Source organism: Telluria sp. ZB2R32, assembly GCF_059685715.1.
Map to the genome: position 1 here is coordinate 227400 of NZ_JCASIG010000002.1, position 57671 is coordinate 285070.

The window sequence follows — 57671 nt, forward strand, 5'->3', positions numbered from 1 at the left end:
GCGACTTGATGCCCGACGCTTCGGCGCGTGCGCACCAGTCCTGCAATTGCTGCAGCAACTGGTCGCGGGTCGAGTGCGAACGTTCCCAGATCGCGCCCAGTTCCACGCGCATCTGGTGCATCGTTTCCAGCGCCTTGCTGTGCTTGAAGAGTTCGATCAGCTGTTCCTTTTGCGACAGTTCCAGCTTGGCCGGCTCGCGCTGCAGCAGCTTGCGCGACGATTTCAGGAAGCGCTTTTCCAGCTCGGCCTTGTCTTTCAGGTGTTCCAGTTCCTCGCGGAAGGCAAGCTTCACCGACTTGGCATACTTCGCCATCACGTCGTAGCGGTTGGTGATGACCGACTGCAGCGTGTCGTGGTCGGCCACGGTCTTGTCCTTGGCGAACTTCGGCTCCGGCGCGACTTTCTTCACTTTCGCCAGGCCCATCATCTCCAGGGCGCGGATATATCCCCAGCCCATGTCGATCTCGTACCACTTGCTCGACAGCTTGGCCGAGGTGGCGTGCGTGTGATGGTTGTTGTGCAGTTCCTCGCCACCGATCAGGATGCCGAACGGGAAGATGTTGGTCGCCGCATCGGCGCAATCGTAGTTGCGGTAGCCCCAGTAGTGACCCAGGCCATTGATGATGCCGGCTGCGGTGATCGGGATCCACATCATCTGGATGGCCCAGATCGTGATGCCGATCACGCCGAACAGCGCGAAATTGATCACCAGCAGCGCCGACACGCCCCACAGGCTGTGCTTGCTGTAGACGTTGCGCTCGAGCCAGTCGTCCGGCGTTCCATGGCCGTACTTGGCCAGGGTTTCGGCGTTCTTGCTCTCGACACGGTACAGTTCGGCGCCTTCGAGCAGCACCTTCTTGATGCCGCGCGTCACCGGGCTGTGCGGATCTTCCTCGGTATCGCACTTGGCATGGTGCTTGCGGTGGATTGCCGCCCATTCCTTGGTGATCTGTGCCGTGGTCAGCCACAGCCAGAAGCGGAAGAAATGGCTCGGAATCGCGTGCAGCTCCAGCGCGCGGTGCGCCTGGTGACGGTGCAGGTAGATCGTGACGCTGGCAATGGTGATGTGGGTGACGATCAGGGTATAGAGTACGACTTCCCAGCCAGAAAGGCCGATCAAGCCGGTATTCATGAATTCCAGTACCGAATGCAGGGTGTTGCTAAAGCTCATTAAGGCTCCAAGGTGAATGCTGTCTGAATGTGCTGTCTTTTCTGCGAGAAAGTCACGAGCGGCAGGTCAGGTCCCGGCCGCCAACCCCGCATTTTACGCACATCTGGTGACGCACGGCACGATAGTCACAGGAATTGCGCCACAACGTGCGCCATAACGCGAAATGTGCGACACATTCATGCCAGATGTGCATCATCCTTGGTGAATTTGCGGTGGCAAGCCCAGGCGGATCGCGCCGGAGTGCACCAGCGCATAGATATTCTTGTTGACCGCCGAGATCACGCTGCCGCTGCCCTTCTCCGGATCGATGATCGAAAAGCCCAGTTCCAGCTCGTAACCGGTCGGCCCAAAGGCGTTCAGCTGCACCGAGGGCGCCGGCTCCGCCACCACGCGCTCGACGTCGTCGGCCTGGCGCAGCAGCAGCGTCATTACTTCATTGAGGTCGCTGTCGTAGGCGACCGTGATGCGCGTGTTCAGGCGCACGGCCTTGTTGGTGCCGGCCTGGTTGAGGACGACGCCGGTGATCAGCATTTCGTTCGGCAGCAGGGTTTGGGTGCCGTCGAGCGCCTGCAGGACCGTGGTGCGCGTGTTGATGCGCGCCACGCGTCCCGAGTACTTGTCGACCGTGATCGGGTCGCCGATCGACAGGCTGCGTTCGAGCAGGATGATGAAGCCGGACACGTAGTTACTGGCAATACGCTGCATGCCCAGACCGAGACCGACGCCGAGCGCGCCGCCGAAGACGGACAGGACGGTGAGGTCGAGCCCGACCAGGCGCAGGCTGACCAGCACCGAGACCACGATCAGGAGTGCGCGCCCCATGCGCGCCAGCACCACCCGCAGCGAGGTGTGCAAGCCCTGCAGGCCCATCAGGCGGTCTTCGAGCGCGGCGCCGGCCCACAGCGCCAGCATCATGAGCACCACCACGGACACCAGACCCTGCAGGATGTCGAGCAGAGAGGCGCGCTTGGCCCCGATCGGCAATTCCTTGTGCTCGAGGAAGTGGATGATGTCCGGCCACATGCCGGTGAGATACAGCGCGACGCCGGCCCAGACGATCAGCGCCAGGATTTTCTCGAAGGTTTGCAGCGCCGTGCCGATCTGTCCATGGCGCGCGAACACGCGCCGCAACAGGTAGAACACGATGCGGATCAGCGCCATCGAGGTAAACAATGGCAAGGCAACGCTCAGCAGGTGCACGCTCTGGTAGCGGGACAACACCAGCTTGGTGCCCCAGACCAGCGCTGCGATCAACAGCGGCGCCAGCACCCGCCCAAAGCCTTCCACGCCGAGGCGGCGGATCGCGTTCCGGGAATCGTTTTCGTGCAGCCAGCTGCGCCGGATGAAGCGCGCCAGCAGCAGGCCGATGGCGACCGCGCCGACGATGGCCAGCGCCTGCCACAGGATGCGTGGATTGCTGATGTCTTCCAGTAAGTCCTGCAGCAGGTCGGTCAATGGCATCCGGGTACGGCTCCCCTATTAATTACTCTGCGCTGGCGTCGTCCGCGTCGGCAGGTTCTGCAACTTCGGCTGCTTCGGCTTTCGGCTTCCTGGCCGGCATCGGCTTACGTTCCAGCACGGCGGCAAAGAAACCGTCGGTCTGGTGCTTGTGCGGCAGCAGCTTCAGGTACTTGTCCATCTCCAGCTCGATCTTTTGTTCGGCCAGGACCTTGCTCATCGGTACCAGTTCGAAGTCAGGATGCGAAGCCAGGAATTGCTCGACGATAAAATCGTTTTCTTCGTTCAGCAGCGAGCAGGTGGCGTACACCAGGCGGCCGCCGCCTTTCAACAGGCGCGCGGCGCCGTCCAGGATCGAGGCCTGCTTGTCCTGCATCTCGGCCACGGCCGACTCCGGCTGGCGCCATTTGACGTCCGGATTGCGGCGCAGGGTACCAAGGCCCGAGCACGGCGCGTCGACCAGCACGCGGTCGATCTTGCCGGCCAGGCGCTTGATCTTGGCGTCGCGCTCGTGCGCGATCAGGACCGGGTGCACGTTCGACAGGCCGCTGCGTGCCAGGCGCGGCTTCAGCTTCGACAAACGCTTTTCCGACACGTCGAAGGCGTACAGGCGGCCGGTGTTGCGCATCGTCGCGCCCAGGGCCAGCGTCTTGCCGCCGGCGCCGGCGCAGAAATCGACCACCATCTCGCCGCGGCGCGCAGCCAGGATCTGGGCCAGCACCTGGCTGCCCTCGTCCTGCACCTCGATCGCGCCATCCTTGAACAGCGGCAGGTTCTGCAGCGTCGGCTTTTTCTTCACGCGCAGGCCGAGCGGCGAATACGGCGTCGGCTCGGCGACGATCGGCGCCTCGGCCAGCTTGGCGATGACCTCGTCGCGGTTGGCCTTGATCGAGTTGACGCGCAGGTCGAGCGGCGCCGGCGTGTTCAGCACGGCCGCCAGTTCCTTCGCTTCCGCTTCGCCGAACTGGGTGACCAGCTTGTCGAACAGCCATTGCGGCATGTTCGCCTGCGCCAGCGGTGGCAGCAGGCTGCGGTCGATTTCCTTGATGCGGGTCAGGAACTCGGTTTCGTCCTCATGCAGGCCGCTGAGCGACTCGATCCCGGCCGTTTCCGCTAGGCCCATCAAGGCCAGGCGGCGCATCGACGGGGTGCCGCCGCTGCCGCCGAAATCGGTGAAGAAGGTTTTATTGCGCAGGACGGCATACACCGCTTCGGCGACGACGCCGCGCTCGCGCGAACCGAGACGCTGGTGGTCCTTGAAATAACGCGACAGGGTAACGTCGGCCGGGGCCGTAAAGCGCAAAATCTCGCGCAATACCTCTTCGGTACTGCCGACAATTGCTGGAGGCAATCTCATGAAAATCCTTGACTTATTTACTGTGTGATGGCGGCGAGGTGCGCGTCATCGATGCGCACCAGGCCATGTTCGATACTGAGCCTGTCCTCGACGAACAGGCGCACGGCATAGGGGTAGAGCTTGTGTTCCTCGACCAGCACCCGCGCCGACAGGGTGTCTTCGGTGTCGCCGGGAAGCACGTCGACTGCCGCCGCCGCCACGACCGGACCATGATCGAGCTCGGCGGTAACAAAATGCACCGTCGCCCCATGGCGCGCCACGCCGGCCTCGAGCGCCTGGCGATGCGTTGCCAGTCCCGGGAATGCCGGCAGCAGCGACGGGTGGATGTTCAGCATGCGCCCCGCGTAATGTTCCACGAACGGGGCCGTCAAGATGCGCATGAAACCGGCCAGCACCACCAGGTCGGGATCGAAACGGTCGATTTCCTGCCGCAAGGCCGCGTCGAATTCGGCGCGGCCGGTAAATTCCTTGCTCGGCACCACGGCAGTGGCGATGCCATGGGCCTGCGCGAACGCGAGACCGGCCGCATCCGGCCGGTTGCTGATCACCGCCGCGATCCGCGCCGGCCACGCTTCCGAGCGCGCTGCACGGACGATCGCTTCCATGTTGCTGCCGCGGCCGGAGATGAGGATGACGATGTTTTTCATGGCGCGCATTGTACCGCAAGGCCCGGTGGCGACGAACGCCCCGGGAGGGTCGATTACCCTTGGCGCGGCGCCGTGACGTCCACTTCGAACGAATAGAAAACGCGGAACGGGACTTTCTTGTCGGCCCAGAATTCCGCCGCGTCGCGGAACACATCGAGCAGGGTTTCGCGCGCTTCCTTGTCGAATTTTTGCGCACTCGGCAATTGTTCGAGCACGACCAGGAACCCGGGCTGGGGACCGGCCTCGGCCACCGTATTGGTCAGGCAGTTGCGCAGGGCCTCGAAATTCTTGCTGCAGGGTTTAGGGAAATAAAAGTTTTCGCCGATGCGGGCGCACACCTGTTGCTTGGTCAGCGTATTCGCGCAGTGCGCGTACAGGAAATGGTGGCCCAGTCGCACCGCCTCCTCCTGCAGTTCCGGCACACGGTAGGCGCGAATGGACTGCACAAGATTGGACGGCACTCTCATCAACATACTCATTTTTCCCTCAAGTCGACCGGTGTGATTTGAATCGCCAGGGCCGCTCACCATGCGCACCCGGGCAGCAACGTCGTTCTCCTAAATCGTTTCCACGCGCCAATAACCCTTAGATCATAAGGGTAACGTTTTGTGGTAGCCGAAGCAACCCGAATGTGCTTTTCGAGCATGAATCTGGAAGAAAACGCCTCTTTTTGTGCATATTCAGGCCTGTTTGGCGTGTTTTGCCATTCTGGGTGGGTCTGCCCGGACTATGCATCGCTGTTACATTTTGTTGCCACGCAGATCGTTCCGATGCGCGCCACAGGATTAACATACATAAGTGGACTTACTTTTTACTTAACTAGCAGCACCTACCGCGAGGTTCTCATGAACATGCAAGCCAAACTGATGATGTCTGCCCTGGGACTGTGCGCCTTGCCGCTCGCCCAGGCTGCCGATTTCGAAGACTTCGGACGCGTGGTGCGCGTGCAGCCGCGCGTCGAACAGATCCGCACCCCGCGCCAGGAATGCCGTACCGATTACCAGCAAGTGCCGGTCCAGCAGCAGCGCGGCGCCGGCGGCTCGATCGTCGGCGGCATCGCCGGCGCCCTGCTCGGCAACCAGATCGGCAGCGGTAACGGCCGGGTCGCGGCCACCGCCGCCGGCGCGATCGCCGGCGCCGTGGTCGGCGACCGCGTCGAAAACAATGGCCGCCAGGATTACGGCGTGCAGGAACAGGCCGTGCGCCAGTGCCGTACCGTCGAGGCAGTCGAATCGCGCACCAGCGGCTACGACGTGACCTACGAATACCGCGGCCAGAACCACACCGCCTTCATGCAGCGCGACCCGGGCAACCGCATCCGCCTGCGCGTGTCGGTGGAGCCGGAACAGTATTAATCAGTTGCCATCGGGCGGAAGACGCCCCCTCCTCTTCCGCTCCGACCCATTCCCGTGGCGCTTGCGCTACGGGAACCCCGCACCGGATAATAGGACGATTCCATCAGGTCGCCCTATGCTCATCAAACGCAAATCCATCGAACAAGCCGAATCCTCGCGTCGTCCCGCGCGCAAACCGAAATTCGCGCCCGTCACGCTGTCCGAACAGGACGGTGTACGCTACCTCCACTTCGGCACCGAATGGGTGCAAGGCGCCATGCGCATCCGCAAACCGGACTGGCCGGAACTCGAATACGCGCAGCAGATGATGGCCTGGATGCTGTTCATCGACGCCCCGCGCCACATCGCCCAGCTTGGTCTCGGTTCGGCCACGCTCACCAAGTACTGCTTCCGCCAGTTTCCCGAGGCGCAGGTCACGGCCGTCGAGCTGAACCCGTCGGTGATTGCGATTTGCGACACCATGTTCAAGCTGCCGCCGCGCGACGAGCGCCTGCACATCCTCGAGATGGATGCGCTCGACTTCGTCGAAGACCCGGCCAACCACGGCATGTTCGACGTGCTGCAGTGCGATTTATACGACGCCACCGCGCGCGGCCCCGTGCTCGACACGCCCGAGTTCTACGCTGCCTGCAACGAATGCTTGAGCGACCAGGGCATCATGACGGTCAACCTGTTCGGCGATCACCCAAGCTACAACAAGAACATCAAGGCGATGAAATTCGCCTTCACGCACGTGATCTGCCTGCCTGAAGTCCACGACGGCAACGTCGTCGCCCTGTGCTTCAAGACCCGGCCCACGCTCGACAGTGCGGCGCTGGCTGAACGCGCGGCCGCGATCGTCGCTGCGACCAAATTACCGGCGAGATCCTGGGTCAAGGGTATCGAGACGGCGCGCTAGCCTTCGTTGAAAGGGGAACATGAACGCCACCGCATCCCAGCCCCTCCCCCGCACGCCGGCGCGCCCGCGCAAGCTCGACTTGCAAGCCATTTTCTCGTGGCTGTTGGCCGACGGCATCGTCGACAAGGACAGCGTCAAGGCCCATTTCACGCAAGCCCAGGGCATCCTGAAAAACGCGGCCGGCTCGATGCATCCCTTGAGCGCGGTGGCGCAGTGCAAGCTGGCCTCGCAGCAGCCGCCGCACCGCCTGCTGACCCTCGACATCCTCAGCGAATGGTGCGCCGCCAAGGTCGGCATCCCCTTCATCCGCATCGACCCTTTAAAGATCGATTTCACGAAGGTGGCGGACGTGATGTCGGCCAGCTATGCGGCGCGTTTCAACATCCTGCCGGTCGACATCAGCGCGACCACGTTGACGGTGGCGACCGCCGACCCGTTTGCCACCGAATGGGAAGCCGAGATAGCGAAAGTCTCGCGCCGGCGCATCGAACTGGTGCTGGCCAATCCGCTCGATATTTCGCAATACATTTCCCAGTTTTTCAGCCTGGCGAAATCGATCCGCGACGCCAACAAATCGAATGCGCAAGACCTGGCAGTGCGCAGCAATTTCGAGCAACTGGTCGAACTCGGAAAATCAAACAAACAGTTCGACGCCAACGACCAGCACATCGTCAACATCGTCGACTGGCTGTGGGGCTACGCCTTCGAGCAGCGCGCCTCCGACATCCACCTGGAACCGAAGCGCGACATCGCCGTCATCCGTTTTCGCATCGATGGTGTGCTGCACCAGGTCTACCAGGTGCCGGCGGTCGTGATGTTGGCGATGACCGCGCGCATCAAGCTGCTCGGCCGGATGGACGTCATCGAAAAGCGCCGCCCGCAGGATGGCCGCATCAAGACCCGCATGGCGAGCGGCCAGGAAGTCGAGCTGCGCCTGTCGACGATGCCCACCGCCTTTGGCGAAAAACTGGTAATGCGGATTTTCGATCCGGAGGTCGTGGTCAAGACGCTGCCCGAACTCGGCTTCCCGCCGGACGATGCCCAGCGCTGGGATGCGCTCACGAACCGCCCGCACGGCATCATCCTCGTCACCGGCCCCACCGGTTCGGGCAAGACCACGACGCTGTACACGACCCTGAAGGCGCTGGCGACGAACGAAGTGAATGTCTGCACGGTCGAAGACCCGATCGAGATGGTCGAAACATCGTTCAACCAGATGCAGGTCCAGCCCGGCATCGACCTCTCATTTGCCGACGGCGTGCGCGCGCTAATGCGGCAAGATCCGGACATCATCATGGTCGGCGAGATCCGCGACCTCGCCACCGCCGAGATGGCGATCCAGGCGGCGCTGACCGGCCACCTGGTGCTGTCGACGCTGCACACCAACGACGCCCCCTCGGCCGTGATGCGCCTGCTGGAACTGGGCGTGCCCGACTACCTGCTGGAAGCGACCCTGATCGGCGTCATGGCCCAGCGCCTGGTACGCACCCTGTGCCCGGACTGCAAGGCGCCTGACGGCGAGCTGAGCGATGACGTGTGGGCGAGCCTGGGCGGATCGTGGAACTTGCCCAAGCCAGCGACGGTCTACCGTCCGATTGGTTGCCCCGAGTGCCGCCAGACCGGCTACCGCGGCCGCACGGGGCTGTACGAATTGCTGACCGTGTCGGAGGAATTCACGCGCCGGATCGGGGACGCCGCCGACCTGGCCGGCCTGCGTCAGCAGAGCGTGCTGGATGGCATGAAGCCGCTGCGCATCGCCGGCGCGCTGAAGATCATCGAAGGCGCGACGACGGCCGAGGAAGTGCTGAAGGTGACGGCGGCGCTGTCCGTTTCCTAACCTGCGCTCGCTGGCACTAGCGCAATCGAGATTCACCGGCTATAATGCTGCCTCTTTCGGGTCGTTAGCTCAGCTGGTAGAGCAGCGGACTTTTAATCCGTTGGTCGCAGGTTCGAATCCCGCACGGCCTACCACGAATTTAGCAGCAGCAATGAAGGCGTCATGAGTGATCATGGCGCCTTTTTTGTTTTTAGCATGTGCTGCGAATCCTGTCGCCTGCCAAGTCGCCTTCATCGTGCGATGCAAATTGGTATTTTTCATCGCCACCGAGATAGACAACACGCGGATCTGAAGGGAGCGTTGCGTCACCAGCGAATGCAGCCAGAGAATCGTGGACGTAATTATCGAAAAAACTAATCACTATTCGATCCTTTAGGCCTGCGTTCCTTTCAAATTCGTTTTCGTAAGCTTCCACTAGCGCTTTGTAATGCGGACGCAGCTCATTTGATTTTTTTATTGCGAAGTCAGCTCCGAAATTTCCTGCTCTTGAAATAACATTCCGGATAGCTTTCACATCCGCTAAAAGTTGAGCATCGTAAATATCAAGCGCCTCCGATAAATCAGTCATATCTGGATTGGCTAGCTTTCGTGCCCGGGCCTTGAGAACTTCATCGTGCACCCGTTTCTTTTTTTCTTGCGCAGCTTGGATCTCTAAGTTTGTGGCACCACCTACTGGCTTCGCAGCGGGCACGCCATACGTGTAGCTAGTCTGGCCTGCACGACGGGAAATAATTGCATTCAGCTCGGCCGTTGCAATGGCTTCTTTCTTCTCAAGAAGGAAAATCTCCTCATCGATGCGTGTCGCTTCTTTAGCAAACACAGCGCGCCGCTCTGATATCCGCGATGCCTCAACTCGGTCACCTGCTACTTTCATTTTTATTGCTCTGAACCGCCAGGAAAAATACAAGGCCCTATGCTTATTGATAAGCTGCCCTAATGTTGGGTAGCTTCCTACTTTTTTTAGATATTCATTGTAGGTTTCAATCAGCGCCTTGCTGATCTCAAAATCAGATTTATTACCTTTAGCCCAGGCTGTGGCAGGCAGAAGTGGCACGCCTTTCGCGATTGCATACTTGTACATGTGAATCAAAGGGACCAAGCCTAATTTCTCGGGTCCGAGATCGCTCCGCGCCCCTTCACCCGGTGCATAGCTTCCGCCGACGTCGGAGTGCACGCCGGGATAGATCGTTTCATAAAAATGCGCTGGCTTGGTAATTACTCCTGAACGTAAAATACTGACACTATCAACTGGGAATGAGTTGCGCGTCTCGTGTGCAGCAATAAAATGACGAACCTCCTCAACTGCGTCATCAATAGTTAGCCTTCCTCCCCAACCCGCGTGCCCGTCATATTTACCGGGAGCAGGATCGGCTCCTGCCTTGGCACCAATAGCAAATGCTAATGCATCAGGTCTAGTGTCGAGATAGCTCTGCAGTCTGTCGCTTATCATGTACTTGACACTGGAAAAGACTACGCCAGCTTTACTGGTTGTATTGGAGCTCATGGGCAGTCCCACAGATGCGACAGTATCGAATAATCCCAAGAACCGGAAGCGCATTGGCCAATTTCCAGCCTTCAGCACCCATTTATCTCCGATTTTGATACATCGTTCCGTCAGAACCATGTTCAGAAAAGCCCGCGCAAGTGCAGCGCCGCGACTAAACCCGAACATTGCCATATTTATTTCAACAATGCTTGCTGAGGGCGATGCCTTTGTGCGCCCCAAGTGCGGGGCCAAGTAAGTATCGAATTTTTTCAGGGCATGCTTTAATCGTTCTTCACCCTTAGCGCCGGTACCAAGTCCCAATTTGCTGCCGCCATCATCACCTACAGCCGGGAAGTATGTGCCAACGCCTGGAATATAAATGGCATAAGTCCCGCTCACTGTATCGTCCGCTATATGGGCCCGGAATAGTTTTGCGACATTGCTATGTTTCGAGAGTCCTTCATCAGCGCCAAGGTTGTTCCCGGTGCCATCGAAGAAAAATGAAAACCAAAGTGATTGCTTGCAGGTCGGCCTCCTATCTGATGAATCTATTGTCTTTACGGTAGCAACTGCACTCCCGAGTCCACTGATTTTGCAGGCTGACGCCGATATGTCTGCATTAATTAAAGCTGCTTGGTCTGATGCAGTTCGTAGCCCGACTTCCTCCGGCCGCAATGGCGGTGTCTTGCTATCTCCTACGATATCATTCCGGCTTTTTGTCATCACTGCACCTTGGAAAATTTGAAACGCGGGGACGTTGGTCACTCAGCGAGATGCGGGGAAGTGAAAGGGATTCCGTCAAGGCTGCCTTTACTGCCCCATCAGGATAAAAGTGGACTTCCAAATGCTGTGGCCTGATCTTTTGCGGTCGTGACAATGCCACATCTACCTGTTTGTAGTAGGGGAATACGTTCTCAAAAACCTCTCCTGATATTTTTGACCGGGTAAGATACACACACCCATTAACCTGCCATCGCACTCGCAGCTTGAAAATATCTGAATTCAGTTGTGAAATAGTAATGCAACAAACAGACTTCCCTCCCCCACTGGTTAATGAACTCAAAAAAACGTTCCCACCACCTTCACCATTTACACTGAAACTATCGATAATTCGATTGGTGTAGTTAAAACCGACTATATCGACGTCCCAACGCTTTGCATCGCCATCTCTGGTTGTTTCCTTATCAAATTGTTGCGCATTACCTTGCGGAATCGATAAAAATAAAATCAAAATCAGAAAAAAAATTCCAAAACCCGTGAAAACCAGATCTTTAATATTGTTCACTTAATCCTCCCAAGCGATGTCTTCACTGTTGGCGACAGCATCAGCAAAGGAGATGCGTCCAGAGCGGACATCGTCCAACGCCCCGCGCCAGTAGGGAAGCGCTTCGAATTCGGCTCCATGGAGAATTTTCATTGCGGAGTAAAGTGCAAGGTCCGAGATGGCGCAGAGCTTCAGACGGGACGCTAGATGAATGTTGTCAGAAATAAAACTATAACGATTCTGCGGCATTAATGATTCGAGTTCAGGCATTGTTTTCATCAATAGGCGCATGACTTGATCGGGCTCGGACGCGTTCAGCAGGAAGAACTCTTGTTCTTCGCTGAGCCGAAGGGAATAAAAATCGCGGACAGCATATTTAAATTCTCTTTCAAGTTTTGCAAGTTCTCCTGCTCGATCCACGTACCACCATCTCTTGGCAGAACCACATAATGCTTCCAGCTGTTCCAATGTTAGTATCTTCACTAATTGTTCAAATATTCGAGGATCAAAAAAGCGCAATACCGCATCCATTTCTTGAGAAATTTTCACGTCAAGACGCAGAGCCAGTTCGTCTCTTAGTTCCTTTATTTTCAATTCGGACGCCAGCATAATCAAGGATGATGGATTAGCTGCTTGATCGCATATCCAGCGAAGCAAATATTTACCAATTTCCAAAGATGAATTTTTTCCTATCAAAATTAAAATTGGCGCCACTGAAATTGCGCCGTATTCTCTAGTTACTTCGAAAAGACTCTTCCAACTTGCTGTGCTCTTTGCGAGCTTAGAATGCAGGTCCGGCATCCCAGCATTATCGATGAGCAGATATAGGTTATCGCCAGGATTGGTCGCTAAATAAGTTTCTGCAGTTGACCTAATTTTAGGGAAATATCTCATTTTTATCTCAATATAAATGGCGAGCCCATATCGCGCGCCTTCATCAAGCATTCGACGCATATACTCGTAGACATGGTTGGGAGGGGATATTCAACCTTAGTCGGCCCTGTAAAACTCTTCTTCCCCGCATGCACCTTGATCTTCCCTGGACATTGCACCGTAATATTCCCGCCCTCGATCGTGATATTCGCGCCACCCGCCGTCGACAAACTGATCTTCTTCGCCGCCGCCCAGTCGATATGCGCATTCGCACTGATGACGTTCACTTCGTCCCGCGCCTGCACCTTCAACTCATCGGCCTGTGCCTGAATATCGATCGCCTCCTTGGCGGCGATGAGTTGCAAGCCATGCCCGCCCTCGCCCGCCTTGACGGCGCCACCCAGTACGCCGATCGCCCGCCCGCTGTGCACCCGCATCTGGCCGCCACTGACGAATTGCGTGTCCTGGCCGCTGATCAGCGCCACGCTTTCGCCGTTGGCCAGCTGCATGCTCTGGCCGGCGACCGCGCCGAAGCCTGCCTGGGCGGCGATGGCGATGATGGGGTCGGTCGCGTGTGGGGTTTTGTCCTTGCCGGCGGCGGTGTTCTTTGCGCAGGCGTCGGCCCGCGCGGCATCGAGCGAATCCGATGCCACCGCGCCGGATACTGAGGTCAGCAATGCCTTTAACGGCGCGGCCTTGTCGTCAAGCGCGCTGGCATTCGCCTTGGCGGCGCCCATGTGCATCGCGAGACCAACCGTTTGATGGGTGACGGCTGCAGTGCTGAAAGCGTCCGCAAGCTTGCCGGCACTGGTGAGCATGGCGATGCCGGCCGCGTTTTCGCCTGCTGGATCGCGCTGGACGGCGCTGTGGTTGACCTTGTAGCTCGTGATCAGCAGGCCCGCGCCTGCGCGCACTGCGCCGTAGGCGTCGGTACGCAGTTCGGCGCCAAGGCCGCGGAAGCTGCCGCGGTAGTTGTCGGCGGCGTGGATCAGGTGGCCGAGGTTGAGTTCGGTGGCGGCGTGGGTGCAGCGCAGCTGGACGCGGCCCTGGGCGTCGGTGTCGTCGAACAGCAGCTGGCTGTAGCCGGCGCCGCCGAACTCCTTGCTGCGGATGCCCCACTGGGCGGCGCCGTTGCGGTGGCCGGCGCTGTTGCTGGAGGCGCCGTGCCAGACCGGGCTGTTGCCGCCGGCCAGGTTGCCTTGCGCGGAAGGCGCGTGGTCATGGGCGCGTTCGAACGGCGACTTTTCCGGCGCGGCTACGCGCACGCTGCCGGGTGTCGGCGGAATGCCGCCCTCTCCCTGGCCGTTGTAGAGGGCGCCGACGATGATGGGGCGGTCGATGTCGTTGTCGAGGAACTGGACCAGCACTTCCTGGCCGATGCGCGGCAGGAACTGGCAGCCCATGCCGCCGCCGGCCGCGCGCTGGGCGACGCGCACCCAGCAGCTGGCGTCGCCGCGTTCCTGCCAGTGGAAGCGGATGCGCACGCGGCCGAGGCGGTCGCAATGGAGCTCGTCGGCGCCGTTCGGCCAGTCGCCGCCATCGGGACCGATGACGATGGCGCTTTGCGCGCCGTGCGCCGTCGGCCGCGGCAGCGGGCGGCCGGCGTCGTCCGCTACCGGCGGGCGCCAGGGAACGTCGGCGGGAATGGCGTCGAAACAGTTGGCGTACCCGGTGGCGCGCGCCTGGGCGATGGCCAGATCGAAATCGTCAGGCAGGTCGTGCCGGGCAATTTCTTCCAGCAGTTCCGGAATCGGCCCGAACAGTTCGGCCAGCGCATGCTGGGCCGGCGGCGGCATGTTGTTGACGCCGACGCTTGCCACGCGCAGCACCGTGAACGCGGCTTCGCGTCGGCGGGAGAGCGGCACGTCGCCGATCGTCAAGCGGGTACCCGCGCACAGGCTGCGCAGCGTGGAGCGGCCGCGCCACAGGGCGTAGCGCGCTTCCTGCGCTTCCATGCGCAAATCGGCATGGCGCCGCGCCTGTGCGCGGGTGGCGTAGGCGTACTGGCCGGGCACGTCATAGGATTCGAGGATGGGCAGCTCCTTTCCCTGCCGGATGCGGCTGGGCGAGTTGGCGGCGACCGCCTGTTTTGCCTTGTAGTCATAGCTGAGCACGGTAGTGAGCGAGGAATGCAGGCGGCGCCGGGCGACCAGGGACTGCACCGTGTCGCTGGCTTCGACCGAACGGGCGCCGTGGTAACGGACCGGGCTGCTCGCGCTGCCGGCATCGTCCGGTACCGCGCTGGGTTGGGTTGTGTCGGCAAACAGGACGACAGCGGGGCCATCCGCATCGTTCCCGTAGCGCCAGCCAAGGCCCTCTTCGGCCAGCAGGCGCTGCACGAAGGCGAGGTCGGTTTCGCGGTATTGGCAGCAATAACTGCGCGGCATCGCTTGCGCCATGAAGGGCCGGGCGTCATCGCTCCAGCGCCAGCGCGCCAGCGGTTGATAGGCCTGGAAGACGGCGTCGACGATCTCGATGACGCTCCGCTCTTGCCAGACCCGGCTGTTGCGCACCTGGCCGAGGCGCCAGATCCAGGGAGACAGCCGCAGTCGGTAGCGCGCCAGGCCGCCATCGCTGCCGAGCATGGCGATGTCGCTGATCTCCCCGCCGAAGCGGCTGCGGCTGCCGTCGGCCAGGCTGATGGCGAGTTGTGCCGGTTGGCCCAGCAGCGTTGCGGCGTCGAGCCTGCTGCTGGTTGAGAGGACGATGACGTCGCGGTAGCCGATTTCCTGCACCGCATCGCTGGCGGCAAAGGCTTCCACCAGCAGCGTGCCGGCCGCCGGGCCGCTGTTACCTTCGCCGATCGTCAGCTCGTACAACCTGCTCCTGCTGGAAAACTCCGCCAACGCATCGGTCACTTGTCGAACCAGCGCAATAGTCATGGATAAACGCACTCCTCATGCATGAGCAATAACAAGGAAGGCCGCAATAGGGCATTCACTAACAGGGCGTTGCCACGATACAAGGACCGTTCACAGGAACATTTGTGCCGCGTCATGCCCATCCTGAGACGAGATGAAATGGCAACACCTGTGTATGGCACGCGGTGTCCTGCCGAACAGAAGGCGGCAAACAATGGTGTTAAAGTTTCAACAAAACTAACAACGAGGTTTCTCTGTGAAATACCTGCAAAAAATCGGTTCCATCGGTTTCGTAGCGATCGCGCTGCTTTTCTTTGTTTGCGGTTTCGGGCTGATCGTGCTTGGCGCCATGGAGATCTGGTCGGCCTTGAGTCCCAGCGACGAACAGTCGGCGCAAGACCGCTTTCGGCTCATTCTCGAGTGCGTCGGCTTGTTGACAATCGCCGTCGCCGCACTCGAACTCGGCCAGACCGTGCTGGAAGAAGAAGTCCAGCGTGCAGTGCACGTCAGTTCGCCAACCCGCCTGCGCCGTTTCCTGTCGCGTTTCCTGCTGGTGGTGGTGGTATCGCTCGGGGTCGAGTGCCTGATCGGGGTGTTCCAGTTGGTGCACACCAAGCCCGAATTGCTGCCCCATGTCGCATCGATTGGCGTTGCAGCAGCTTTCCTGCTGGCGGCCTGGGGGGTATTCGTGCGCATGAACGTCGAAGCGGAAAAGCTCGAACCGGAGGCGATGGAAGAAGCACAGCAGGAAGACAAGCACGTCGAAACCTGATTTTTATGCCCGCTGGCCCCGCAATGCACAATTCGCACAGGAAGTTCTTGGACATTCGCAAGAGTCCGGCTATAATCTTGCCTTCTTCGGGTCGTTAGCTCAGCTGGTAGAGCAGCGGACTTTTAATCCGTTGGTCGCAGGTTCGAATCCCGCACGGCCTACCAAAGATTCAGCGAAAACGCCAACCTTCACGGTTGGCGTTTTTGTTTCCGCGTCCAAAGCAGTCTCATGCCCCAGACCCTCACCGCCCCCGTCCACCACGAACTGCTCATCAAGAAGAGCCGCTTCATCGCCTGCGTGCAGCCGATGACGGACCGCGCCAGCGCGCAAGCCGTGGTGGCCAGCCTGCGCGCCCAGCATCCGCAGGCGGCGCACGTGTGCTGGGCGCTGCTGGCGGGCGGACAATCGGCGGCGGTCGACGACGGCGAACCCAGCGGTACGGCCGGACGCCCGATGCTCGACGTGCTGCGCCACCAGGACCTGGAGGGCGTGCTCGCGACCGTGGTGCGCTACTTCGGCGGCGTCAAACTTGGCGCCGGCGGCCTGGTGCGCGCCTATACCGACAGCGTGGCACAGGCCCTGCTGCAGGCCGAGAAGGTCGCCATCATCCGCCACACGACCTTGCGCTGCACGGCGCCGTACGCCCAGGAAGGCATGATCCGACGCGAACTCGATGCCGCGGGCGCCACCCTGCTCGAGGTCAGCCATGGCGATGCGGTGGTGTTTGCCTTCAGCCTGGCCGAAGCTGAGGCGCCCGCGTTTGTGGCGCGCCTGAACGAAGCCGGCCATGGGCGCATCCAATGGCTGGACGAGGACGAGTCTTAAAGGACTTAATATCAGGCAGCCGAATACCTGCCATCACAAACGGAAAGCGGACGGGTTCAATCGTGCGGGCTATAGTGATCGGTTCCACTCGGCCCGGCATGGCGCCCGGCCGGTGTCATTATTCGAAAGACACCCTATTTTGATCAAGAAAAGCCTGCTTCCGCTGGCCCTTGGCGGCTTCGGCATTGGCATGACCGAATTCGTCATGATGGGCATTCTCCCGGACATCGCGTCCGGCCTCGCCATCTCCATTCCGCAAGCCGGCTACCTGATTACCGCCTACGCGCTCGGCGTCGTGGTCGGTGCGCCGACCCTGGTCAGCCTGCTGGCCAAGCGTCCGCCGCGCAGCGTGCTGATCTGGTTCATGCTGATGTTCGCGGTGTTTAATGCGTTGTCAGCATTGGCGCCGAATTTCGGGCTGATGCTGGTGTCGCGCTTCCTGGCCGGCTTGCCGCACGGCGCCTTCTTCGGTGTCGGCGCGGTCGTCGCCAGCCGCCTCGCCGACGAAGGTAAAGTAGCGGCCGCGATGGCGACCATGTTCACCGGACTCACGCTGGCGAACGTCATCGGCGTGCCGCTCGGGACCTGGCTCGGCCACAACGTGAGCTGGCGCCTGGTGTTCGTGATCGTGGCCGCCATCGGCCTGGCGACCGCCTTGAGCCTGAAGCAATGGGTACCCGTGATCGCCCCGCGTCCGAGCGCCGGCTTCAAGAAAGACCTTGCCATTTTCCGTAAGCCGCGCCTGTGGATGGCGCTGGCCATCACCTCGATCGGCACCGGCGGCTTCTTCGCCTGGTTCAGCTACATCGCGCCGCTGCTGACCGACCTGTCGCGCTTCGCACCAGGCCAGATCCCGATGATCATGACCGTCGTCGGCGTCGGCATGACGGTCGGCGTGACGCTGGGCGGGCGGCTGGCCGACCGCTTCGCACCGATCCACGCGATCGTCATCCTGTTGACGACGATGACCGCCCTGCTCTTGATGAACGGCCTGTTCGCGACCTCGCAGCCGGCGATGCTGGTGCTGGCGTTTGCCACCGGCGCGAATGCGCTGGCGATGGGGCCGCCGATCCAGATGCTGCTGATGGAGCATTCGCGCGAAGCGGAGATGCTCGGCTCGTCGCTGGGGCAGTCGGGCTTCAATATCGGGAATGCGACCGGGGCCTTCCTGGGCGGGATTCCGCTGACGCTGGGTTATTCGTATGCGGCGCCGCAGTGGGTGGCGGCGGGGCTGGCGCTGACGGGGGTGGCGTTGTCGTTGGGGATGCTGTCGATGCAGTCGGGGCCGCGGGCATCGTTGAAGTTGCGGGAAGAGTGAACGCGACGGGACGTGGCGCTGTTGCGTGATGCGCTTGTGGTATTCATGATCCGCATGGGCACGAGTGCCCATCCTACGGGTAACGCTAACGGCGAGTTCGGACAAGCAGAGGAAAACTTAACGTTCCCGGCCTCCGATCAGGTTTGAGAGCATCTCGACGGGCAGCGGAAAGACGATGGTCGCGGTCTTGTCGCTGGCCAGGGTGGACAGGGTTTGCAGGTAGCGCAGTTGCATTGCGCCTTGCTGGCGAGCCAGCACTTCGGCGGCCTGCATCAGCTTTTCGGATGCCTGCAGTTCGCCTTCGGCGTGGATGACCTTGGCGCGGCGCTCGCGTTCGGCTTCGGCCTGGCGGGCGATCGCGCGCACCATCGATTCGTCGAGGTCGACGTGCTTGATCTCGACATTGGCGACCTTGATGCCCCAGGCATCGGTCTGGGCGTCGAGCACTTGCTGGATGTCGATGTTGAGGCGTTCGCGCTCGGCCAGCATGTCGTCGAGCTCGTGCTTGCCGAGCACCGAGCGCAGCGTCGTCTGGGCCAGCTGGCTGGTCGCTTCCATGAAATTCGCCACCTGGATGATGGCGCGCTCGGGATCGACCACGCGGAAGTACAGCACCGCATTCACCTTCACCGACACGTTGTCGCGCGAAATCACGTCCTGCTTCGGCACGTCGAGGACGATGGTGCGCAGGTCGACCCGCACCATCTGCTGCAGCACCGGGATCAGGATGATCAGGCCCGGCCCCTTCACGGCCCAGAAGCGCCCGAGCTGGAACACGACGCCGCGCTCGTACTCGCGCAGCACGCGCACCGACATCGCCAGCAGCACCAGCGCCACCACGATCAGCAGGGACAAGCCGAAACTCAGGTTGAACAGCATCATGGTCTCCTAGGGTTCATCGGTAGACGCTTTCTTGCCGTCGATCGGTCCCGCGGGCGGCCCCTGCCCCAGCGGCGCCACCAGCAGCACTCTCCCGCGCCGCGCCAGCACGCGCACCCGCTCGCCGCGCACCAGGGGCGTGTCGGCCGTCACCTGCCAGGTTTCGCCGCCGACATTCGCCCAGATGCCGCCGGCCCCGCTGCCCAGCACTTCGCCGACGCTGCCCTCGAGCGCAGCCAGCGCGCCGACACGTGGCCGGCGCCGCGTACGCATGGCGACATGGGCCGTGGCGCCCACCAGCAGCGCGGCCACGACGGCGACACCTCCCACCAGCCCCAGCGGCAAGCCGAAACCCGGCGCTTCGCTGTCGAACAGCAGCAAGGCCCCGATCACAAAGGCGACCACGCCGCCGAAACCGATCACGCCGAAGCTGGGCAGGAAGGCTTCGGCCACCATGCAGGCCAGCCCGAAGAAGATCAGCGCCAGCCCTGAATAATTGATCGGCAACAGCTGCAATCCGTAGAGGCCGAGCAGCAGGCAGATTGCCCCCACCACGCCCGGCAGTACCGCGCCCGGACTCATGAATTCGAACAGCAAGCCATACACGCCGACCGACAGCAGGATCAGGGCGACGCTGGGATTGGTGATCGCCGCCAGCAGGCGCGTGCGCCAGTCGGGCGGCGTGTCGACGATGGCCGTGCCCGCGCTGTCGACGCGCCAGGGCTGGCCGCGCACGCTGACATGGCGCCCGTGCGCCTGCGCCAGCAGGCCGGGGACGTCGCGCGCGACGTAATCGATGACCCTGGCCGCGAGCGCGTCTTCGGCCGACAGGCTCACCGACTGGCGCACCGCTGCCTCGGCCCAGACCGCATTGCGCCCGCGCAGTTGCGCCAGGCCGCGCAAGTAAGCGGCGGCATCGTTGACGGCCTTGCTTTCCAGCGTAGACGGCTGGCGCGCCTTGTCGTCTCCCGGCTTGGCGTCTCCAGGCTTGCCTGCGGGAGGATCGGGCCCGGCGCCGACCTGCACCGGCGTGGCTGCGCCAAGGTTCGTCCCCGGCGCCATCGCCGCGACATGGCAGGCGTACAAAATATAGGTGCCGGCGCTGGCGGCGCGGGCGCCGCCGGGCGCCACGAAACAGGCAACGGGAATCGGTGCGGCGATGATGGCGCGCACGGTCACGCGCATGGCGGTGTCGAGTCCGCCCGGCGTGTCGATCCGGAGGACGACGAGCCGGTGCTCTTTTGCGACGGCAGCGGCAATGCCGCGCTCGACGTAGTCGGCATAGGCCGGGCCGATCGGGCCGTCGACGGTGAGCAGGGTCACGGCATTGGCTGGACGCGCTTGTGCGAACACGGCTGGCGCTCCCGCCAACCCGAGCAGGCAAGCCAGGCACAGCAACTGCACAAGTTTGGACGGCCAGCCCGCCAGACGATCCATGTGTTCTCCCGCAGGATACGCTCACCACGGTTAGAACGGCTGGCTTCGTCCTTGGTTCCCGGCCGTCGTTTGCGCCAGGTAGAGGATCAGACCAGGGATCAGACCAGCAGCGGCCCGCCCATCGCCCGGCACGTCTCGGCGGCCTCGTGCCGGATTTCATCCAGCAGTTCTTCGTCGATGACGAAGTCGAGCGCGCTGTCGGCGTGGTCCGGCAAGGGCGGCGGCGGCGCGCCGAGCGGCGAGGCGACCGGCGCGTACTGGTTCGCCAGCAGCAGCGTGTCGAGCAGTGTCGAGGGCGGCATGTTGACCCAGGCATGACGTAGCTGGCCGATGGCGTCCAGCACCGGCGCCGGCACCGACAGCTTCTTGAGCACTTCGAGGCCGACCACGTCTTCGCACAGCTCGCCCCATTTCTCGGCATCGTCGTCGAGCAGACCGGGGAAGTCGTCGGCGCGCGAGAGCAGATAAAAGCCGCCGACCTCGTGGATGATGCCGGCGAACAGCGCCGTATCCGGATTGGCGCCGGTCACGCGGCGCGCCAGCGACCAGGCCAGCGCCGCCACGTGGGTGGTGTGCTGCCACAGCTGTTCGGCCTTGGCGCGCAGGCCGGGATCCTTGATGCGGCTGCCGAACTGGCGCACCACCAGGCTGGAGACGAGCGCCTGCAGGCGCCGGTAACCCATGCGCGTGACTGCCGCGCGCACGTTGGTCAGCGGCGGACCGCCGCCGCCAAAAGCGGCCGAATTGGCCAGTGCGACGGTGCGCGCGGCCAGCAGCGGCTCGGCCAGCACGAGCCGGATGGCCTCGTCGAGCGGACAATCGGGATCGTCGAGCGCCCGCTGTAGGCGCAGCGCGGCATTGACACTGGTAGGGAGAGTGATATCACCGCGTGCGGCTTGCGCCGCGATGTATCCAAAGGCTTCGAGTTTGTTCACCCGAAAATTATAACCGCGCCCGCCGCGCCGCGTGTTTACACGGGCAGGACGGGCAGGACGGGCAGGATACACTGCGGACGCAAAAACGCGCGCAGCCGCCGAAACGGCTGCGCGCGCTGCGTATTAATTGCTTACTTGACCTTGATCGCGCTCTTCACGCTGCTCACACCCTCGACTGCCTTGGCAGCCTTGAGGGCCTGGTCGGCTTCGGCCTTCGATTCGACGAAGCCGCTCAGCATGACGACGCCCTTCTCGGTCTCGACGTGGATGCCCAGCGATTTCAGTTCCGGCTGCGCCAGCAGGCTCGCTTTCACCTTGGTGGTGAGCGCGGTGTCGGAGGCGGCGACGGCGGTGGTACGGCCGGCGTCGCGGGTTTTATCGGCGACGCGGTCGGTGGCGTTGTCGGTCCTCACGGCGGCGGTCGATGCCGCGTCCCTGGTGTTTTCCCTGGCGTCCGCGGCGACTTCACGGGTCTTGTCGCCGACATTCTCGGCCGCGTTCTCAGTCTTTTGCGCCACGGTCGAGGCAACCGCCTTGGTCTTGTCGACAACGGTCGAGGCGACGTCCTTGGTCTTCTCGGCCACGGTCGAGGCAACCGCCTTGGTCTTGTCGACGGCGGTGGCGGCAGCGGCTCTGGTGTTGTCGGCGGCGCGCTCGGTAGCATTCTCGGCGCGGCCGGCCATCGTCGTCACGTTGCCCTTGCTGTCGACCAGGCAGCCGGTATTGGCACTGCCGGCGGCCTGCTCGCACTTGGCGACGGCGGCTGCCTTGACCGGATCCTTGGTGTCGGTGCTGGCGATCAGGCCGCCGTCCGATTTATTGCCCGATTGGCCGTCGCGGCCAGCCTTGGCGTCGGCCAGCGCGGCGGTGCGCACCGACTTGGCGTTGTTCATGCAGCTGTCCTTGTCGGCGCCGTGTTTCGCGTCGCACTTGGCCGTGGCGGCTTTGTAGTCGGCTTCGGCCTTCTGGGTGGCGCTGCGTTGGGTCGCTGCATCTTGGTTCTGGGCGGCGGCCGGTGCGGTGGCGAAGGTGGCGCCGACTGCGGTGGCCAGCAGGGTAGCGAGCAAGGATTTCATGGCGGGGTCCCTTGAATCTGTTGTGATAGCGCCATTAAACGCCGGCCACCTCCGTAACATCTGTGCGACAACGTACGCTTGCCCAAAAAACCATAAATACGCCCGCGTTGGCCTGCCCCGTCAATCCCGCAGCAACCCTGCGCGCCACAGGGGCTCGGCATCCTCGAACGGCGCGCCGGCGCTGCCGAAACGCTGGCCGTCGCCCGCCAGCGCGACCCAGGCACGGGTGTCATGGCCGCCGCGCGGCGTCTGCCCGGCGCGTACCGTGGCGAGCCAGCCATGCACGCGTGCATAGGCCTGCGGGTTGTGCTGGCGAGTCCAGGCCAGCGCCGCCATGTCGGCAAAGGCTTCTTCGCGGCGCGACTCGCGCAGCGCACGCGCGATGCCCATCAGCGACGCGTCGCCGGCGCTTTCCTCGCCCACTTCCGTAAAGCCGGCCGGCAGCGCATTCCACGCGCCTTTCGTATGGCGCCAGCAATGGGCGATCTCGTGCGCCGCCATCGCCTCGATCAGCTCGCCCTGCTGTTCGACCGGTACGCCGGCAAACACGGCTTCGGCCTGCGGATTGCCGCGCAAGGACATGACCAGCTTGCAGCGGCCGCGATCGAAGCCCATCGCCAGCGGCACGTCGGTAGCGCGCGCCTGCGGCTGGACGGTAATGTCGAGCGGCAGTTTCAGTTGTTGGGAATAGACGAGGACCGGCGCGGCGGCCTGCAACCAGCGCTGTTCGAGCGCGGTCAGGTCGGCGGCGTGGGCGCTGGCGCCGGCAAGGATAGGGACAAGCAGTGCAAGGTATAACGAAGATTTGAACATGGGAGATTTCCGGGTTCGATGAAATGCCTTTGAGCAATTCTATGACCCAGAATATCTTCCTATTCAGAAATATTTTTGCTCCTGTTCAAATCGACAATGCCAAAGCCCGGCCTTGCGGCGCGAACGCAACAGTTCGCCTATTCCGCTGTTCCATCTTGAAGACACTGACGACGCCCGCCAGGCTGGCCGCTTCGTCCTGCAGCGACGCGGCGGCGGCGCTGGCCTGTTCGACCAGGGTGGCGTTCTGGCGCGTCGCCTCGTCCATGCGGCCGATGGCGCGGTTGACCTGCTCGATGCCCGCGCTCTGCTCGGCGCTGGCAGCGCTGATCTCGGCCATGATGTCGGTCACGCGCCGCACGCTGCCGACAATTTCTTCCATCGTGCTGCCGGCCTCGTCGACCAGGCGCGCGCCGGCGTCCACACGCGCCACCGAACTGCCGATCAGGGTCTTGATCTGTTGCGCCGCGGCGGCCGAACGCTGCGCCAGGTTGCGTACCTCGGTCGCCACCACGGCAAAGCCGCGGCCCTGCTCGCCGGCACGCGCCGCTTCCACCGCGGCGTTCAGGGCCAGGATGTTCGTCTGGAAGGCGATGCCGTCGATCACGCCGATGATGTCGACCACCTGCTTCGAGGAGGCGTTGATCGACGCCATGGTCTGGACCACCTGGGCGACGACGGCGCCGCCCCTGGACGCCACGCTCGAGGCCGATTCGGCCAGCGCATTCGCCTGGCGCGCGTTCTCGGCATTCTGGCGCACGGTACTCGTTAATTCTTCCATCGAGGCGGCAGTGTCCTCCAGGGTGGCGGCCTGGCGCTCGGTGCGCTGCGCCAAATCCTGGTTGCCGGCCGCGATCTCGGTCGAGGCGTCGGCGATCGTCAGGGTACCGCTGCGCACCTGGGTGACGATATCGACCAGGCTGTCGCGCATGCCCCGCATTGCAAACAGCAGGCTGCCACGGTCGCCCGGCTGCGTTGCGATGTGCACGCCGAGGTCGCCGGCGGCGATGCTGCGCACGATATCTGCCGCATAGCCCGGCTCGCCGCCGAGCTGGCGCAGCAGGCCGCGGCTGATGAACCAGGCGCCCAGGCCGCCCGCTACCACGGCAATCGCGCATAACACCGCCATCCAGCCAAAGAAGGTTCCCGACAGCGCGCGCGCTTCGGCCGCCGAATCCTTGTTCAGCTGTTCTTCGAGGTCGATCAGGCGATTGACGCTGGCCAGCCACGAAACGAAGGCCGGGGCGGCCTGTTGCGCCAGCAGCGTGCGTGCACCGTCGAGGTCGCCAGCCAGGCGCAGCTCGGACACTTTTGCAATCAGCGGCTGAGTCTTGCGCTCGTCTTCCTTGATCGCCGCCAGTGCGCTTTTTTCATCCGACAGGATGTCGCTGCGGGACACGAACATGGCATCGAGGGCACTGCCGGCGCGCTCGTAATTCGCGGCCAGCACGCGGATCTGCTCAAGGGCCGGCTGGGCAGCTGCGTTGTCGCCCGCGAGCACCACGTCACGCAGGGCGATGGCGCGGTCATGCACGCTACCGCGGAAATTGATCGCGTGACGTTGCTTGACGTTGTTGACGTCATTGATACGATTCAGGGTGGCATCGATGTTGCCGACACGGCTCACCGCCAGCGCCGTCAACACCATCATCAGCGCCAGCACGGCGCCAAAACCGAGCGCCAGACGGGCGCCGATCGTCATTTTCGAAGAAAACATGGAAGCTCGCTAAAGGTCAGCCGGATTACGCTCCGATCACGCCGCAGGCCATTTATTGCATTACGGAAATTGATCGTGACTATAGCAGAGCTCCATGTTATTTCATCAAATATCTCATCCAAGGCGGGTCAAATCTCGTTCAAAATGATGAATTTGACATTAAACTGTCTCTTATCGTTCTCCTGCCGACAATGTCTTGGCCGTCACAAAGGCCGGGCGAATGTCGTTCGGCACCGCTTTCATCTTGTCGAGCGCCTTTTGCACGTCCGGACGGATGACGACGTATTTCGTCATCATCGCCTTGGCGCGCGCATAGTCGCCGGTCGCCTCGATCATCAGGAATTCGCGGTCGAGATCGATCACCGCGCCTTTGATCTTCTTGAAATCGACCGAGAAGGTCCCGTCCCCATGCGAGACGAAAGCGCCCTTGTCGAGCAGGTAGTTCACCTGGATCGCCATGCCGCGCGCGTGCGAGTCGGTCAGGCCGAAGTGCAGCGTGCGGAAGCACGAGGCGAGGAAGGTGTTGTACAGCTTGCGTTCGGCCGCCGCGCCCTGCCCCAGCGTGTCCTTCAGCTGGCCCTTGTCCATCATGTAGGCCAGCGCCCACAGGCCGGTGACGTCGGCTTTCGCTTCCTCGATGGTCGAATAGGTCTCTTTCAGATCCTGGCGCGGGGTCGATTCCTTGCCGTTGACCTTGGTGTGGTGCGGTCCCAGGCCGTGCGTGATTTCGTGCGCCAGGATGTGGGTGAAGAAGGAATCGAAGTCGAGGTCCTTCTGGTCTTGCGGCCGCAGCACCAGCTGCGTGATCGGCTTCAGGGTCGACTCGAACTTCGCTTCCTGGATGTTCTTCAGCATGACGCGTTTCGAGCCGCGCTCGCGGATGATGCGCTCGTCGTTCGGCAGGTTGTAGGCAGCCGTCTGCACGCCCATGTTGCCGTCGCCGGCGCCGTACACCTGGTTCACCACCACCATCGGCGCCATTGCCCCGACCTTCGGGTTGCGGTACTGTTTATCGAGCGGCAGGTTGTCTTCCAGCTCCTGCATGTGCTTGCCGAAGAAGTTCAGCTTTTGCGTCTCTTTCGCATCGCGCACGCTGACGTAGGCTTCGAAGGCCGCCTTGTAGCCGAACAGCTCGTCGTTATAGGTTTCATATGGCCCGATCGTGATGTCGACGGGCGAGTCGAGGTCCATCCAGGCGAAGTCGGACGCCAAGTAATCGTTCGACAGGAAGGCGTCGGCGCGCAGCAGCAGGAATTTTTTCAGGGAGGCGTTGTCGGTGCTGGCGGCGGCGTCGCGCAGCAGTTTGGCCAGTTGCTCCAATTCCGGCTTGTACTCTTCCGAGTATTTCACGGTGCGGAATTTGCCGTCCGGGCCAGTGCGGGTCACGGTGAAATACCATTGCGCCGCTTCCTTGTCCTTGGCCGACAGGCCGTTCATCCAGGCTTCCAGCGCTTCCTTGCTGGCGCCGGCCGGGTAAAAATTCGCGCCATCCGGTTTACGTGCCGGGATCTGGACGCCGGCATATTCCGGCGGCATGAAGGAGGCGTTGCCGTCGATGATCGACCACGGTCCCTTGTTCAGCCAAAAGTAATGCTGGCGCGCCTTGCCCAGCGGCGTCGTGTCCTTCTGCAGCGCCGCCCACAGCGCCTCGTTGCCGGACCAGCGCTGGCGCAGCTGCAGCGTATCGATGATCTTCGCCGCCTCGATCAGTTTGCCGATCGCCGCGCGGTCGCCTTTCGACAGCGCCGCCGTATCGGCGCGCAGCTCGACCGGCGCGAAGCGTGTCGCCATCGCGTTCAGTTCGGCGACCGTCGCCGCCTGCGGTTGGACGGCCGGCGCTTCGGCGGCGTGGAGGCTGCCGGCGGCGATGGCCAGCACGAAAGGTGCGAGTAGGTGTTTCATGTGTCCCTGTTAATTTACGTAGGGCGGGCACGCCCGCCAACTTTCGCATGCACGACACGTTTGCGCCGGCACATATGGCATTGTGCATCACGCGGCTACGATGCCGCACCATGCCCAACTACCGCCGCCTCCGCTCTGGCCCCACCTGGTTCTTCACCGTCGTCGCCTACCAGCGCCGCCCGATCTTTTGCGACCCGCACTTTCGCGCCGCCCTGCGGCAATCGATCACCGCCGTGCGCGCATCACGTCCGTTCACGATCGACGCCTGGGTGCTGATGCCGAATCACATGCATTGCATCTGGACCTTGCCGGAACGGGACTTCGATTATGGAAGACGTTGGGGCGAGATCAAACGCCATGTTTCGCACCTGTGCCGCGAAACGCTGCACGATCCGGCGTTGTTGCCACGAACAGCGAAAAAGCAGCGCGAATCGACGATCTGGCAACACCGGTTCTCGGAGCATCAAATACGCGATGACACCGATTTTGAAAGGCATATGGATTACGTGCATTTCAATCCGGTGAAGCATGGGTTCGTAATGAGCGCGGCCGAATGGGAACATTCGACGTTTCACCGGCATGTGCGCGATGGGGTGTATGCGCAGGATTGGGGCGGGACGACGGATGCGCGGACGCGCGATTTGGATTAAGCGGTCGGGTGGGCATGCGCACGTATGGCGGGCATGCCCGCCCTACATCAACGCACTGTAGCCAGTGGGGCTCCTTCCGACCAGCCGCCACCAAGCGCGCGCGCAACGGCGACCGATGCCAGCAGGCGCTGGGTGCGGATCTGGGCGGCGGCGCGGTCGGCGGCGAGGGTGCTGCGCTGGGCGTCGATGACGTCGAGGTAAGTAGACAGGCCGCGCTCGTAGCGGGCCTGCGCCACCAGCAGCGCGCGCGCTGACGCGGCTTGCGCCTCGGCCTGGACGTCGCCCTGCTTCTGGCGCTGCTGGACGTCCGACAACGCGTCTTCGACTTCGCGCAGCGCCGTCAGCAGGCGGTTCTCGTGGTTGGCCACCGCTTCGTCGTAGCGCGCCTTGTACAGGGCCAGATTGGCCTGGTTGCGGCCGCCGTCGAAGACCGGCAGCGACAGCGCCAGCGGGCCGACCGAAAACTGGCGCGCGCTGCCGCCGGCCAGGGCGCGCAGGGACTCCGAGGCATAACCGAAATTGCTGGTCAGCGTCAACGACGGATAGAACATGCCTTCGGCCACGCCGACCTGCGCATTCGCCGCGCGCAAGTTGGCCACGCTGGCGGCCAGGTCGGGACGCTGCGCCAGCAGGCTGGCTGGCAGGCCGACCGGAATGGTTGGGGGCAGCGGCAGTGCCGGCTTTGCTTCGGCCGGCAGCAACGGCGTGCTCGGCGAGGTGCCGACCAGCACCGACAAAGCGTGTTCGACCAGGTTGCGCTGGCGCTGCACTTCGTGCAGGTCGGCTTCGGCATTGGCGCGTTCGACGCGCGCGCGCGACACGTCCAGTTCGTTCGACAGGCCGGCATTGAAACGCGCCTCGACCAGTTCCTGCGCTTCGCGCCGCGCGGCCAGTGCATTCGCCAGGATCGCCTGTTCGGCATCCAGGCCGCGCAGCTGCCAGTAGCTCTGCGCCACCTGGCTCGACAACATCAGCAGCACGCCGTCGCGGTCGTCCTGGGCAGCGAGCGCCTGGGCATCGGCCGCTTCGACGATGCGGCGCACGCGGCCCCACAGGTCGAGCTCATACGAGAGCGCGGCGCCGATGCTGAAGTTGTTGCCTTCGATCGAACGCCCGCCCAGCGCCAGCGCCTGCGAGGTCTCGGCCGAGGTGCGCGAATTCGACACGCCCGCGTTCACCGACACGTTTGGCGCCTGGCCGGCACGCAGCACGCCCAGTTGCGCCTGCGCCTGCAGCAGGCGCTCGGCCGCCGCCTTCGCGCCCGGGTTGTCGCGCAGGGCGCGCTCTTCCAGGCCGCTCAGGGTGGCATCGTTGAACACGGTCCACCAGGTGGCCGGCAGGCGCGCAGTATCAGCAGGCGCGGCCGGGGCGGCTTCGACATGGCGGTAGGCCGGCGTCTCGACCGCCTTCGGTGCGACGAAATTCGGGCCGATGGTGGAGCAGCCACTCAGGGCCAGCGCCGCCGCCACACTCATGACCAGCGCGCGTTGCGCGAACATCCTGGTAAAGGAATCGAACATTGGTTTTCTCATTCTCTTCAACTCATTCTTTAATCAATGACCGCCACCGCCGGCGCCGCCGGGAGACTTGACCTTGTCGGCGAGCCAGACCATGGCGATGCAGCCGACCAGGATGATCCCGACGATAAAGAAGCCGTCGTTATAGGCCATCACATAGGCTTCGCGCCGCACGATGCGGTCGAGCGCGGCCAGGGCCTGGTTGGCGGCGGTAGCCGGGTCGATGCCGCTGGCCATGAAGGCTTGCGTCATCTGCTCGATGCGTTCCTGGGTCGGCGCCGCGTAGCTCGACACCGATTCGCCAATGCGCGCCGAGTGGAAATGCTCGCGGTTGGTGAGCGAAGTGGCCAGCATGGCGATGCCGATCGAGCCGCCCAGGTTGCGCGTCATGTTGAACAGGCTCGAGGCCGACGGCATGTCCTTCGGCGCGATGCCCTGCATCGCGAAATTCGACAGCGTCAGCATCACGAACGGCTGGCCGATGGCGCGCACCACCTGCGTCCACATCAGCTGGTCGTAGCCGGTATTCGCATCCATGAAGGCGTTCATCAGGCACGAGCCGCCGAACAGCAGCAGGCCGAAGCTGCACATGATGCGGTTGTCGACTTTCGACGACAGCGCCGCCGCGAACGGCATCACGAACAGCTGCGGCAAACCGACCCAGGCGATGACTTCGCCGATCTGCATCGGCGTGTAGCCGGCGATCTGGCCCAAATACAGCGGCAGCAGGTAGGACGAGCCATACAGGCCCATGCCGGTCACGGCCGACAGCACGGTGGCGATCAGGAAGTTGCGCTGCCCGTAGAGGCGCAGGTTGACGAAGGATTGCTGGCGCGTGAACGCGGTTGCCACCCAGCCCAGGATGCCGACCAGCGACAGCGAAGCGAAGGTGATGATGAATTGCGAATCGAACCAGTCCTTCGAATTGCCCTCTTCCAGGAAGATCGTCAGGCAGCCGAGGCCCATCGCCATCAGGCCGATGCCGAGCCAGTCGGCGTTGACCAGCTGTTTGATCTGGATCGGCTCGCGGTCCAGGCCCCACATGATGCCGGCGATGAGCAGCACGCCCGGCACCCAGTTGATGTAGAAGATCGACGGCCAGCCGTACAGCTCCGACAGGTAGCCGCCCAGGGTCGGGCCCATGGCCGGCGCCAGCGTGGCGGTGAGGCCGAAGATGGCCATACCGACCGCGCGCTTGGACGAGGGCAGGCGCGTCATCACCAGGGTCATCGCCATCGGGATCAGGGCGCCGCCGGTAAAGCCCTGCAGCATGCGGAACACGATCATGCTCTCCAGATTCCAGGCGGCGCCGCACAGGGTCGAGAACACCAGGAACAGGGACGTGGTGCCGATCATGTAGGCGCGTACGCCAAAGGCGCGTGCGAACAGCGCCGTCATCGGAATGACGACGATCTCGGCGCACAGGTAGGCGGTCGAAATCCAGGAGCCCTCTTCCTGGGTCGCCGAGAGCGTGCCCAGGATGTCGCGCAGCGACGAATTGGTGATCTGGATGTCGAGCACCGCCATGAAGGCGCCGAGCATGCCGGCGGCGACCGCGATCCAGGTGCGCAGCCCGATGGCCGCGCCGGCGGCGGGCGCGCCGGGAAAGGCGGCGGGCGCCGCCTTGGTGGTACTCGTCATGGAGCGTCCTTAGTTGGCTTGGGCGGTCCGTGCCGGTGCGGCCTTGTTCGGCTCAACCGCCTTGCGCAGGTCGACTTCGGCCACCACCGACATGCCCGGCACCAGGCGGCCGGTGAGGCGCTGCACGTCGGCCGGGGCCAGCGTGATTTTCACCGGCACGCGCTGCACGATCTTGGTGAAGTTGCCGGTCGCGTTATCGGCCGGCAGCAGCGCGAACTGGTTGCCCGAGGCCGGCGAGAAGCTGTCCACGCGGCCGACCAGGTGCTCGTCCGGCAGCGCATCGATCTGCAGTTCGACTTCCTGGCCCGGCTTGAGGCCGGCCAGCTGGGTTTCCTTGAAGTTGGCGGTGACCCAGACCTTGTCTTCGACCACGGCGACCAGTTGCTGGCCCGGCTGTACGCGCGCGCCGACTTCGACGCTGCGGCGGCCGATGCGGCCATCCACTGGCGCGACAATGCGGCTGTAGCCGACCTGCTGCTTCGCATCCTTCAGCTGCGCCTGCAGCACCTTGATCTGGGCTTTATAAACGTCGCGCGCGGACGACGCGGCGGTGATTTGCGCCTGGGCGGCGCTGGCGTTGTCGCGGCGTGCGTTGACGTCGGCGGCGGCGGCGGCACGCGCGGCGTTGGCGGCATCGACTTCGGCTTTCGAGACAGCCTTCATCTGCTTCGTGTACAGCTGGCTGAAGCGCTCGGCGTCCTGGCGTGCGCGCAGGGCCAGCGCCTGCGACTGGCCGACCTGCGCCTGCGCCGCCTGGGCCTGGGCGCGCACCTGCTCGACTTGCGCATCGGCCTGGATGACCTGCTGTTTCGCGCTGGCGATCTGCGCCTCGATCTGCTCGACGCGCACGTGCTGGTCGGCCGGGTCGAGTTCGGCGATGACGTCGCCTGCCTTGACGTGCTGGTTGTCTTCCACCAGCACGCGCGTGACGACGCCGGCGATGCGTGCCGACACCGGGTGCACGTGGCCGGCCACGTAGGCGTTTTCGGTATCGACGAAGTTATGGCTGCGGTACCACATGCGGCCGCCGGCAAACAGCGCAGCGGCCGCGATCAGGCCGACCACAACCAGCACGCGCTTGTTGGGCGGGGTCTTGCCCGCGGCTGCTGGTGCTGACGCTGGAGGAACATTGCCAAGCGGCTTTTGCTCGCTTGAAGGCTGCGTTTGGGACATGGTGCAACTCCAGAAGAGACTAAAAACAGGAAAGAGTATTTGATGCAGTCCACCATTATTCGACAAGCGCTCGGGTTCGTCAAGAAATGAAACGGTTGCATTTCATTTGTACGTGAATTAGAGTGAGGGTCATGAGCAAATCTTCGCAAGAGAGCAGCGCGCCCTGTCTACGCAGCGCCGGCCGCCCCAAGGCGAGCGACGTCGAGGCGCGCATGCAAGACCTGATCGACACGGCGGCGCAGTTGTTCCTGGCCAACGGCTACACGCGCACCAGCCTGGAATCCATTGCCCGCGCCGCGCGCGTTGCCGTGCGCACCATCTACGTCAAGTTCGGCGGCAAGGCCGGCCTGCTCGAAGCGGTGCTGATGTCGCGCCGCGACACCTTCTTTCGCATCCGCGACATGGAACACGACCTGCGTCCGTTCCGCGAAGTGGTCGACGATTTCGCGCACCAGTTCTATGACCTGCTTTGCCAGGATCAATTGATTGCGATGCAACGCGTGGTGATTGCGGAAGCCGGCGACAACCCGGAACTGGCGCGTACTTTCTATGACGCCGGGCCGCGCCTGACGCGCGACATGCTCGAGCGCTTCTTCGCCCGCCCCGATATCCGTGCGCAATTGCGCGCCGACCTGCCCTTCGAGGAATTGCCCGCTTTAATCACCAGCTGGATTTCCGGCGACGCCATGCAGCGTTTCGTGTTCCCGCACGATCAGCCCTCGCGCGACGAGGCGCATCGGCTGCTGGGGCAGCGCCTGGAATTGTTCTATCGCGCCGTGCTGAGGTAGCGCATGGTCGAATGTGTGTCATCGCACCGATCTGGTGCGTCATTTCGTGACACAATGGCACCCTACTTCAAGGAGGATGTCATGGATATCAACAAGAACATCGCGGCAGTACGCAAGGGGGCGCTATGAGCAAGACTTCCCGTTACGAATGGCGCGACCAGCAGGCGTCGCTGCATGAGCGCATGAAAGGTTTCCTGCAAAACCCGGGCAACGAACAACTTGAAGCCGTGCTCGCCGAAATGCGCGCGTATGCCGATGCCGCCAAGTCGGGGCATATCGAGATCCCGCAAAGCTGGACCAGCTACGGCTGATTGCCGAATCGGTGCCCTCCCGGCACCGCCATGAAAATGCCGCCCGGCTCGCGCTTGGCGGCATTTTTTACGACCGCCGTGGGCGCCCATCACCTTGCCGGGACAAGATCGGGACATTGCACCTGTAGCCGCTTTTAAACCGCTGGATTTGATGAGTATCAGCCGCCCATCGACCCACACCATTGAACAATTGACGATTCCATAAGGTCAAATCCGGTATGATGCATTACGAATTCAACAAGATTCGTCATTTACATTGCTGCCGTATTAAACCGTATTTACACTTATCCGCTGCGAGGATCGCGCATGACGACGATGACTGGACGTATCAAGGGGCTCGATATCGAAAAGCGGGGCGATCCGTGGCTGACCGAACTGGCTGCGATCCGGCACGAGTTCGAAGAGCGCATTGCGCAACTGCTGCCCGACAGCGCCAATGGCAGCGATGCCCTGGCAGCGGCAATGCGCGCCGGCACGCTCGGCGCCGGCAAGCGCATGCGTCCGCTGCTGCTGATGCTGGTCGCACGCGACCTCGGCTGCGCCTCCCCCGCCCTGACCGATATCGCCTGCGCGGTCGAGATGGTGCATGCCGCCTCGCTGATCCTCGACGACATGCCGTGCATGGACAACGCCATGCTGCGCCGCGGCCAGCCGACGGTCCACGTGCAGTACGGCGAAGACGTCGCCATCCTCGCTTCGGTCGCCCTGCTCAGCCGCGCTTTCGGCGTACTCGCCACGGCACCCGGCGTCGCCCCGGCCGTGCGTGCGCGCCTGGTGGCCAAACTGGCCGAGACGGTCGGCACGCAAGGGCTGGTGCGCGGCCAGTTCGAAGACCTGCACGCCGGCGGCGAGCGTTCGGAACAGGACATCGCCACCACCAACGAACTGAAAACCGGCGTGCTGCTCGGCGTCTCGGTCGACATGGCCGCCATCCTGGCCGAAACCGACGATTGCGTCGCCCAGTCGCTGCGCGCCTTTGCGTTGGCGGCCGGCCACGCCTTCCAGATCCGCGACGATTTCATGGACGACCCCGCCATGGATACAGGGGTGACGGGCAAGGACACCGGCAAGGACCTCGGCAAGGCCACGCTTACCAACGTGCTCGGCTTCGAAGAAGCGCGCAAACGCCTCGCCGGCCACCTCGACGACGCCGATCGCCACCTGGCCGACGCCATCGGCGCCCAGCAGCACACGCGCCGTTTCGTCGGCACGCTGTTCGGCCAGGGCGCGGGTTTCCGCTGGGGGACCAACGCCGGCGCCACGGCGGAGCAGCGCCAGGTGCGCCATTGAGCGCGCAGCCGCCGTTCACGCTGCACCGTCACTGAACGGGACCGACCGATGGCGCATTTCGGCGTGGTCGCCCCTGCCTTCTACAGCCATGTGAGCGCGCTGTCGGCGCTCGCCCTGGCCCTGGTCGCGCGCGGCCACCGCATCACCTTCTTCCAGCGGCCGGATGCGGCGGCCTACCTGAACGACCTCCGCCTCGACTTCTACGCCGTCGGCGCCGCCAGCCATCCGCCCGGCTCGCTGGCGCAGTCGCTGCGGCGCGCGGCCAATCCCGGCAGCCCGCTCGGGCTGCGCCGTGTGATCCTCGACATGGCCGCCGCTACGACCATGCTATGCCGCGAACTGCCTGGTGCATTCGAAGCATTGAAGATCGACGCCGTGCTGGCCGATCAGATGGAACCGGCCGGCGCCCTGGTCGCCGAAGCGCTCGGCCTGCCCTTCGTTTCCGTGGGCTGTGCGCTGCCGGTCAACCGCGAGCCGGGCATTCCATTGCCCGTCATGCCCTTCGACTGGAGCACGGGTGAACGTGCGCTGCACATGTTCGAAGGCAGTACCCGCGTCTACGACTGGATGATGACGCCGCACCGGCGCGCCATCGAAGACGCCTGCCGTGGGCTCGGCATTCCCGTGCGCGGCGCCCTGCACGAATGCCTGTCGCCCTTCGCCCAGATCAGCCAGACCGTGGCCGCCTTCGATTTCCCGCGCCAGGGTTTGCCTGCCGGTTTTCACCACGTCGGCCCGCTGCGCACGCCCACGCACACGGCGCCGGCGCGCATCGACGCCCTGCCCGCCGTCCAGCCCGGCCGCCCCTTCATCTTCGCTTCGCTCGGCACCTTGCAGGGGCACCGCTTCGACCTCTTCAAGCGCATCGCCAAAGCCTGCCGCCGGGTCGACGCGCAACTGTTGATTGCCCATTGCGGCGGACTCGATGCGCGCCGGGCGCAGGCGCTGCAGCGGTGCGGCGCCACCTGGGTGTGCGCCTTTGCGCCGCAGGAAGCGGCGATTGCGCGCGCCGACGCCATCGTCTCGCATGCCGGCCTGAACACGGTGATGGACGCGGTCGCCCACGACACACCGATCCTGGCGCTGCCGATCGCCTTCGACCAGCCCGGCGTGGCGGCGCGCATCCGCCATGCCGGCATCGGCCTGTCGGCGTCACCGCGCTTTACTGGCGCCACCGAGCTCGCACGGCGCCTGCGCCGCCTGCTCGACGAACCGGGTTTCAAACAGCGCTGCGCGCCGCTGGCCGCCAGCGTACGTGCAGCCGGCGGCAGCGAACGGGCCGCCGATATCGTCGAAGCGGCGCTGGGCCTGGACACGAATGCGGGCACAGAGAGCCGGGTGCAACGTGGATAAGCTGCACGCCGTGCCCACGCCGGCCCCTCCCGCTCCGCCCCCAAGCTACGACCTGATCCTGGTCGGCGGCGGGCTGGCGAATGGCCTGATCGCCTGGCGCCTGCGCACCGAGCGCCCCGAACTCAACATCCTGCTGCTGGAAGCGGACGATGCGATCGGCGGCAACCACACCTGGTCCTTCCACGACGGCGACCTTGACCTGAACCAGCGCGTCTGGCTGGCGCCGCTGGTCGGTTGCCGCTGGCCGAAATACGAGGTGGTCTTCCCCGGCTATGCGCGCACCCTGGAGAGCGGCTACGCCAGCATCCTGTCCGACGATTTTGCGCGCGTGATCGGAAACGCGCTCGGGCCCGCGCTGCGCACCGGCGCACGCGTCGACGTCATCACCCCGACCACGGTGCGCCTGGCCGATGGCGAGCTGCTGCAGGCCGGCGCCGTCATCGACGGCCGCGGCGCGCAACCGGGCACGCGCCTGGCGCTCGGCTACCAGACCTTCCTCGGCCAGGAAGTGAGACTGACCGTTCCACATAATCTCACTGCCCCGGTGATCATGGACGCCAGCGTCGCCCAGCAAGGCGGCTACCGCTTCGTCTACCTGCTCCCGTTCGGCCCCGACCGCGTGCTGATCGAGGACACCCATTACGTCGACACCGGCATCTGGGAACCGGAGCGCCTGCGCGCCAACATCGCGGCCTATGCCCGCACGCGCGGCTGGACGGTTGCCGAAGTGCTGCGCGAAGAACACGGCTCGCTGCCGATCGTGCTGGCCGGCGACATCGACGGCTTCTGGTCCGACCTTGGCGGCCAGCCCGCTTCCGGCCTGCGCGCCGGCCTGTTCCACGCCACCACCGGCTATTCGCTGCCGCACGCGGTGCGCCTGGCCGAACGCATTGCCGGCCTCGCCGACCTGAGCGCCCCCAGCCTGTTCGCCGCCATCCGCGCCGAGGCCCGCGCCGCGTGGAAGGAGCAAGCCTTTTTCCGCCTGCTGAACCGCATGCTGTTCCTGGCCGGCAGCCCGGACAACCGCTGGCGCGTCATGGCGCGCTTTTACCGCCTGCCGGCGCCGCTGATCGAACGCTTCTATGCCGCGCGCCTGCACCTGTTCGACAAGCTGCGCATCCTCAGCGGCAAACCTCCCGTCCCCGTGCGCGCGGCCTTCGACGCCGCGCGCAGGCTTCACCCTCGTCAGATCAGGAATTTCGAATGAACGCAGCACATCCCAACACCGCGGTCGTCGTCGGCGCCGGCTTCGGCGGCCTGGCCCTGGCGATCCGCCTGCAGGCCGGCGGCACGCAAACGACGCTGCTCGAAAAGCGCGACAAGCCGGGCGGCCGCGCCTATGTCTACGAAGACCAGGGCTTCGTGTTCGACGCCGGCCCGACCGTCATCACCGACCCCTCCTGCATCGAAGAGCTGTTCACGCTGGCGGGCAAACGCATCGAGGATTACGTCGAGATGCTGCCGGTCGCTCCCTTCTACCGCCTGTGCTGGGAAGACGGCAGCCATTTCGATTACGCCAACGACCAGGAAGCGCTCGACCGCCAGATCCACGCCATCAACCCGGCCGACGTCGCCGGCTACCAACGCTTCCTCGCCTATTCGAAGGCGGTGTTCGAAGAGGGTTACATCAAGCTCGGCACCGTGCCGTTTTTGACCTTCCGCGACATGATCGCGGCGGGCCCGCAGCTGGCCAAACTGCAGGCCTGGCGCAGCGTCTACGGCATGGTGTCGAAGTTCGTCGAAAACGAACACCTGCGCCAGGCCTTCTCGTTCCACTCGCTGCTGGTCGGCGGCAATCCGTTCGCCACCTCCTCGATCTACACGCTGATCCACGCGCTCGAACGGCGCTGGGGCGTGTGGTTCCCGCGCGGCGGCACCGGAGCCCTGGTGAAAGGGTTGGTGAAGCTGTTCGAGGATATCGGCGGGCGCATCGAACTCAATGCCGCCGTGGCGCAAATCGAAACCCGCGGCGAGCGCGCCAGCGGCGTGCGCCTCGAAGACGGCCGCCTGTTCCCGGCCGACGCCGTCGCTTCGAATGCCGACGTGGTGCACACCTACAGGGCGCTGCTCAACGGGCACCGGCGCGGCGCCGAAGAAGGCGCCAGCCTGCAGAAGAAGCGCTTCAGTAATTCGCTCTTCGTAATTTACTTCGGCCTGAACCACCACCACAGCCAGCTGCAGCACCATACCGTCTGCTTCGGTCCGCGCTACCGCGGCCTGATCGACGAGATCTTCAAGGGCAAGGCGCTGGCCGACGATTTTTCGCTCTACCTGCACGCGCCCTGCGTCACCGACCCGTCGCTGGCGCCGCCGGGCTGCGGCAGCCATTACGTGCTGGCGCCGGTGCCGCACCTGGGCAATGCCGACATCGACTGGGATATCGAAGGGCCGCGCTACCGCGACAAAATCTTCGAATACCTCGAACAGCGCTACATGCCGGGCCTGCGCAGCCAGCTCGTCACCAGCCGCATCTTTACGCCCTTCGATTTCCGCGACCAGTTGAATGCCCACGTCGGCTCGGCCTTCTCGCTGGAGCCGGTGCTGACCCAAAGCGCCTGGTTCCGCCCGCACAACCGCGATAAAGATTTGCACAACCTCTACCTGGTCGGCGCCGGCACCCATCCGGGCGCGGGCGTGCCGGGTGTGATCGGCTCGGCCAAGGCGACCGCGGGCCTGATGCTGGGACAGGTGCCGGCATGAGTACCACTGTAAACAGCGCGCTTCTCCACCACGCGACCGAAACCATCAAGGTCGGCTCGAAGAGTTTCGCGGCCGCTGCCAAGCTGTTCGAGCCGGCCACCCGGCGCAGCGTGCTGATGCTCTATGCCTGGTGCCGCCACTGCGACGACGTCGTCGACGGCCAGGAACTGGGCTTCGGCGTGGCGCCCAGCGCCAGCCACGATCCGCACGCCGAACTGGCGCGCTTGCACGAACAGACGCGCCGCGCCTATGCCGGCGAAGCGATGACGGACCCTGCCTTTGCCGCCTTCCAGGAAGTCGCGCTGGGCCAGGGGATCGCGCCGCGCTATGCCTTCGATCACCTGGCCGGCTTTGGCATGGACGTCGACGAGGTGAAGTACGAGACGGTCGGGGACACGCTGCGCTACTGCTACCACGTGGCCGGCGTGGTCGGCCTGATGATGGCGCAGATCATGGGCGCGAAAGATGCCCGGGTGCTCGACCACGCCTGCGACCTGGGCCTGGCTTTCCAGCTGACGAACATCGCGCGCGACATCGTCGACGACGCCCGTATTGGACGCTGCTACCTGCCCGCGCAGTGGCTGCGCGAGGCCGGAATTCCGCAAGGCGAGATCGCGCTGCCGCGCCACCGCGTGGCGCTGGCCAAGGTAGCGGCGCGCCTGGTCGACCATGCCGAACCCTATTATGCCTCGGCCATGGACGGCATCGGCGCCCTGCCGCTGCGCTCGGCCTGGGCGATCGCCACCGCGCGCAACGTCTATCGCCAGATCGGCATCGAAGTCAAAGCGCGCGGGCCGGCTGCCTGGGATGAACGGGTCGGCACCTCGAAGGCGACCAAGCTGCTGCTGTTGGTAAAAGGCGGCGTCGAGGCGCTGCTGTCGCGTCTGCGCCGCGCTAGGCCGCGTCCTGCCGGCTTGTGGCGGCGTCCGCCGGTGGACGTCCCTTACGAACCGGTGCCCCGCCATGCAGCGCCTGCAGCTGGCGTTTCAGGGTTGTAACGGAAGGCGCGTACAGGAAGCCGAACGAGACGGCGCCATCCTTGCCTTCGACGGCATGGTGCATGCGGTGGGCCTGGTACAGCCGCTTGGCGTAGCCGCTGCGCGGCGTGTACTGGAAAGGCCAGCGCCGGTGCACCAGGCCGTCGTGGGCGACGAAATACAGCACGCCGTAGGCCGTCATGCCGGCGCCGATCCACTGCAGCGGCCAGGCGCCTTCGGTACCGAACCAGATCAGGGCGATGGCGATGCCGGCGAAGACGACGGCGTATAAATCGTTTTTCTCGAACCAGCCGGTCCGCGGTTCATGGTGCGAGCGATGCCAGCCCCAGCCGAAACCGTGCATGATGTACTTGTGCGCCACGATGGAAAAGAGTTCCATGAAGACGACGGTGGCGATGACGATGAGCGTATTGAGCAGCATGAAAGCAGCCTACCATAAGGCGCCCGTGTGCACGGCTGGAGATGAGGGAATGTCCCGGCCTTGCACCGACAACATCAACAAGGAAAATCCAATGAATCAGTTATTGCGCATCACCCTGTCCAGCATCCTGCTGCTGTGGGCCGCCGGCGCCGCGGCCGCTAACGTCGAGGTCCGCGTCGCCGGCGTCACGGCCAAGGGCAAAGTCAACGTCGCCGTCTGCGACAAGGAACGCTTCCTCAAGCAATGCGCCTACAGCGCCTCGGCCCCGGCCCAGGCCGGCGAAACGCTGGTCACGGTCAAGGACGTGCCGCCGGGCACCTGGGCGGTCGTCGCCTACCAGGACGAGAACACCAACGGCAAGCTCGACACCAACCTGCTCGGCATCCCCAAGGAGCCCTACGGCTTCAGCCGCGACGCGCGCAGCAAGTTCGGCCCGCCGGGCTTCGAGGACGCGGCGATCGAGATTGGCGACGCGCCGGCGACGGCGGCGGTACGCCTGCGCTAAACCCGCGTCAAACGCTGGCGGTCGTTTCCTGCGGCGCCGCCTGCACCCCGGCATCGAACACCCGCATCAAAAAATGCACCTTGCGCGAGGCGTGGTGGCGCTCGTGGTGATCGCGGGTAAGAATCTCGACGCGCCGCGGCTGCGCGCTCAGCTGGCGCGCATCGATATGCCCGCCGACGGTATCGTTCCCCGCGAATTGCGCCGTCAGGTGCTGCGCGATTGTCCCGGTCAGCGTGACCGGCAAGCCGTGCAGCGTCGTATGCAGCTCGAAAGCCCGCGATGCAGGCAGGACGAACAGCGTCCCGACGTATTCAGTACCGTGCTCTTCCATGTCAGTCTCCTGTGACACGCATGTGCGTTCGGCGTTGCTTCGGCTCGCCGCCCCGCACGTTGATCATAGCGCGGCTGCAGTCCCGACACACGCATTTCACGCCGCCCCGCTGCATTTCGCGCAGCCCGGCTGCACTTCGTCGCATGCCGCGGCGGGCGCCTTTTTGCGCCGCTACAGTGGCTCCACTTTCCCAACCGCATGGAGCCGCACATGAAACCGATTCGACTTGCCCTTGCCTTTCTCCTGCTGACTGGCAGCGCCGCCCAGGCCGGCGACCTGACGATCCGCGTCGACGGCGTCACGACCGGCGCAGGCCAGGTCATGGTCGCCCTCTACGATTCGGCCGACGGCTTCCTGAAACGCAGCATCAAGGCAACCGCAGCCCCGGCCACTGCCGGCAGCACCACCGTGGTGATCGGCGACGTTCCTGCCGGCGAGTACGGCATCGCGCTCTACCACGATGCCAACGGCAACGGCAAGATGGACAGCAACCCGATGGGCATGCCTGTCGAGGACTTTGCCTTCAGTAACAACGCACGCGGCAACATGGGACCGCCGTCGTTCGCCAACGCCAAATTCGCCGTGCCGCAAGCGGGCGCGGCCGTTACCGTGTCCCTGCGCTGAGGCCATCATGGACCGCCGCCACTTTCTCTCCGCCACTGCCGGCCTGGGCGCCCTCGCCCTGTCCGGCGCCGCCCGCGCCGATGCCGACACCTACCGCCGTTTCCACGCAGCGCTCGAGCGCGACAATTCGCTCGCGGTCTATGCCGACCTGGCGGGCGAGCAATCCGGCAACGCCGTCGTGCAGGGCCGCCTGCCGGCCGACCTGCGCGGCCATTTCTTCCGCAATGGCCCGGGCCGCTTCGAGCTCGGCGGCGAACGCCATCACCACTGGTTCGACGGCGACGGCTTTGCCCAGCGCTGGACGATCGCCGACGGCGCCATTACGCACCGCGGCCGCTTCGTCGAGACCGAGCGTTTTACGGAAGAATCGCGTGCCGGCCAGTTCCTGCTGCCCTCGTTCGGCACCATGGTGACGCGGCGCGGAGCGCGCAGCAACGATGCCGTCAATGCCGCCAACACCAACCTGCTGCCTTTCAACGGGCGCCTGTATGCGCTGTGGGAAGGCGGTTCCGCCACCGAGATGGACCCCGATTCGCTGGCGACGCTCGGCATCAAGACCTGGCGCGACGACCTCAAGGGCATGCCCTTCTCGGCGCACCCGAAAGCCGATCCGGACGGCGGCCTGTGGAATTTCGGCATCCTGCCCGGCGCCGACCGCCTTGCCCTGTACCGGATCGGCGCCAACGGCGCCCTGCTGCGCAGCGCCCTCGTGCAGGTGCCCCAGCTCAATTTCGTCCACGACTTCGTGGTCAGCGCCAAGCACCTGATCTTCCTGGTGCCGCCCTACGATTTCAGCCCGGACCGGACGCTGAGCCTGGCCGCGCGCCACGTCTGGGCCGGCGGCGGCGCGCAGGCGCGTCCGATGCGGGTGGTCGTGGTGGCCAAGGATACGCTGGCCGTGCGCCAGGTCTTCGAACTGCCGCCGCGCATGGTATTTCACCTCGGGAATGCCTGGGAAGACGGCGCCTGCACCCGCTTCGACGTGGTGCTGCACCGGGGCGACGCCCTGGCCGGACTCGGGCAACTCATGGCCGGCCAGCGCCAGCCGAACGATTCGGGCCGCAGCGAAGTCGTCCACGTCTGCCTCGACTATGCGCGTGGCCAGGCCGCTACCAGCCGCCTGTTCGGCCCAGCCGAGTTCCCGCGCGTGATGCCGCAGGTCGTCGGCGCGCGCCACCGTCGCCTGGCCCTGCTCGGCAGCGACCGCGCCAATTCTGAACTCGTGCTCGACACCGTCAACCTGGTCGATACCGACAGCGGCAAGGCCGACAGCTACCGCTTCGGCGCCGGCTGGCAGGTCGAGGAACACGTGCTGGTCCCGCGCCGGGGTGCACGCAGCGAAACCGACGGTTACCTGGTCGGCGTGGCGCAGGACACGCGTGCCGGCGTCGGCGTATTGACCGTGTTCGACGCGGCCCGCATCAGCGCCGGGCCCCTCGCCCTGGCGAAGTTGCCTTATCGCACACCTCACTGTTTTCATGGTAACTTCCTGCCAACTTGAACTGCTCGCACAGATGACCTCTACCTCGTCACGGCATGAACAGCACCGCCCGCATCCGCTGGAAGCGGTCATGCCTTTCCTGCGGCTGCGGCGCTCGCCCTGGCGCGACGTCGGCTACACGCTGCTTTTTAACTGCCTGGTCGCGCTGCTGCTGACGGCCGGCGAGCAGTTGTTGTTGCAGCGCCCCGCGCCCTTGTTGCGCAACCTCGGGTCGATGCTGGTGGCGGCCAACCTGGTCGGTTTCCTGATCCATGCCGGACTGGCACTGCTGTGGCGCCTGGGGCCGCTCGTCAAGGCGCGCGACGAAGGCAGCGTAGGCAGCGTAGGCAGCGCACGCAAGGGCCAGTTGCTGGTGATCGGCATCGGCGCGTTCTGCGGCGTGATGCTGGCCCAGGTGCTGCTGCGCTGGGCCAGCCCCTTGCAGGTGCTCGGCTCCGGCATGCTCGGTACCATCGCCGTGTATGCGCTGTTCTCGACCATCACGATCCGCGGCATGCTGCTGCTGGTCGAGCGCCGCGTGGCGCGCGCGACCGCCGCCGCACGCCAGCAGGAGCAGATCGCCGCCGCCGGCCGCCTGCTGGCCGAAGCCCGCCTGCGCGCCCTGCAGGCCCAGATCGAACCGCACTTCCTGTACAACACCCTGGCCAACGTGCTCGGCCTGATCGATACCCGCCCGGCGCAGGCGCGCCACATGCTCGAGCGCTTCATCGACTACCTGCGCGCCAGCCTGGCCGCCAGCCGCGCCGAGTCGGCAACGCTGGGCGGAGAACTCGACCAGGCCGGCGCCTACCTCGACGTACTCGGCGTACGCATGGGCGAACGCCTGCGCTACCGCATCGAGGCCGACGTCGCCTGCCGCCTGCTGCCGATCGCGCCCATGCTGCTGCAGCCGCTGGTCGAGAACGCGGTCATGCACGGGATCGAACCAAAGCTCGAGGGCGGCGAGATCGTGGTGCGCGCACGCGTCGATGGCCCGAACCTGTGCATCGAGGTCGCCGACAGCGGCCTGGGCCTCGGCATGGCGCCGCCTCGATCCCGTCCCGGCGGCGGCGTCGGCCTGCACAACCTGCGCGAGCGCGTGCGCCAGTTGCACGGGCCGCAGGCGCAACTGCAACTCTTCGACAACCAACCCTGCGGCGTCGTTGCGCGCCTGCTGCTTCCCCTGACGGTGCCACCATCGACCACGCCCTGATCGCCGACGACGAACCCCACCTGCTCGATTACCTCGCAGCGCAACTGGCCCAGGCCTGGCCCGGCTTGCGCATCACGCGCGCCGCCAACGGCATGCAGGCGCTGGAACTGATCGATGCGCTGGCGCCCGACGTCGTCTTCCTCGACATCCGCATGCCGGGCCTGAATGGCCTCGACTTGGCGGCGCGCCTGTGCGCGGGCGACAGTCCGCCGCGCATCGTGTTCACCACCGCGCACGAGGAATATGCGCTCGCCGCCTTCGAGCACGCCGCCTTCGACTACCTGCTCAAGCCGGTCAAGCCGGAACGCCTGGCGCGCACGGTGGAACGCCTGCGCGCGACGCTGCAGGCGCCGGCTGCCGTACCGGCGGTGGCGCCCGAGGCGCTGCAGGCCCTGCTGCGCCAGCTCGGGGTTGCGCCGGCCGCTTCTGCACCAACCCCGCTGCAATGGATCCGCGCCGCCCAGGGCCACGAGACACGCCTGATCGCTATCGACGAGGTAGTGTATTTCCAGAGCAACGACAAGTACACCAGTATCTACCTGGCCGATAGCGAGAGTCTGATCCGCACCCCGCTCTCCAAACTCAAGGAGCAGCTCGACCCGCAGCAGTTCTGGCAGATCCACCGCAGCGTGATCGTCGCCGCGCGCCACGTGGCCGGTACGCGTACCGATTTCAGAGGGCGGCTGCACGTGAAGCTGAAGGGGCGCAGCGAGGAGTTGGTGGTGAGCCGGAATTACGTCGACCTGTTCAGGCAGATGTGAACCGGTCGTTACGCCGGTCGTACGGGTGCATGCCTTACCATCTCTAGCACCGCTGCAGCGCGCATGGGCACGGAGCGCAGTTGTAGGGTGGGCTCCGCCCACGCGGTCGTACGCATGCATGCCATAGCGTCTCCAACACCGGTGCGGCCTGTATAGACACGACAGCGTTGGCCGAGCCCACCCTACGAAAATCAGGCCGATGCAGGTTTGGAGCTCAGCGCCAGCGCCGCCAGGTCAAGATCGCCCTCGCCACGCTGTACCGCTTCCTGCAGGGTCTCGCGCAGCACGGCGCCGAAGCGCAGCCGTACGCCCTGCTCCGCGGCGGCGTCGTTGGCCAGGCCGACGTCCTTCAGTCCCAGCGACAGCTTGAATCCGGCCGGGCTGTAGCGCTCCTGCGCGATCATGCCGCCATAGCCTTTGTAGACGGGTGAGCCGGCGAACAGGGTATTGCTCAGCAAATCGAGGAAGCCGCCGGCTTCGAGGCCGTGCGCGCCCACCAGCGCCGCCGCTTCGCCCATCGCCTCGATGGCGCAGGCCAGCGTCAGGTTGGCGCCGAGCTTGACCGCGTTCGCCTGTTCCGATGCACTGCCGAAGCGCCACGTTTTTTGTCCCATCAGGTCGAACAGCGGTTGCACGCGTGCAATCAGGTCGTCGGCGCCGGCGGCCACGATGTTCAGCTTGCCCGCAGCGGCCACGTCGACCCGGCCCAGCACCGGCGCGGCGATGTAGCCAACGCCGCGCGCTGCGTGCAGCTGCGTCATCTCGCGCGCAAACGCAACCGACACCGTCGCCATGTTGACGTGGATGCTGCCCGGCGCCAGGGCATCGAGGGCGCCGGCGTCGAGCACCGCGCGCGTGGCGGCATCGTCGGCCAGCATCGTGAACAGCACGTCCACCTGCGCCGCGTCGGCCGCGCTGGCCGCTGCCTGCGCGCCTTGCGCGACCAGTTCCTGTACGGGTCCCTCGCTGCGGTTCCAGACGCGTAGCGGGTGACCAGAACGCAGCAAGTTCGCCGCCATCCCGCGCCCCATGGCGCCCAGTCCGATAAATCCGATGTTCATGCCTTGCCTCCAAATCGGTGCCGCGATGCGGCGAATGGGCTTATTGAATCAACATTTAAGAAAACGCGGCGCAAAAGTACTTGGGCCCCGCGCGCAAAAACATCCGATAGACCCGTAAGGTGGGCGGCTACACCTGGACGCTTGCGTGCCCATGACGCAGGCGCCGCCCACGCGTTCAACGTCTGCCTGGAACGGCACGATTGCTCACAGGAGCGTTGAACGCGTGGGCGGCGCCGACGTCCCGGTGATGCGTGCAGATGGGTGGAGCCGCCCACCTTACGCCCCTCCGGGGGAATGGATCATTGCGCGAACGGTCAAAAAAACGGGACCTCGCGGTCCCGTTTCGTTTGCTGCGGCTACGCCAATGCTCAGCGCTTGCGCGGTGGCGGCAAATCGGTGCAGACGCCCTTGTAGACTTCGGCGGCCATGCCGATCGATTCGCCCAGGGTCGGGTGCGGGTGGATCGTCTTGCCGATGTCGACGCCGTCGGCGCCCATCTCGATCGCGAGAGCGATCTCGCCGATCATGTCACCGGCATTCGTGCCGACGATGGCGCCGCCGATGATGCGGCCGGTCTCGGCGTCGAACAGCAGCTTGGTGAAGCCTTCGTCGCGGCCGTTGGCGACGGCGCGGCCCGAGGCGGCCCACGGGAATTGGCCCTTCTCGACCTTGACGCCCTTCTGCTTGGCTTCGTCCTCGGTGATGCCGGCCCATGCCACTTCCGGATCGGTGTAGGCCACCGATGGAATGACTTTCGCGTCAAAGTATGCCTTCTCGCCGTGCGCCGCTTCCGCCGCGACGTGCGCTTCGTGCACCGCCTTGTGCGCCAGCATCGGCTGGCCGACCAGGTCGCCGATGGCGAAGATGTGCGGCACGTTGGTGCGCATCTGGCCGTCCACGCCGATGAAGCCGCGGTCGGTCACTGCCACGCCGGCCTTGTCGGCGGCGATCTTCTTGCCGTTCGGGCTGCGGCCGACGGCCACCAGCACCATGTCGTACAGCTGCGGTTCGGGCGCGGCGACGCCGGCTTCGGCCGACTCGAACGTGACCTTGATCCCTTCCGGCAGCGCTTCCACGCCGACAGTCCTGGTCTTCAACATGATCTTGTCGAAGCGCGCTTCGTTGTACTTCTGCCAGACTTTCACGGCATCGCGGTCCGCGCCCTGCATCAGGCCATCCATCATTTCGACGACGTCGATACGTGCGCCCAGCGTGCTGTACACGGTCGCCATTTCGAGGCCAATGATGCCGCCGCCGATGACCAGCATCTTCTTCGGTACCTGGCGCAATTCCAGCGCGCCGGTCGAATCGACGATGCGCGGGTCTTCCGGCACGAAGGGCAGTTTGACGACCGAGGAGCCGGCGGCGATGATCGCTTTCGCGAACTTCACCACCTTCTTGGCGCCGTCCGGACCGGTGACTTCGATGTGGTTCGGGCTGAGGAACTGGCCCACGCCCTGCACCACCGTCACCTTGCGCGCCTTGGACATGCCGGCCAGGCCGCCCGTCATCTTCTTGATGACGCCGTCCTTGTAGGCGCGCAGCTTGTCGATGTCGACGTCCGGCTTGGCGAAGCTCACGCCGAGGTCGGCCATGTGCGCGGTCTCGTCGATGATGTGCGCCACGTGCAGCAGCGCCTTCGACGGGATGCAGCCGACGTTCAGGCAGACGCCGCCCAGGGTGGCGTACTTCTCGACCAGCACCGTGTTCATGCCGAGGTCGGCCGAACGGAAGGCGGCCGAATAGCCGCCCGGACCGGCGCCCAGCACCATCATTTCGCATTCGACGTCGACCTGGCCGCTGTAGCTCGATGCGGCAGGCGCAGGCACGGCGCCAGGCGTGGCCGCATCGGCTTTATGGGCCGGTGCGTAGGAATCGGTCGGGCCGGCGGCAGCCGTCGGCGCCACCGCCTGCGCGCCGATCTGGGCGGCAGGCTTCGACGACTCGGCAGCCGCAGGGGCAGCAGCGGCCGGAGCGGGAGCCGCAGCACCCGCACCGCTTTCGTCGAGCATCAGCAGCAGCGAACCTTCGTTCACCTTGTCGCCAACCTTCACTTTCAATTCCTGCACCACGCCGGCGTGCGTCGATGGAATCTCCATCGAGGCCTTGTCCGATTCCACGGTGACCAGCGACTGGTCGACCTTGATCGTGTCGCCGGGCTTGACCATCAGTTCGATGATCTCGACGTCCTTGAAATCGCCGATGTTCGGGACTTTTACTTCAACAGTGCTCATTCTCGGCGCTCCTTACAGAAGGGTCTTGCGCAGGTCGGCCAGCACTTCGGCCAGGTAGGCGGCGAAGCGGGCGGCACCGGCGCCATCGATCACGCGGTGGTCGTAGGACAGCGACAGCGGCAGCATCAGGCGCGGTTGGAAGGTCGAACCATCCCACATCGGCTTCATGGCCGACTTCGACAGGCCGAGGATCGCCAGTTCCGGCGCATTGATGATCGGCGTAAAGGCGGTGCCGCCAATGCCGCCCAGCGACGAAATGGTGAAGGTCGCGCCCTGCATGTTCGCCGGGCTCAATTTGCCCTCACGCGCCTGTGCGGAGAGCTCGCCCATTTCGGTGGCGATCTGCGACACCGTCTTCTTGTCGGCATCCTTCACCACCGGAACCACCAGGCCGTTCGGGGTGTCGGCCGCGAAGCCGATGTTGTAGTACTGCTTCAGGATCAGGTTGGCACCGTCCTCGCTGAGCGAGGCGTTAAATTGCGGGAATTTCTTCAGTGCGGCGACCGATGCCTTGATCACGAAGGCCAGCATGGTCAGCTTCACAGCCGATTTCTGCTTGGCCAATGCCGCGTTCGAATCGACGCGGAACTGTTCCAGGTCGGTGACGTCGGCTTCGTCGAAGGTCGTGACGTGCGGGATCATGACCCAGTTGCGGTGCAGGTTCGGACCGCTGATCTTCTTGATGCGCGACAGCGGCAGCAGTTCGGTCGGGCCGAACTTCGAGAAGTCGAGCGATGGCCATGGCAGCAGGTCGAGGCCGACGCCGGAGCCGCCGGCTTTCGTTGACGCGGCTGCAGGTGCAGCCATCACGCCCTTGACGAAGTTCTGCACGTCGATTTGCGTGATGCGGTTCTTCGGACCGGTGCCCGGCACGCGCGACAGGTCGACGCCGAGTTCGCGTGCGAACTTGCGGATCGATGGCGAGGCGTGGGCTTTGGAGGCATCGCCGGCTGGCGCGGCGGCGGGTGCCGGTGCTGCGGCGGGTGCCGGTGCAGCAGCCGGTGCCGGCGCAGGGGCAGCAGCAGGCGCAGGGGCTGGAGCCGGTGCGGCAGCAGGTGCAGGTGCCGGTGCAGCTTCAGCAGCCGGCGCAGGCGCAGCAGCGCCACCCTCGGCTTCTTCCAGCATCAGCACGAGCGACCCTTCGGCAACCTTGTCGCCGACTTTCACCTTGATTTCCTTGACGACGCCGGCGTGGCTGGACGGGATTTCCATGCTCGCCTTGTCCGATTCGACGGTGACGAGCGACTGGTCGACCTTGATCGTGTCGCCTGGCTTGACCATCAGTTCGATGACTTCGACTTCCTTGAAGTCGCCGATGTCCGGGACTTTGACTTCCACAATGCTCATAGTGTTAGCTCCGTTATTTTTGATATGGCTGCACTGATGCGCGCCCACCATCAAGGCAGGCGCGGATCATGAGCATTTACTGGGTCACAGGATTCGGCTTGTTCGCATCGATGCCGTACTTGGCGATCGCCTGGCCGACAATCGCCTTGTCGATCTTGCCTTCGTCGGCCAGCGCGCGCAGGGCGGCGACCGTGATGTAGTAACGGTTCACTTCGAAGAACTCGCGCAGTTTCACGCGGCTGTCCGAGCGGCCGAAACCATCGGTACCGAGCACTTTATAGGTGCGATCCTTCGGCATGTAGGCGCGGATCTGTTCGGCGAACATGCGCATGTAGTCGGTGGTCGCGACGATCGGGCCGGTCGTGTCCTGCATCAGCGAAGTCACGTACGGCACGCGCTGCTCGGCATCCGGGTTGACCATGTTCCAACGGTCGCAATCCTGGCCGTCGCGCGCCAGCAGCGTCAGCGACGGTGCGGACCAGACGTCGGCCGCCACGTTCCAGTCGGACAGCAGCAGTTCGGCGGCGAAGATCGATTCGCGCAGGATGGTGCCGCAGCCGATCAGCTGGACGCGGTTCTCCGTCTCGCCACCCTTCTTGAGCAGGTACATGCCCTTCAGGATGCCTTCTTCGGTGCCGGCGGTGAGGCCCGGCTGCTCGTAGTTCTCGTTCATGATGGTGATGTAGTAGAACACGTCTTCCTGTTCTTCCACCATGCGGCGCAGGCCGTCACGGATGATCACCGCCACTTCGTGACCGAAGGTCGGGTCGTACGGCAGGCAGTTCGGCACGGTCGCGGCGATGATGTGGCTATGGCCGTCTTCGTGCTGCAGGCCTTCGCCGTTGAGCGTCGTGCGGCCGGCGGTGCCGCCCATCAGGAAGCCGCGGGCGCGGATGTCGCCCGCCAGCCAGACCAGGTCGCCCACGCGCTGCATGCCGAACATCGAGTAGAACGTGTAGAACGGGATCATCGTGCGGTTGTTCGACGAGTACGAGGTCGCCGCGGCGATCCACGAGCTCATGCCGCCCGCTTCGTTGATCCCCTCTTGCAGGATCTGGCCGGCCTTGTCTTCGCGGTAGTACATGACCTGGTCTTTATCGACCGGCTCGTACAACTGGCCCTGCTGGTTGAAGATACCGATCTGGCGGAACAGGCCTTCCATGCCGAAGGTACGCGATTCGTCGACCAGGATCGGCACGATGCGCTGGCCCAGGCTCGCGTCTTTCAGCAGCGCGGTCAGGGTACGCACGTAGGCTTGCGTGGTCGAGATTTCGCGGCCCGGCGCGGTCGGTTCCAGCACGGCCTTGAAGGTTTCCAGCGGCGGCACGACCAGGGCTTCGTCGGCCTTCTGGCGGCGCTGCGGCAGGTAGCCGCCGAGGGCCGCGCGGCGCTCATGCAGGTACTTCATTTCAGGCGAATCGTCGGACGGCTTGAAGAACGGGATCTCGGCCAGCTTGTCGTCGGGGATCGGGATGTTGAAACGGTCGCGCATTTCGCGGATCGCCTCGTCGTCGAGCTTCTTGGTCTGGTGCGCGGTGTTGCGCGCCTCGCCCGACTTGCCCATGCCGAAGCCCTTGACGGTTTTCACCAGCAGGACGGTCGGGGTGCCCTTGTTTTCTTGCGCGTTCTTGAAGGCGGCGTAGATTTTATGAGGGTCGTGACCGCCGCGGGTCAGGCGCCAGATGTCGTCGTCGCTCATGTTGGCGACCATCTTCAGCAGCTCCGGATGCTTGCCGAAGAAGTGCTTGCGCACGTAGGCGCCATCCTTGGCCTTGTAGTTCTGGTATTCGCCGTCGACGGTTTCCATCATCACGCGCTGCAGGATGCCGTCCTTGTCCTTGGCCAGCAGGTTGTCCCAGCCCGGCCCCCAGATGACTTTCACGACGTTCCAGCCGGCGCCGCGGAAGTCCGCTTCCAGTTCCTGGATGATCTTGCCGTTGCCGCGCACCGGACCGTCCAGGCGCTGCAGGTTGCAGTTGACGACCATCACCAGGTTGTCGAGGCGTTCGCGTGCGGCCATGCCGATCGCGCCCATCGATTCCGGCTCGTCCATCTCGCCGTCGCCGCAGAAGACCCAGACTTTACGGGCTTCGGTGTCGGCGATGCCGCGGGCGTGCAGGTACTTCAGGAAGCGCGCCTGGTAGATCGCCATCAGCGGTCCGAGACCCATCGAGACGGTCGGGAACTGCCAGAAGTCCGGCATCAGTTTCGGGTGCGGATACGAAGACAGGCCCTTGCCGTCGACTTCGCGGCGGAAGTTCAGCAGCTGCTCTTCGCTGATGCGGCCTTCCAGGAAGGCGCGCGCGTAGATACCGGGCGACGAGTGGCCCTGGATGTACAGCAGGTCGCCGCCATGGGTGTCGGTCGGGGCGTGCCAGAAGTGGTTGAAGCCGATGCCGAGCATGTTGGCCAGCGAAGCGAACGACGAAATGTGACCGCCGAGGTCGCCGTCGGCGCGGTTGGCTTTCACCACCATCGCCATCGCGTTCCAGCGCATCCACGAGCGCAGGCGCTCTTCGTATTCGAGGTTGCCGGGGCTGTTGACGTTCAGGTGCGCGGGGATGGTGTTGACGTAGGCGGTGTTGCTGGAGAACGGGACGTGGGCGCCACGGCGGCGCGCCAGGTCGACCAGGCGCTCCATCAGGTAGTGCGCGCGTTCGGTACCTTCGTTTTCGATGACCGCTTCAAGCGCGTCGAGCCATTCCTTGGTTTCGAGCGTATCTGGGTCGTTGGCGGCCTGGGCCGTCAACTGATCGAGTTGAGCTGACATTGGTGCGTCTCCTTGGTTTTGGTGGCCCACGTCGATCTCCCTGATCGCCCGCCGGCGGATTGATGAACATCTAACCTGAATTAATCGACCAGATTCTACCAGTGCCCCATCTCTTTTTCAAATTACGATATATCGTTTCATAATATGAAATTGAATGAATGGCGGGGTGCGTAGGGTGGGCTCTTGAGCCCACGCGGTCAAACGGCTGCATGTCGATATTCATGCGCCGGCCTGCTGCGTCCGGCGGTCGCAAAAACGTATCGACATGCGCCAGCCGCATCCGCGTGGGCACAAGTGCCCACCCTACCGGTATGCATCATGAATAGCCAAATATTTACCCAACGCCCCATCCATAGTACCCCTATAAATATGACAACGAACCACGCCGCGCGGCGCGCGATACCGCGCCTTCGCGCGCAAGCGCCGTATAATTTCATTTTTGTCCAGTGATGAGCCCCACCATGCCAGCGCAACTGATCGACGGAGTCCAACTTTCCCAACAACTGCGTGCCGAGATCGCCGGGCGCGCCGCGAAACTGGCCGCCGCCGGCCAGCAGCCCGGCCTGGCCGTGATCCTGGTCGGCGAAGATCCGGCCAGCCAGGTCTACGTGCGCAACAAGGTCAAGGCCTGCGGCGACGTCGGCTTTCATTCGGTACTGGAAAAATACGATGCCGACCTGACCGAAGCCGCCCTGCTCGCCCGTATCGACGCCCTCAACAACGACCCGGCCATTCACGGCATCCTGGTGCAGATGCCGCTGCCGCGCCATATCAATCCGAGCAAGGTGATCGAGGCAATCGCCACCGCCAAGGACGTCGACGGCTATTCGGTGCTGTCGGCCGGCGAACTGGTCGCCAACCTGCCCGGTTTCCGCCCCTGCACGCCCTACGGCTGCATGAAGCTGATCGAGTCCACCGGCTATGACCTGCGCGGCAAGCACGCCGTGGTCATCGGCCGCTCGAACACGGTCGGCAAACCGATGGCGCTGTTGCTCTTGCAAGCCAACGCTACCGTAACCATATGCCATAGCGCGACGCCGGATCTTGGCCTGTACACGCGCCAGGCCGACGTAGTCGTGGCCGCCGTCGGCCGCCGCAACACGCTCACCGCCGACATGGTGAAACCGGGCGCGATCGTGATCGACGTTGGCATGAACCGCGACGATGCCGGCAAACTGTGCGGCGACGTCGATTTTGCCGGCGTCAAGGAAGTCGCCTCGCACATCACCCCGGTGCCGGGTGGCGTGGGGCCGATGACGATCACGATGCTGTTGATGAATACGGTCGAGTCCGCGGAACGCGTGCTCGGCAAGCGCCAGGAGCAATTGGACCAGCCTGCGGGCATGGACCCGCGTCCTGGCACCGCATGAACTTTGGAAGGACACATAGAATGGAAACGAACGCCAGCAATCCCCTCCTCGATTTCTCGGGCCTGCCGCGTTTCGATGCGTTCCGTCCGGAACACGTCACGCCGGCCATCGCGCAGCTGATCGAGGAAGCCGCCGCCGTGGTGGCCCAGCTCGAGGCACCGAGTGACAAGGTCACCTGGGACAACTTCGTCGTGCCGCTCGAGGAAGCCACCGAGCGCCTCGGCCGCGCCTGGGGCATCGTCAACCACATCAACCATGTGGCCGACACCCCGGAACTGCGCGCCGTCTACAACGAGAACCAGCCGAAAGTGACCGAGTTCTGGACCTCGCTCGGCCAGAACGAAGCGCTGTTCGACAAATACAAGGCGATCCGCGCCGGCGCCGACTACGACAGCCTGAGCCCGGCCCGCAAGCGCATCGTCGAGAACGCCCTGCGCGACTTCCGCCTGGGCGGCGCCGAACTGCCGGCCGACAAGAAGGAACGCTTCGGCGCCATCCAGGAACAGCACGCGGCGATCTCGACGCGCTTTTCCGAAAACGTGCTCGACGCCACCAACGACTACAAGCTCCTGGTCGAAGACGAAGCCGAACTGGCCGGCATCCCCGACGACGCCAGGGACGCGGCCCGCGCCGCCGCCGAAGCCGCCGGCAAGACCGGCTACCAGTTCTCGCTGCACTTCCCGTCCTACTTCCCGATCCTGCAGTTCGCCGACAACCGCCAGCTGCGCGAGACGATTTATCGCGCCAGCGCCACCAAGGCATCGGACATGGCCACCGTCTTCAGCGAAGCGGAAAAATGGGACAACACGCAGAACATCGCCCAGCTGCTGAAGCTGCGCCATGAAGAAGCGCAGCTGCTCGGCTACCGCAACTTCGCCGAAGTCTCGCTGGTGCCGAAGATGGCCGAGAGCCCGGAGCACGTGATCGGCTTCCTGGAAGACCTGGCGGTCCGCGCGCGTCCGTTCGCCGAGAAAGACCTGGCCGAACTGCGCGCCTTTGCCAAGGACGAACTCGGCATCGAGGACTTGCAGGCCTGGGACGTCGCCTACGCCTCGGAAAAACTGCGCGAGCAGCGCTACGCCTTCTCGGCCCAGGAAGTAAAAAATTATTTCCCCGAGCCGAAGGTGATCGAAGGCCTCTTCAAGGTCGTGCAGACGCTGTTCTCGGTACAGATCAAACCGGACACCGCCCCGGTCTGGCATCCGGACGTGCGCTTCTACCGCATCGAACGCGACGGCGAGCTGGTCGGCCAGTTCTATTTCGACCTGTACGCGCGCGCCGGCAAGGGCCAGGGCGCGTGGATGGACGATGCGCGCGGACGCCGCCTGGCGACGGGCGGCATCGTGCAGACGCCGGTCGCCTACCTCACCTGCAACTTCACGCCGCCGGCCACCAGGGACGGCAAGCTGCAGCCATCGCTGCTGACGCACGATGAAGTGACGACCCTGTTCCACGAGTTCGGCCACGGCCTGCACCACATGCTGACCGAAGTCGAAGAGTTGTCGGTGTCGGGCATCTCGGGCGTCGAGTGGGATGCGGTCGAGCTGCCGTCGCAGTTCATGGAAAACTTCTGCTGGGAATGGGACGTGTTGCAAGGCATGACTGCCCATGTGAAAACGGGCGAACCATTGCCGCGCGCGCTGTACGACAAGATGCTGGCCGCGAAAAACTTCCAGTCGGGCATGCAGACGCTGCGCCAGGTCGAGTTCTCGCTGATCGACATGCACCTGCACTACGATTTCGACCCGTCCAGCCAGCAAACGGTGCAGGAACTGATCGACAGCGTGCGCCGCAAGTTCTCGATCATGATCCCGCCGGCGTTCAACCGTTTCCAGCATTCATTCGGCCACATCTTCGCCGGCGGTTACGCGGCCGGCTACTACAGCTACAAGTGGGCCGAGGTGCTGTCGGCGGACGCCTATGCCGCCTTCGAGGAAGCCCTGGAGGCCGGCGGTGGCGAATTGCTGGCCGAGACCGGTCGCCGCTTCCAGCGCGAGGTGCTGGCTGTCGGCGGTTCGCGTCCGGCGCTGGAATCGTTTACGGCCTTCCGTGGACGGGAGCCGTCGATCGACGCGCTGCTGCGCCATAGCGGGATGAGCGCTTAAGTAATTGGTGACCTGTACGCCGGCGATAAGTTCGCCGGCGTACAGCGACGCAAACCAACCGTCGCCCCTCGCGGCGGATTACAATCTGATCCATGACACGGATCGACTTTCACACCAATATTCCCGACAAGCTCGCCTACGCCTGCCGCCTGGCGCGCAAGGCCTATTCGGCGAAGGCAAAAATCGTCCTGCTGGCCGAAGACGCGGCCCAGGCCGCAGCGTTGAACGAAGCGCTGTGGACGCTCTCGAACACCGATTTCCTGCCGCACGTGATGGCCGGCGACCCGCTCGCGCCTGAAACCCCGATCATCGTCACCGACAGCGAGGAAGCCGAGCTGCCCCACCACGACATGCTGGTCAACCTCACGCGCCGCACTCCGAGCACATTCGCCCAGTTCGCACGCGTGTTCGAGATCATTTCCATCGACGAGCAGGACGCCGCCGCCGGGCGCCAGCGCTATGTCGCCTACAAGAAGCAGTCCTATCCGCTGACCCACTTCGTCGCAGGACAATCATGAGCCAGAACCCCGCCTTCGATAGCAGCATTCCCGTGTTGACTGAAGTCGTGCTGGAGCCGGGGCTGGTAGCGCCTGCACCGGCCGGGCAAGCCGAGGCGGAGGATGCGCTGGCGGCGGAACCGGAACCGATGCAGGCCGAAGAAGCCCTTGCACCGGCGCCGGTCGAGACCGAGGCCACGCTGCAACCGCTGCCAATCCCTGCACCCGACTGGGACGAACTCGAGCACCGCATCGCCGAGCGCGTACTGGCGCAGCTGCAGCCGCAGATCGACGCCGTCGTGCGCAACGCGCTGGCTTCGGCCGGTGACCAGATCCACATCGGCCTGCGCCAGGTGGTCGAGCAGGTCGTGGCGCAGCAAGTCGCCTCCATTCAGTTCGGCCACAAGTAGGGCAGGCCGGGCCGCGCAGGACCCTGCGCCCACGCGGTGCGGGCGTATCTATTTTGCGTTGGCTGCGAATACTCCTCCGTAACGGACGCAATTGTGTGCAACATCTCGTGCGTTTCGATTGTGCACATAGCGGACGGTGGGCATGCCCACCCTACACACCCAAACCGGTGCGCGCCCTTCGTCTTGGCCCTCAAATCGTGCACCGATTCCTTCGCACGCACCACGCATGACCACCCCTCGCAATACCACTTTTCACGCCTTCCAAATTGTTGTACCTTTGCTCTGCTTTAACTGCAGGTGCTCGTTATCCCCCACTTTGGAGAACGTATGACCACGAAGCTCATTCCCCTTGCCATTGCGATGCTGTTGGCCGCCAACGCCAGCGCCCAGCAGGTCGTCAAGATCGGCCACGTCGGCCCGGTCTCCGGCCCCAACTCGCACCTGGGCAAGGACAACGAGAACGCCGCCCGCATGGCGGTCGATGAGCTCAACGCAAAAGGATTCACCATCAACGGCCAGAAGGTCACGCTGCAACTGGTGGCCGAGGACGACGCTTCCGATCCGAAGCAAGGCACGGCGGTGGCGCAAAAGCTGGTCGACGCCAAGGTCAAGGGCGTGATCGGCCACCTGAACTCGGGTACCAGCGTGCCGGCGTCGAAAATCTACAACGATGCCGGCATCCCGCAGATTTCGCCGGCCACCACCGCCACCCAGTACACCAGGCAGCGCTTCCCGGGTGCGTTCCGCGTCGTCGCCAATGACGCCAAGCTCGGCGGCACGCTGGGCAAGTACGCGGTCGATACGCTCAAGGTGAAAAACATCGCCGTCATTGACGACCGCACCACCTACGGCCAGGGCGTCGCCACCGAATTCGTCAAGGGTGCCAAGGGGCCAGGCGTGCGCATCGTCGGCAAGGAATTCACCAGCGCCACGGCGACCGACTACACCGCCATCCTGACCTCGATCCGCGCCAAGAAACCGGACCTGGTCTTCTTCGGCGGCATGGATTCGGTCGGTGGGCCGATGCTGAAACAAATGAAGGCGCTCGGCATCGACGCGCGCTTCATGGGCGGCGACGGCATCTGCACCGAGTCGCTGGGCCGCCTGGCAGGCGACGCCGTCGGCGAAGGTAAAGTCATCTGCGCCGAGGCCGGTGGCGTGACAGGCACCGAGCAGGAAAAGACAATGGAAGATTTCCGCGCCCGCTTCAAGCAGAAGACCGGCCGCGACGTGCAGCTGTACG

At 64.1% G+C, this 57671-nt stretch carries 49 protein-coding genes and 2 tRNA genes (2 of these 51 cut by a window edge); 26 read left to right on the forward strand and 25 right to left on the reverse strand.

Annotation, left to right across the window (positions count from 1 at the left end; all coding sequences use genetic code 11):
* The 5 genes from AC56LG_RS06045 to AC56LG_RS06065 all read right to left on the reverse strand — a co-directional run.
* Positions 1–1171, reverse strand: partial view of a DesA family fatty acid desaturase gene (locus AC56LG_RS06045; RefSeq protein WP_497165217.1) — the 5' portion only. The gene continues 38 nt to the left of window position 1, outside the view; the window shows 1171 of its 1209 coding nt (coding positions 1–1171); the start codon lies at positions 1169–1171; its stop codon lies off the left edge, out of view.
* 192 nt (positions 1172–1363) lie between these two features.
* Positions 1364–2632: a mechanosensitive ion channel family protein gene (locus tag AC56LG_RS06050; protein ID WP_497165218.1), complete on the reverse strand. Its 1269-nt coding sequence runs from the start codon at positions 2630–2632 to the stop codon at positions 1364–1366.
* Positions 2633–2654: 22 nt separating this feature from the next.
* Positions 2655–3986 (reverse strand): RsmB/NOP family class I SAM-dependent RNA methyltransferase, encoded by a 1332-nt coding sequence (locus AC56LG_RS06055; protein WP_497165219.1) that lies wholly within the window; start codon positions 3984–3986, stop codon positions 2655–2657.
* A 17-nt stretch (positions 3987–4003) separates the two neighbouring features.
* A complete protein-coding gene (purN, locus tag AC56LG_RS06060) occupies positions 4004–4633 on the reverse strand; it encodes a phosphoribosylglycinamide formyltransferase (protein ID WP_497165220.1) in 630 nt (209 codons plus the stop codon).
* Positions 4634–4686: 53 nt separating this feature from the next.
* Positions 4687–5112: a barstar family protein gene (locus AC56LG_RS06065; protein WP_497165221.1), complete on the reverse strand. Its 426-nt coding sequence runs from the start codon at positions 5110–5112 to the stop codon at positions 4687–4689.
* Between the two features lie 366 nt (positions 5113–5478).
* Between AC56LG_RS06065 and AC56LG_RS06070 the strand changes: the two genes are divergently transcribed.
* The 4 genes from AC56LG_RS06070 (at position 5479) to AC56LG_RS06085 (ending at position 8857) form a co-directional block, all read left to right on the forward strand.
* Entirely contained in the window at positions 5479–5988 is a 510-nt protein-coding gene (locus AC56LG_RS06070) for a glycine zipper 2TM domain-containing protein (protein WP_497165222.1), read from the forward strand.
* A gap of 115 nt (positions 5989–6103) precedes the next feature.
* Positions 6104–6886, forward strand: a complete 783-nt coding sequence (locus AC56LG_RS06075) for a spermine/spermidine synthase domain-containing protein (protein WP_497165223.1) — start codon at positions 6104–6106, stop codon at positions 6884–6886.
* A 19-nt stretch (positions 6887–6905) separates the two neighbouring features.
* Complete coding sequence (tfpB, locus tag AC56LG_RS06080) at positions 6906–8723, forward strand: type IV pilus assembly ATPase TfpB (protein WP_497165224.1); 1818 nt, start codon at positions 6906–6908, stop codon at positions 8721–8723.
* A gap of 58 nt (positions 8724–8781) precedes the next feature.
* Positions 8782–8857, forward strand: a tRNA-Lys gene (locus AC56LG_RS06085).
* Between the two features lie 56 nt (positions 8858–8913).
* Here AC56LG_RS06085 and AC56LG_RS06090 read toward each other — a convergent pair.
* Genes AC56LG_RS06090 through AC56LG_RS06105 form a run of 4 tightly spaced genes read right to left on the reverse strand, consistent with a single transcriptional unit; the run spans position 8914 to position 15228 of the window.
* Positions 8914–10974: a T6SS phospholipase effector Tle1-like catalytic domain-containing protein gene (locus AC56LG_RS06090; protein ID WP_497165225.1), complete on the reverse strand. Its 2061-nt coding sequence runs from the start codon at positions 10972–10974 to the stop codon at positions 8914–8916.
* A complete protein-coding gene (locus AC56LG_RS06095; protein ID WP_497165226.1) occupies positions 10913–11494 on the reverse strand; it encodes a DUF3304 domain-containing protein in 582 nt (193 codons plus the stop codon). The genes AC56LG_RS06090 and AC56LG_RS06095 overlap by 62 nt, the downstream gene beginning before the upstream one ends.
* Positions 11495–12418, reverse strand: a complete 924-nt coding sequence (locus AC56LG_RS06100) for a DUF4123 domain-containing protein (protein WP_497165227.1) — start codon at positions 12416–12418, stop codon at positions 11495–11497.
* Positions 12370–15228: a type VI secretion system Vgr family protein gene (locus tag AC56LG_RS06105; protein ID WP_497165228.1), complete on the reverse strand. Its 2859-nt coding sequence runs from the start codon at positions 15226–15228 to the stop codon at positions 12370–12372. Before AC56LG_RS06105 ends, AC56LG_RS06100 begins: the two co-directional genes overlap by 49 nt.
* Before the next feature lie 235 nt (positions 15229–15463).
* Here AC56LG_RS06105 and AC56LG_RS06110 point away from each other — a divergent pair, with 235 nt between their 5' ends.
* From AC56LG_RS06110 to AC56LG_RS06125, 4 genes are all read left to right on the forward strand, one after another.
* Positions 15464–15979, forward strand: coding sequence for a hypothetical protein (locus AC56LG_RS06110; RefSeq protein WP_497165229.1), 516 nt, complete (start codon positions 15464–15466; stop codon positions 15977–15979).
* Between the two features lie 88 nt (positions 15980–16067).
* Positions 16068–16143, forward strand: a tRNA-Lys gene (locus AC56LG_RS06115).
* A gap of 64 nt (positions 16144–16207) precedes the next feature.
* On the forward strand, positions 16208–16804 hold the full coding sequence (locus AC56LG_RS06120; RefSeq protein WP_497165230.1) for an IMPACT family protein: 597 nt from the start codon (positions 16208–16210) through the stop codon (positions 16802–16804).
* Positions 16805–16943: 139 nt separating this feature from the next.
* Positions 16944–18122: an MFS transporter gene (locus AC56LG_RS06125; RefSeq protein WP_497165231.1), complete on the forward strand. Its 1179-nt coding sequence runs from the start codon at positions 16944–16946 to the stop codon at positions 18120–18122.
* A gap of 117 nt (positions 18123–18239) precedes the next feature.
* On the opposite strand, the gene AC56LG_RS06130 is transcribed toward AC56LG_RS06125, so the two are convergent.
* The 7 genes from AC56LG_RS06130 to AC56LG_RS06160 form a co-directional block, all read right to left on the reverse strand.
* A complete protein-coding gene (locus AC56LG_RS06130; RefSeq protein WP_497165819.1) occupies positions 18240–19001 on the reverse strand; it encodes a slipin family protein in 762 nt (253 codons plus the stop codon).
* A gap of 9 nt (positions 19002–19010) precedes the next feature.
* Entirely contained in the window at positions 19011–20438 is a 1428-nt protein-coding gene (locus AC56LG_RS06135) for an NfeD family protein (RefSeq protein WP_497165232.1), read from the reverse strand.
* 98 nt (positions 20439–20536) lie between these two features.
* The gene (locus tag AC56LG_RS06140; protein WP_497165233.1) at positions 20537–21373 is read right to left on the reverse strand and encodes an HDOD domain-containing protein; all 837 of its coding nucleotides are present in this window, start codon (positions 21371–21373) and stop codon (positions 20537–20539) included.
* A gap of 131 nt (positions 21374–21504) precedes the next feature.
* Positions 21505–22449, reverse strand: coding sequence for a BON domain-containing protein (locus tag AC56LG_RS06145; RefSeq protein ID WP_497165234.1), 945 nt, complete (start codon positions 22447–22449; stop codon positions 21505–21507).
* Between the two features lie 120 nt (positions 22450–22569).
* A complete protein-coding gene (locus tag AC56LG_RS06150) occupies positions 22570–23262 on the reverse strand; it encodes a hypothetical protein (RefSeq protein WP_497165235.1) in 693 nt (230 codons plus the stop codon).
* Between the two features lie 85 nt (positions 23263–23347).
* The gene (locus tag AC56LG_RS06155) at positions 23348–24976 is read right to left on the reverse strand and encodes a methyl-accepting chemotaxis protein (protein WP_497165236.1); all 1629 of its coding nucleotides are present in this window, start codon (positions 24974–24976) and stop codon (positions 23348–23350) included.
* Positions 24977–25147: 171 nt separating this feature from the next.
* Positions 25148–26878 (reverse strand): DUF8614 domain-containing protein, encoded by a 1731-nt coding sequence (locus tag AC56LG_RS06160; RefSeq protein ID WP_497165237.1) that lies wholly within the window; start codon positions 26876–26878, stop codon positions 25148–25150.
* Between the two features lie 110 nt (positions 26879–26988).
* Here AC56LG_RS06160 and AC56LG_RS06165 point away from each other — a divergent pair, with 110 nt between their 5' ends.
* Positions 26989–27528: an REP-associated tyrosine transposase gene (locus AC56LG_RS06165; protein ID WP_497165238.1), complete on the forward strand. Its 540-nt coding sequence runs from the start codon at positions 26989–26991 to the stop codon at positions 27526–27528.
* A gap of 47 nt (positions 27529–27575) precedes the next feature.
* Here the strand turns inward: AC56LG_RS06165 and AC56LG_RS06170 are convergent, their stop codons facing one another.
* The 3 genes from AC56LG_RS06170 to AC56LG_RS06180 are packed head-to-tail and all read right to left on the reverse strand — an operon-like array spanning position 27576 to position 31859.
* Positions 27576–29048, reverse strand: coding sequence for an efflux transporter outer membrane subunit (locus AC56LG_RS06170; RefSeq protein ID WP_497165239.1), 1473 nt, complete (start codon positions 29046–29048; stop codon positions 27576–27578).
* Positions 29049–29081: 33 nt separating this feature from the next.
* Positions 29082–30686, reverse strand: coding sequence for a DHA2 family efflux MFS transporter permease subunit (locus AC56LG_RS06175; RefSeq protein ID WP_497165240.1), 1605 nt, complete (start codon positions 30684–30686; stop codon positions 29082–29084).
* 9 nt (positions 30687–30695) lie between these two features.
* Positions 30696–31859 (reverse strand): HlyD family secretion protein, encoded by a 1164-nt coding sequence (locus AC56LG_RS06180; RefSeq protein ID WP_497165241.1) that lies wholly within the window; start codon positions 31857–31859, stop codon positions 30696–30698.
* A gap of 131 nt (positions 31860–31990) precedes the next feature.
* Between AC56LG_RS06180 and AC56LG_RS06185 the strand changes: the two genes are divergently transcribed.
* From AC56LG_RS06185 to crtB, 7 genes are all read left to right on the forward strand, one after another.
* Positions 31991–32647, forward strand: a complete 657-nt coding sequence (locus AC56LG_RS06185; RefSeq protein ID WP_497165242.1) for a TetR/AcrR family transcriptional regulator — start codon at positions 31991–31993, stop codon at positions 32645–32647.
* Positions 32648–32772: 125 nt separating this feature from the next.
* A complete protein-coding gene (locus AC56LG_RS06190; protein WP_192049220.1) occupies positions 32773–32958 on the forward strand; it encodes a hypothetical protein in 186 nt (61 codons plus the stop codon).
* Between the two features lie 306 nt (positions 32959–33264).
* Complete coding sequence (locus AC56LG_RS06195; RefSeq protein WP_497165243.1) at positions 33265–34248, forward strand: polyprenyl synthetase family protein; 984 nt, start codon at positions 33265–33267, stop codon at positions 34246–34248.
* Between the two features lie 48 nt (positions 34249–34296).
* Positions 34297–35601 carry a glycosyltransferase gene (locus tag AC56LG_RS06200; protein ID WP_497165244.1) on the forward strand — a complete coding sequence of 435 codons (1305 nt, stop codon included), beginning with the start codon at positions 34297–34299 and terminating at the stop codon, positions 35599–35601.
* On the forward strand, positions 35594–36808 hold the full coding sequence (gene crtY, locus AC56LG_RS06205; RefSeq protein WP_497165245.1) for a lycopene beta-cyclase CrtY: 1215 nt from the start codon (positions 35594–35596) through the stop codon (positions 36806–36808). The genes AC56LG_RS06200 and crtY overlap by 8 nt, the downstream gene beginning before the upstream one ends.
* A complete protein-coding gene (locus AC56LG_RS06210; RefSeq protein ID WP_497165246.1) occupies positions 36805–38301 on the forward strand; it encodes a phytoene desaturase in 1497 nt (498 codons plus the stop codon). Before crtY ends, AC56LG_RS06210 begins: the two co-directional genes overlap by 4 nt.
* Positions 38298–39299, forward strand: a complete 1002-nt coding sequence (gene crtB, locus AC56LG_RS06215; RefSeq protein ID WP_497165247.1) for a 15-cis-phytoene synthase CrtB — start codon at positions 38298–38300, stop codon at positions 39297–39299. Before AC56LG_RS06210 ends, crtB begins: the two co-directional genes overlap by 4 nt.
* On the opposite strand, the gene AC56LG_RS06220 is transcribed toward crtB, so the two are convergent.
* Entirely contained in the window at positions 39196–39720 is a 525-nt protein-coding gene (locus AC56LG_RS06220; RefSeq protein WP_497165248.1) for a sterol desaturase family protein, read from the reverse strand. The two genes, crtB and AC56LG_RS06220, sit on opposite strands and share 104 nt — an antisense overlap.
* 91 nt (positions 39721–39811) lie before the next feature.
* On the opposite strand from AC56LG_RS06220, the gene AC56LG_RS06225 reads away from it, so the two are divergent.
* Positions 39812–40225, forward strand: a complete 414-nt coding sequence (locus tag AC56LG_RS06225; protein WP_497165249.1) for a DUF2141 domain-containing protein — start codon at positions 39812–39814, stop codon at positions 40223–40225.
* Between the two features lie 7 nt (positions 40226–40232).
* On the opposite strand, the gene AC56LG_RS06230 is transcribed toward AC56LG_RS06225, so the two are convergent.
* Positions 40233–40556, reverse strand: a complete 324-nt coding sequence (locus AC56LG_RS06230; RefSeq protein ID WP_497165250.1) for a hypothetical protein — start codon at positions 40554–40556, stop codon at positions 40233–40235.
* A 210-nt stretch (positions 40557–40766) separates the two neighbouring features.
* On the opposite strand from AC56LG_RS06230, the gene AC56LG_RS06235 reads away from it, so the two are divergent.
* From AC56LG_RS06235 to AC56LG_RS06250, 4 genes are all read left to right on the forward strand, one after another.
* A complete protein-coding gene (locus AC56LG_RS06235; protein WP_497165251.1) occupies positions 40767–41180 on the forward strand; it encodes a DUF2141 domain-containing protein in 414 nt (137 codons plus the stop codon).
* Positions 41181–41187: 7 nt separating this feature from the next.
* Positions 41188–42681, forward strand: a complete 1494-nt coding sequence (locus AC56LG_RS06240) for a carotenoid oxygenase family protein (protein ID WP_497165252.1) — start codon at positions 41188–41190, stop codon at positions 42679–42681.
* Between the two features lie 70 nt (positions 42682–42751).
* Positions 42752–43873 (forward strand): sensor histidine kinase, encoded by a 1122-nt coding sequence (locus tag AC56LG_RS06245; RefSeq protein WP_497165253.1) that lies wholly within the window; start codon positions 42752–42754, stop codon positions 43871–43873.
* A gap of 20 nt (positions 43874–43893) precedes the next feature.
* Complete coding sequence (locus tag AC56LG_RS06250) at positions 43894–44634, forward strand: LytR/AlgR family response regulator transcription factor (RefSeq protein WP_497165820.1); 741 nt, start codon at positions 43894–43896, stop codon at positions 44632–44634.
* Positions 44635–44825: 191 nt separating this feature from the next.
* Here the strand turns inward: AC56LG_RS06250 and AC56LG_RS06255 are convergent, their stop codons facing one another.
* The 4 genes from AC56LG_RS06255 to aceE all read right to left on the reverse strand — a co-directional run bounded on the left by AC56LG_RS06255 (position 44826) and on the right by aceE (position 52046).
* Positions 44826–45695, reverse strand: coding sequence for an NAD(P)-dependent oxidoreductase (locus AC56LG_RS06255; RefSeq protein ID WP_497165254.1), 870 nt, complete (start codon positions 45693–45695; stop codon positions 44826–44828).
* A 368-nt stretch (positions 45696–46063) separates the two neighbouring features.
* On the reverse strand, positions 46064–47929 hold the full coding sequence (lpdA, locus tag AC56LG_RS06260; RefSeq protein WP_497165255.1) for a dihydrolipoyl dehydrogenase: 1866 nt from the start codon (positions 47927–47929) through the stop codon (positions 46064–46066).
* 12 nt (positions 47930–47941) lie between these two features.
* Entirely contained in the window at positions 47942–49276 is a 1335-nt protein-coding gene (aceF, locus tag AC56LG_RS06265; RefSeq protein ID WP_497165256.1) for a dihydrolipoyllysine-residue acetyltransferase, read from the reverse strand.
* Positions 49277–49352: 76 nt separating this feature from the next.
* Complete coding sequence (gene aceE, locus AC56LG_RS06270) at positions 49353–52046, reverse strand: pyruvate dehydrogenase (acetyl-transferring), homodimeric type (RefSeq protein WP_497165257.1); 2694 nt, start codon at positions 52044–52046, stop codon at positions 49353–49355.
* Between the two features lie 461 nt (positions 52047–52507).
* Here aceE and folD point away from each other — a divergent pair, with 461 nt between their 5' ends.
* The 5 genes from folD to AC56LG_RS06295 all read left to right on the forward strand — a co-directional run.
* Positions 52508–53416, forward strand: a complete 909-nt coding sequence (folD, locus tag AC56LG_RS06275; protein ID WP_497165258.1) for a bifunctional methylenetetrahydrofolate dehydrogenase/methenyltetrahydrofolate cyclohydrolase FolD — start codon at positions 52508–52510, stop codon at positions 53414–53416.
* Positions 53417–53436: 20 nt separating this feature from the next.
* Entirely contained in the window at positions 53437–55521 is a 2085-nt protein-coding gene (locus AC56LG_RS06280) for a M3 family metallopeptidase (protein WP_497165259.1), read from the forward strand.
* 92 nt (positions 55522–55613) lie between these two features.
* A complete protein-coding gene (locus tag AC56LG_RS06285) occupies positions 55614–56039 on the forward strand; it encodes a DNA polymerase III subunit chi (protein ID WP_497165260.1) in 426 nt (141 codons plus the stop codon).
* Positions 56036–56428: a hypothetical protein gene (locus tag AC56LG_RS06290; RefSeq protein WP_497165261.1), complete on the forward strand. Its 393-nt coding sequence runs from the start codon at positions 56036–56038 to the stop codon at positions 56426–56428. The genes AC56LG_RS06285 and AC56LG_RS06290 overlap by 4 nt, the downstream gene beginning before the upstream one ends.
* Positions 56429–56755: 327 nt before the next feature.
* Positions 56756–57671, forward strand: the 5' portion of a protein-coding gene (locus AC56LG_RS06295) for a branched-chain amino acid ABC transporter substrate-binding protein (protein ID WP_497165262.1). The gene runs 218 nt beyond the window's last position; only the first 916 of its 1134 coding nucleotides appear in the window; the start codon lies at positions 56756–56758; the stop codon falls past the right edge of the window.

Excerpts from the sequence above, each read along its gene's own strand:
- AC56LG_RS06190 (WP_192049220.1), top strand. The coding sequence starts at position 32,773 with ATGAGCAAGACTTCCCGTTACGAATGGCGCGACCAGCAGGCGTCGCTG.
- aceF (WP_497165256.1), bottom strand. The coding sequence starts at position 49,276 with ATGAGCATTGTGGAAGTCAAAGTCCCGGACATCGGCGACTTCAAGGAA.
- AC56LG_RS06285 (WP_497165260.1), top strand. The coding sequence starts at position 55,614 with ATGACACGGATCGACTTTCACACCAATATTCCCGACAAGCTCGCCTAC.
- lpdA (WP_497165255.1), bottom strand. The coding sequence starts at position 47,929 with ATGAGCACTGTTGAAGTAAAAGTCCCGAACATCGGCGATTTCAAGGAC.
- AC56LG_RS06075 (WP_497165223.1), top strand. The coding sequence starts at position 6,104 with ATGCTCATCAAACGCAAATCCATCGAACAAGCCGAATCCTCGCGTCGT.
- AC56LG_RS06280 (WP_497165259.1), top strand. The coding sequence starts at position 53,437 with ATGGAAACGAACGCCAGCAATCCCCTCCTCGATTTCTCGGGCCTGCCG.
- AC56LG_RS06200 (WP_497165244.1), top strand. The coding sequence starts at position 34,297 with ATGGCGCATTTCGGCGTGGTCGCCCCTGCCTTCTACAGCCATGTGAGC.
- AC56LG_RS06255 (WP_497165254.1), bottom strand. The coding sequence starts at position 45,695 with ATGAACATCGGATTTATCGGACTGGGCGCCATGGGGCGCGGGATGGCG.
- folD (WP_497165258.1), top strand. The coding sequence starts at position 52,508 with ATGCCAGCGCAACTGATCGACGGAGTCCAACTTTCCCAACAACTGCGT.
- AC56LG_RS06290 (WP_497165261.1), top strand. The coding sequence starts at position 56,036 with ATGAGCCAGAACCCCGCCTTCGATAGCAGCATTCCCGTGTTGACTGAA.
- AC56LG_RS06225 (WP_497165249.1), top strand. The coding sequence starts at position 39,812 with ATGAATCAGTTATTGCGCATCACCCTGTCCAGCATCCTGCTGCTGTGG.
- AC56LG_RS06240 (WP_497165252.1), top strand. The coding sequence starts at position 41,188 with ATGGACCGCCGCCACTTTCTCTCCGCCACTGCCGGCCTGGGCGCCCTC.
- AC56LG_RS06160 (WP_497165237.1), bottom strand. The coding sequence starts at position 26,878 with ATGAAACACCTACTCGCACCTTTCGTGCTGGCCATCGCCGCCGGCAGC.
- AC56LG_RS06130 (WP_497165819.1), bottom strand. The coding sequence starts at position 19,001 with ATGCTGTTCAACCTGAGTTTCGGCTTGTCCCTGCTGATCGTGGTGGCG.
- AC56LG_RS06100 (WP_497165227.1), bottom strand. The coding sequence starts at position 12,418 with ATGCTTGATGAAGGCGCGCGATATGGGCTCGCCATTTATATTGAGATA.
- AC56LG_RS06050 (WP_497165218.1), bottom strand. The coding sequence starts at position 2,632 with ATGCCATTGACCGACCTGCTGCAGGACTTACTGGAAGACATCAGCAAT.
- purN (WP_497165220.1), bottom strand. The coding sequence starts at position 4,633 with ATGAAAAACATCGTCATCCTCATCTCCGGCCGCGGCAGCAACATGGAA.
- AC56LG_RS06145 (WP_497165234.1), bottom strand. The coding sequence starts at position 22,449 with ATGAAATCCTTGCTCGCTACCCTGCTGGCCACCGCAGTCGGCGCCACC.
- crtB (WP_497165247.1), top strand. The coding sequence starts at position 38,298 with ATGAGTACCACTGTAAACAGCGCGCTTCTCCACCACGCGACCGAAACC.
- AC56LG_RS06070 (WP_497165222.1), top strand. The coding sequence starts at position 5,479 with ATGAACATGCAAGCCAAACTGATGATGTCTGCCCTGGGACTGTGCGCC.
- AC56LG_RS06175 (WP_497165240.1), bottom strand. The coding sequence starts at position 30,686 with ATGACGAGTACCACCAAGGCGGCGCCCGCCGCCTTTCCCGGCGCGCCC.
- aceE (WP_497165257.1), bottom strand. The coding sequence starts at position 52,046 with ATGTCAGCTCAACTCGATCAGTTGACGGCCCAGGCCGCCAACGACCCA.
- AC56LG_RS06105 (WP_497165228.1), bottom strand. The coding sequence starts at position 15,228 with ATGACTATTGCGCTGGTTCGACAAGTGACCGATGCGTTGGCGGAGTTT.
- tfpB (WP_497165224.1), top strand. The coding sequence starts at position 6,906 with ATGAACGCCACCGCATCCCAGCCCCTCCCCCGCACGCCGGCGCGCCCG.
- AC56LG_RS06055 (WP_497165219.1), bottom strand. The coding sequence starts at position 3,986 with ATGAGATTGCCTCCAGCAATTGTCGGCAGTACCGAAGAGGTATTGCGC.
- AC56LG_RS06135 (WP_497165232.1), bottom strand. The coding sequence starts at position 20,438 with ATGGATCGTCTGGCGGGCTGGCCGTCCAAACTTGTGCAGTTGCTGTGC.
- AC56LG_RS06235 (WP_497165251.1), top strand. The coding sequence starts at position 40,767 with ATGAAACCGATTCGACTTGCCCTTGCCTTTCTCCTGCTGACTGGCAGC.
- AC56LG_RS06245 (WP_497165253.1), top strand. The coding sequence starts at position 42,752 with ATGCCTTTCCTGCGGCTGCGGCGCTCGCCCTGGCGCGACGTCGGCTAC.
- AC56LG_RS06150 (WP_497165235.1), bottom strand. The coding sequence starts at position 23,262 with ATGTTCAAATCTTCGTTATACCTTGCACTGCTTGTCCCTATCCTTGCC.
- AC56LG_RS06195 (WP_497165243.1), top strand. The coding sequence starts at position 33,265 with ATGACGACGATGACTGGACGTATCAAGGGGCTCGATATCGAAAAGCGG.
- AC56LG_RS06120 (WP_497165230.1), top strand. The coding sequence starts at position 16,208 with ATGCCCCAGACCCTCACCGCCCCCGTCCACCACGAACTGCTCATCAAG.
- AC56LG_RS06220 (WP_497165248.1), bottom strand. The coding sequence starts at position 39,720 with ATGCTGCTCAATACGCTCATCGTCATCGCCACCGTCGTCTTCATGGAA.
- AC56LG_RS06065 (WP_497165221.1), bottom strand. The coding sequence starts at position 5,112 with ATGAGTATGTTGATGAGAGTGCCGTCCAATCTTGTGCAGTCCATTCGC.
- AC56LG_RS06170 (WP_497165239.1), bottom strand. The coding sequence starts at position 29,048 with ATGTTCGATTCCTTTACCAGGATGTTCGCGCAACGCGCGCTGGTCATG.
- AC56LG_RS06210 (WP_497165246.1), top strand. The coding sequence starts at position 36,805 with ATGAACGCAGCACATCCCAACACCGCGGTCGTCGTCGGCGCCGGCTTC.
- AC56LG_RS06185 (WP_497165242.1), top strand. The coding sequence starts at position 31,991 with ATGAGCAAATCTTCGCAAGAGAGCAGCGCGCCCTGTCTACGCAGCGCC.
- AC56LG_RS06155 (WP_497165236.1), bottom strand. The coding sequence starts at position 24,976 with ATGTTTTCTTCGAAAATGACGATCGGCGCCCGTCTGGCGCTCGGTTTT.
- AC56LG_RS06165 (WP_497165238.1), top strand. The coding sequence starts at position 26,989 with ATGCCCAACTACCGCCGCCTCCGCTCTGGCCCCACCTGGTTCTTCACC.
- AC56LG_RS06230 (WP_497165250.1), bottom strand. The coding sequence starts at position 40,556 with ATGGAAGAGCACGGTACTGAATACGTCGGGACGCTGTTCGTCCTGCCT.
- AC56LG_RS06180 (WP_497165241.1), bottom strand. The coding sequence starts at position 31,859 with ATGTCCCAAACGCAGCCTTCAAGCGAGCAAAAGCCGCTTGGCAATGTT.